Annotated in this window: 48 protein-coding genes and 1 tRNA gene (1 of these 49 running past the window's edge); 30 read left to right on the top strand and 19 right to left on the bottom strand. The window is 43.4% G+C overall.

Features of this window, described 5'->3' with window-relative positions; all coding sequences use genetic code 11:
* The 3 genes from DUL71_RS26480 to DUL71_RS26470 all read right to left on the bottom strand — a co-directional run.
* A protein-coding gene (locus tag DUL71_RS26480) for a serine hydrolase (protein ID WP_114940874.1) crosses the window boundary here: on the bottom strand, positions 1 to 803 show its 5' portion. Its footprint begins 604 nt before the window's first position; 803 of the gene's 1,407 nt are visible here — the first part of the coding sequence; the start codon lies at positions 801 to 803; the stop codon falls past the left edge of the window.
* A 6-nt stretch (positions 804 to 809) separates the two neighbouring features.
* On the bottom strand, positions 810 to 1,169 hold the full coding sequence (locus tag DUL71_RS26475) for a VOC family protein (protein WP_114940873.1): 360 nt from the start codon (positions 1,167 to 1,169) through the stop codon (positions 810 to 812).
* 73 nt (positions 1,170 to 1,242) lie between these two features.
* On the bottom strand, positions 1,243 to 1,620 hold the full coding sequence (locus tag DUL71_RS26470; RefSeq protein ID WP_114940872.1) for a VOC family protein: 378 nt from the start codon (positions 1,618 to 1,620) through the stop codon (positions 1,243 to 1,245).
* Positions 1,621 to 1,733: 113 nt separating this feature from the next.
* Here DUL71_RS26470 and DUL71_RS26465 point away from each other — a divergent pair, with 113 nt between their 5' ends.
* The 6 genes from DUL71_RS26465 to DUL71_RS26440 all read left to right on the top strand — a co-directional run bounded on the left by DUL71_RS26465 (position 1,734) and on the right by DUL71_RS26440 (position 8,984).
* Complete coding sequence (locus DUL71_RS26465) at positions 1,734 to 2,081, top strand: carboxymuconolactone decarboxylase family protein (protein ID WP_112571500.1); 348 nt, start codon at positions 1,734 to 1,736, stop codon at positions 2,079 to 2,081.
* A 125-nt stretch (positions 2,082 to 2,206) separates the two neighbouring features.
* The gene (locus DUL71_RS26460) at positions 2,207 to 2,776 is read left to right on the top strand and encodes a DNA-3-methyladenine glycosylase I (RefSeq protein ID WP_114940871.1); all 570 of its coding nucleotides are present in this window, start codon (positions 2,207 to 2,209) and stop codon (positions 2,774 to 2,776) included.
* A gap of 116 nt (positions 2,777 to 2,892) precedes the next feature.
* The gene (gene polA, locus DUL71_RS26455) at positions 2,893 to 5,700 is read left to right on the top strand and encodes a DNA polymerase I (RefSeq protein WP_114940989.1); all 2,808 of its coding nucleotides are present in this window, start codon (positions 2,893 to 2,895) and stop codon (positions 5,698 to 5,700) included.
* A gap of 337 nt (positions 5,701 to 6,037) precedes the next feature.
* Entirely contained in the window at positions 6,038 to 7,462 is a 1,425-nt protein-coding gene (locus tag DUL71_RS26450) for a glycogen synthase (RefSeq protein ID WP_114940870.1), read from the top strand.
* On the top strand, positions 7,459 to 8,721 hold the full coding sequence (locus DUL71_RS26445; RefSeq protein ID WP_114940869.1) for a glucose-1-phosphate adenylyltransferase: 1,263 nt from the start codon (positions 7,459 to 7,461) through the stop codon (positions 8,719 to 8,721). Before DUL71_RS26450 ends, DUL71_RS26445 begins: the two co-directional genes overlap by 4 nt.
* A gap of 74 nt (positions 8,722 to 8,795) precedes the next feature.
* The gene (locus DUL71_RS26440; RefSeq protein ID WP_114940868.1) at positions 8,796 to 8,984 is read left to right on the top strand and encodes a hypothetical protein; all 189 of its coding nucleotides are present in this window, start codon (positions 8,796 to 8,798) and stop codon (positions 8,982 to 8,984) included.
* Between the two features lie 336 nt (positions 8,985 to 9,320).
* On the opposite strand, the gene DUL71_RS26435 is transcribed toward DUL71_RS26440, so the two are convergent.
* Both DUL71_RS26435 and DUL71_RS26430 read right to left on the bottom strand, forming a co-directional pair.
* Complete coding sequence (locus DUL71_RS26435; protein WP_114940867.1) at positions 9,321 to 9,998, bottom strand: metal-dependent hydrolase; 678 nt, start codon at positions 9,996 to 9,998, stop codon at positions 9,321 to 9,323.
* Between the two features lie 193 nt (positions 9,999 to 10,191).
* Positions 10,192 to 11,109, bottom strand: a complete 918-nt coding sequence (locus tag DUL71_RS26430; RefSeq protein WP_112571516.1) for a hypothetical protein — start codon at positions 11,107 to 11,109, stop codon at positions 10,192 to 10,194.
* Between the two features lie 335 nt (positions 11,110 to 11,444).
* Here DUL71_RS26430 and DUL71_RS26425 point away from each other — a divergent pair, with 335 nt between their 5' ends.
* Positions 11,445 to 13,007, top strand: a complete 1,563-nt coding sequence (locus DUL71_RS26425) for a glycoside hydrolase family 10-like protein (RefSeq protein WP_114940866.1) — start codon at positions 11,445 to 11,447, stop codon at positions 13,005 to 13,007.
* 167 nt (positions 13,008 to 13,174) lie between these two features.
* Here the strand turns inward: DUL71_RS26425 and DUL71_RS26420 are convergent, their stop codons facing one another.
* From DUL71_RS26420 to DUL71_RS26405, 4 genes are all read right to left on the bottom strand, one after another.
* Positions 13,175 to 13,963, bottom strand: coding sequence for a DUF1835 domain-containing protein (locus tag DUL71_RS26420; RefSeq protein WP_114940865.1), 789 nt, complete (start codon positions 13,961 to 13,963; stop codon positions 13,175 to 13,177).
* A 278-nt stretch (positions 13,964 to 14,241) separates the two neighbouring features.
* Entirely contained in the window at positions 14,242 to 17,577 is a 3,336-nt protein-coding gene (locus DUL71_RS26415) for a vitamin B12-dependent ribonucleotide reductase (RefSeq protein WP_114940864.1), read from the bottom strand.
* Between the two features lie 578 nt (positions 17,578 to 18,155).
* Positions 18,156 to 18,917: a phosphosulfolactate synthase gene (locus tag DUL71_RS26410; protein ID WP_112574563.1), complete on the bottom strand. Its 762-nt coding sequence runs from the start codon at positions 18,915 to 18,917 to the stop codon at positions 18,156 to 18,158.
* A 306-nt stretch (positions 18,918 to 19,223) separates the two neighbouring features.
* Positions 19,224 to 20,627, bottom strand: coding sequence for a tetratricopeptide repeat protein (locus DUL71_RS26405; protein WP_112574564.1), 1,404 nt, complete (start codon positions 20,625 to 20,627; stop codon positions 19,224 to 19,226).
* A gap of 239 nt (positions 20,628 to 20,866) precedes the next feature.
* Between DUL71_RS26405 and amaB the strand changes: the two genes are divergently transcribed.
* The 13 genes from amaB (at position 20,867) to DUL71_RS26340 (ending at position 34,932) form a co-directional block, all read left to right on the top strand.
* Entirely contained in the window at positions 20,867 to 22,408 is a 1,542-nt protein-coding gene (amaB, locus tag DUL71_RS26400) for an L-piperidine-6-carboxylate dehydrogenase (RefSeq protein WP_114940863.1), read from the top strand.
* 302 nt (positions 22,409 to 22,710) lie between these two features.
* A complete protein-coding gene (locus tag DUL71_RS26395) occupies positions 22,711 to 24,360 on the top strand; it encodes a S8 family serine peptidase (RefSeq protein WP_114940862.1) in 1,650 nt (549 codons plus the stop codon).
* Positions 24,361 to 24,564: 204 nt separating this feature from the next.
* A complete protein-coding gene (locus DUL71_RS26390; protein ID WP_341867752.1) occupies positions 24,565 to 25,044 on the top strand; it encodes a YceD family protein in 480 nt (159 codons plus the stop codon).
* Positions 25,045 to 25,060: 16 nt separating this feature from the next.
* On the top strand, positions 25,061 to 25,252 hold the full coding sequence (rpmF, locus tag DUL71_RS26385) for a 50S ribosomal protein L32 (RefSeq protein ID WP_090534782.1): 192 nt from the start codon (positions 25,061 to 25,063) through the stop codon (positions 25,250 to 25,252).
* A 16-nt stretch (positions 25,253 to 25,268) separates the two neighbouring features.
* The gene (plsX, locus tag DUL71_RS26380; RefSeq protein ID WP_114940860.1) at positions 25,269 to 26,207 is read left to right on the top strand and encodes a phosphate acyltransferase PlsX; all 939 of its coding nucleotides are present in this window, start codon (positions 25,269 to 25,271) and stop codon (positions 26,205 to 26,207) included.
* 10 nt (positions 26,208 to 26,217) lie between these two features.
* Positions 26,218 to 27,207 (top strand): beta-ketoacyl-ACP synthase III, encoded by a 990-nt coding sequence (locus DUL71_RS26375; RefSeq protein ID WP_112574569.1) that lies wholly within the window; start codon positions 26,218 to 26,220, stop codon positions 27,205 to 27,207.
* Positions 27,208 to 27,470: 263 nt separating this feature from the next.
* Positions 27,471 to 27,944 (top strand): acetyl-CoA carboxylase biotin carboxyl carrier protein, encoded by a 474-nt coding sequence (gene accB, locus DUL71_RS26370; RefSeq protein WP_112574570.1) that lies wholly within the window; start codon positions 27,471 to 27,473, stop codon positions 27,942 to 27,944.
* 141 nt (positions 27,945 to 28,085) lie between these two features.
* The gene (accC, locus tag DUL71_RS26365; RefSeq protein WP_112574571.1) at positions 28,086 to 29,420 is read left to right on the top strand and encodes an acetyl-CoA carboxylase biotin carboxylase subunit; all 1,335 of its coding nucleotides are present in this window, start codon (positions 28,086 to 28,088) and stop codon (positions 29,418 to 29,420) included.
* Positions 29,421 to 29,487: 67 nt separating this feature from the next.
* Complete coding sequence (tatC, locus tag DUL71_RS26360) at positions 29,488 to 30,357, top strand: twin-arginine translocase subunit TatC (RefSeq protein WP_112574572.1); 870 nt, start codon at positions 29,488 to 29,490, stop codon at positions 30,355 to 30,357.
* A 177-nt stretch (positions 30,358 to 30,534) separates the two neighbouring features.
* Positions 30,535 to 30,969: a ribose 5-phosphate isomerase B gene (rpiB, locus tag DUL71_RS26355; protein ID WP_114940988.1), complete on the top strand. Its 435-nt coding sequence runs from the start codon at positions 30,535 to 30,537 to the stop codon at positions 30,967 to 30,969.
* A 125-nt stretch (positions 30,970 to 31,094) separates the two neighbouring features.
* The gene (locus DUL71_RS26350) at positions 31,095 to 32,657 is read left to right on the top strand and encodes a M28 family peptidase (protein ID WP_114940859.1); all 1,563 of its coding nucleotides are present in this window, start codon (positions 31,095 to 31,097) and stop codon (positions 32,655 to 32,657) included.
* 331 nt (positions 32,658 to 32,988) lie between these two features.
* A complete protein-coding gene (locus DUL71_RS26345; protein WP_114940858.1) occupies positions 32,989 to 34,377 on the top strand; it encodes a LutB/LldF family L-lactate oxidation iron-sulfur protein in 1,389 nt (462 codons plus the stop codon).
* Positions 34,378 to 34,383: 6 nt separating this feature from the next.
* Positions 34,384 to 34,932 (top strand): dihydrofolate reductase family protein, encoded by a 549-nt coding sequence (locus DUL71_RS26340; protein WP_114940857.1) that lies wholly within the window; start codon positions 34,384 to 34,386, stop codon positions 34,930 to 34,932.
* Positions 34,933 to 35,188: 256 nt separating this feature from the next.
* Here the strand turns inward: DUL71_RS26340 and DUL71_RS26335 are convergent, their stop codons facing one another.
* The 3 genes from DUL71_RS26335 to DUL71_RS26325 form a co-directional block, all read right to left on the bottom strand.
* Entirely contained in the window at positions 35,189 to 35,749 is a 561-nt protein-coding gene (locus tag DUL71_RS26335) for a hypothetical protein (protein WP_114940856.1), read from the bottom strand.
* Between the two features lie 170 nt (positions 35,750 to 35,919).
* Positions 35,920 to 36,498, bottom strand: a complete 579-nt coding sequence (gene gldD, locus DUL71_RS26330; RefSeq protein WP_114940987.1) for a gliding motility lipoprotein GldD — start codon at positions 36,496 to 36,498, stop codon at positions 35,920 to 35,922.
* A complete protein-coding gene (locus DUL71_RS26325; protein WP_114940855.1) occupies positions 36,495 to 37,301 on the bottom strand; it encodes a shikimate dehydrogenase family protein in 807 nt (268 codons plus the stop codon). Before DUL71_RS26325 ends, gldD begins: the two co-directional genes overlap by 4 nt.
* A gap of 366 nt (positions 37,302 to 37,667) precedes the next feature.
* Between DUL71_RS26325 and DUL71_RS26320 the strand changes: the two genes are divergently transcribed.
* The gene (locus DUL71_RS26320; protein WP_161964516.1) at positions 37,668 to 40,382 is read left to right on the top strand and encodes a hybrid sensor histidine kinase/response regulator transcription factor; all 2,715 of its coding nucleotides are present in this window, start codon (positions 37,668 to 37,670) and stop codon (positions 40,380 to 40,382) included.
* Between the two features lie 601 nt (positions 40,383 to 40,983).
* Here the strand turns inward: DUL71_RS26320 and pyk are convergent.
* Positions 40,984 to 42,423: a pyruvate kinase gene (gene pyk, locus DUL71_RS26310; RefSeq protein ID WP_114940852.1), complete on the bottom strand. Its 1,440-nt coding sequence runs from the start codon at positions 42,421 to 42,423 to the stop codon at positions 40,984 to 40,986.
* 64 nt (positions 42,424 to 42,487) lie between these two features.
* The gene (locus tag DUL71_RS26305; RefSeq protein ID WP_223818063.1) at positions 42,488 to 42,913 is read right to left on the bottom strand and encodes an IPExxxVDY family protein; all 426 of its coding nucleotides are present in this window, start codon (positions 42,911 to 42,913) and stop codon (positions 42,488 to 42,490) included.
* Between the two features lie 148 nt (positions 42,914 to 43,061).
* On the opposite strand from DUL71_RS26305, the gene DUL71_RS26300 reads away from it, so the two are divergent.
* From DUL71_RS26300 to rnc, 3 genes are read left to right on the top strand one after another with little or no spacing between them, the layout of a single operon-like run.
* Positions 43,062 to 43,298, top strand: coding sequence for an acyl carrier protein (locus DUL71_RS26300; RefSeq protein WP_031266521.1), 237 nt, complete (start codon positions 43,062 to 43,064; stop codon positions 43,296 to 43,298).
* Between the two features lie 20 nt (positions 43,299 to 43,318).
* Positions 43,319 to 44,572, top strand: coding sequence for a beta-ketoacyl-ACP synthase II (gene fabF / locus DUL71_RS26295; RefSeq protein ID WP_112574582.1), 1,254 nt, complete (start codon positions 43,319 to 43,321; stop codon positions 44,570 to 44,572).
* Between the two features lie 13 nt (positions 44,573 to 44,585).
* Positions 44,586 to 45,311, top strand: coding sequence for a ribonuclease III (rnc, locus tag DUL71_RS26290; RefSeq protein WP_112574583.1), 726 nt, complete (start codon positions 44,586 to 44,588; stop codon positions 45,309 to 45,311).
* A gap of 25 nt (positions 45,312 to 45,336) precedes the next feature.
* Here the strand turns inward: rnc and DUL71_RS26285 are convergent, their stop codons facing one another.
* Positions 45,337 to 46,146, bottom strand: a complete 810-nt coding sequence (locus DUL71_RS26285) for a hypothetical protein (RefSeq protein ID WP_114940851.1) — start codon at positions 46,144 to 46,146, stop codon at positions 45,337 to 45,339.
* 233 nt (positions 46,147 to 46,379) lie between these two features.
* Here DUL71_RS26285 and DUL71_RS26280 point away from each other — a divergent pair, with 233 nt between their 5' ends.
* The 3 genes from DUL71_RS26280 to nadD all read left to right on the top strand — a co-directional run bounded on the left by DUL71_RS26280 (position 46,380) and on the right by nadD (position 48,601).
* Complete coding sequence (locus tag DUL71_RS26280; protein WP_223818062.1) at positions 46,380 to 47,255, top strand: YicC/YloC family endoribonuclease; 876 nt, start codon at positions 46,380 to 46,382, stop codon at positions 47,253 to 47,255.
* 101 nt (positions 47,256 to 47,356) lie between these two features.
* Positions 47,357 to 47,938, top strand: a complete 582-nt coding sequence (gene gmk / locus DUL71_RS26275) for a guanylate kinase (protein WP_114940850.1) — start codon at positions 47,357 to 47,359, stop codon at positions 47,936 to 47,938.
* 90 nt (positions 47,939 to 48,028) lie between these two features.
* Positions 48,029 to 48,601, top strand: coding sequence for a nicotinate (nicotinamide) nucleotide adenylyltransferase (nadD, locus tag DUL71_RS26270; protein WP_114940849.1), 573 nt, complete (start codon positions 48,029 to 48,031; stop codon positions 48,599 to 48,601).
* A 254-nt stretch (positions 48,602 to 48,855) separates the two neighbouring features.
* Here nadD and DUL71_RS26265 read toward each other — a convergent pair whose 3' ends face one another.
* The 4 genes from DUL71_RS26265 to DUL71_RS26250 all read right to left on the bottom strand — a co-directional run bounded on the left by DUL71_RS26265 (position 48,856) and on the right by DUL71_RS26250 (position 53,305).
* The gene (locus tag DUL71_RS26265; RefSeq protein WP_114940848.1) at positions 48,856 to 49,317 is read right to left on the bottom strand and encodes a MaoC family dehydratase; all 462 of its coding nucleotides are present in this window, start codon (positions 49,315 to 49,317) and stop codon (positions 48,856 to 48,858) included.
* Positions 49,318 to 49,379: 62 nt separating this feature from the next.
* Positions 49,380 to 50,996 (bottom strand): ATP-dependent DNA ligase, encoded by a 1,617-nt coding sequence (locus DUL71_RS26260; RefSeq protein ID WP_114940847.1) that lies wholly within the window; start codon positions 50,994 to 50,996, stop codon positions 49,380 to 49,382.
* Positions 50,993 to 52,081, bottom strand: a complete 1,089-nt coding sequence (locus tag DUL71_RS26255) for a ligase-associated DNA damage response exonuclease (protein WP_114940846.1) — start codon at positions 52,079 to 52,081, stop codon at positions 50,993 to 50,995. The genes DUL71_RS26260 and DUL71_RS26255 overlap by 4 nt, the downstream gene beginning before the upstream one ends.
* Before the next feature lie 321 nt (positions 52,082 to 52,402).
* A complete protein-coding gene (locus DUL71_RS26250; protein WP_114940845.1) occupies positions 52,403 to 53,305 on the bottom strand; it encodes a S66 peptidase family protein in 903 nt (300 codons plus the stop codon).
* 138 nt (positions 53,306 to 53,443) lie between these two features.
* On the opposite strand from DUL71_RS26250, the gene metG reads away from it, so the two are divergent.
* The 3 genes from metG (at position 53,444) to DUL71_RS26235 (ending at position 57,661) form a co-directional block, all read left to right on the top strand.
* Positions 53,444 to 55,516 carry a methionine--tRNA ligase gene (metG, locus tag DUL71_RS26245; RefSeq protein ID WP_114940844.1) on the top strand — a complete coding sequence of 691 codons (2,073 nt, stop codon included), beginning with the start codon at positions 53,444 to 53,446 and terminating at the stop codon, positions 55,514 to 55,516.
* 138 nt (positions 55,517 to 55,654) lie between these two features.
* Positions 55,655 to 55,726 (top strand) — tRNA-Arg (locus tag DUL71_RS26240).
* A 264-nt stretch (positions 55,727 to 55,990) separates the two neighbouring features.
* Positions 55,991 to 57,661, top strand: a complete 1,671-nt coding sequence (locus DUL71_RS26235) for an AAA family ATPase (RefSeq protein WP_114940843.1) — start codon at positions 55,991 to 55,993, stop codon at positions 57,659 to 57,661.
* Positions 57,662 to 57,671 lie beyond the last annotated feature (10 nt).

Raw genomic sequence — 57,671 nt, 5'->3', positions numbered from 1 at the left:
ACTTCAATGGCAAATTTCGACATGTCATTTACGGTAGTCGTTAAACCCGCTGCCGCGCTACTTTGAACAGAATAATCATTCTTCACAATTTCTTTACCCTCTGCATCGTACATACCGCTATACAAGGCAAAGTCCTTTTTCCCATCCCATTCATGGCTGGTGCTGTTCATGTGCAATGGTTTAAACAATAACGAATCGGAGAGTTTAGCCAATGATTTATGGAATTTATGCTCGATTGCCAATCTGAGATATTCAAAACCTTCGCCAGAATAACTAAATTTAGTTCCCGGCTCAAAATTAAAAGTTAATTTTCCTGAAGCATTCATCCATCTCCAATTGTCAAATCCGGACTGCTGACTTAGCACGTGCCGGGTTGTTAGTTTTTTTGAATATGTGCTCGAGGCAACTTCGGGATCGATATAGTAATTGCAAATAGGCTCATCTAAATTCCATTTACCATCCTGCACCAGCCTAAGCACCAAAGTGGTAAATACTACTTTAGTGACTGATGCTACTTCAAATAGCATCTCTTTTGGAGCGGGTTGTCCATTGCGGGCATTTCCATATACGCGCGCTTTTACTAATTTATCTTTATCAATTATAACAACCCCAACATTAGGAATATTGAGCTCCTTCTGCCATTGTTCTATTTTAGAATCAAGGTTTTTATAGTCGTTTGGATTTGCTTCCCTGCTTTGCGAACCATTTTTAATAGCCTGTTGAGCTTCGGATAAAGTACAGGAAAAGCCCAATAGAAAAGCTGCTATGACAATTATTGGCAAAGATTTTTTAGAATACATCATAGTTATTTACTTCGTAAACTGCAGCAATTCCATCCTGTTCCCAAACGGATCGATAAATGAAAACCGGGTTCGCCCGGGAATAATCGGTTCTTCCCAAAACTCAACGCCATAACTTTCCAAATGCCGGCGGGCTTCGGCAATATCGGTAACCTCAAAAGCGGTATGGCGCGATGTACGGGGCAAAGCATCTTCGGTACTTAAATGCAGTTGAATATCAGCTATCTGAAACCAGTAACCTTTTGACTTAAAGGCAGGCCGTTCTAAGCGTTGCAAACCCACAACATCTGTATAAAAAATCCTTGCTTCTTCCAGCCGTTCCAGCGGAACGCAAACCTGGATATGGTCGGCGCGTTTAAAGTTGATCATAAGCCCCTCTAAATCTCCCCTGAAGGGGAGACTTTTAATAACATTTATTTATTAAGTTTCACAATAACTTTAGTTATTCATGCTCGGCAAAAGTAAGCACATAGCCGTTATTATCTTTTATCGAAAACTCGGTAGCGCCATAAAAAGTAGTTTCAAGGCCTTTTAATACGGTTACCTTTTCCTTTATTTCTTCAAAAAACGCACGGATATTTTTAAGGTTGATATATAACAGTAACGAACCTCCGTCGGTACGGTGTATTTCAGGCAGATCTTCGCCCAAACTATCATACGTCTGAAACATCATGGTAACGCTTCCATTGGTCATCATGGCCCAAACCAGATCGGTACCGGTTTCGGGGACACTCATGGTAACCTTGAAACCCAACAGTTCATAAAAACGGATGTTTTGGTTAATATCATTTACAAAAATGTTGGGCGATAAACTTTCCATAATTAGTGCGTAAAAATTTTGATTAGTGGCTATAAAAATAACAATCCATTCTTTTAAATGCTAAATATTTTAGCTTAATTAGCTTAAATTTTTATTAACAAACACAACATCCCGTGGGAAAACTTGTAGAAGAATTTGACGCCTATCGTTCTAAGATGAACGAAAGGATCATGGAGACTGCCAATACCAACATCAAACGCTTTTTCGCGCTCGATACAACCAGCTACGCCGAAGGCGCGCTTGACGTTAAAACCAAAGAGATGCTTGGCCTTGTAGCCAGCATGGTTTTACGTTGCGACGATTGTATCAAATATCACTTGGGCAAATGCCACGAAGCAGGCGTTAATCATGATGAAATGAACGAGATTTTCATGATAGCCAACCTGGTAGGCGGATCGATTGTTATTCCGCATTACCGCAGAGCAGTTGAATACTGGGACGAGTTGAATGAAGTGAAATAAGTCTATCCCACCGTCATTGCGAGGTACGAAGCAACCCCAGATTAACAGAGCCGCCTTGTATAGTTCGCGATTGCTTCGTGCCTCGCAATGACGTGATTTAATAATCAATATAAACCTTATAAAACATGACCGATCAAACAGATCCAAAAGGCATAACCCGCTGCTCCTGGGCCGGAACAGACGAACTATACATCAAATACCATGACGAAGAGTGGGGTAAAGAGGTTCATGACGACCATACTTTTTTTGAGTTCATGATCCTTGAATCTGCACAGGCAGGATTGAGTTGGATCACCATCCTGCGCCGCCGGGAAGCTTACCGTAAAGCATTCGCCAATTTTGATGTACAAAAAGTAGCAGCCTTCACTGCCGATGATGTTGAACGTCTGTTACAGGATGAAGGCATTATTCGTAATCGGCTTAAAATACAAACCTCCATCAGTAACGCTAAACTGTTTATCGATATACAAAAAGAGTTTGGCTCTTTTGATAAATACCTCTACAGTTTTATGCCAGGGGGGAAAGCCATCATGAACAACTCTAACGCAACACCGGCAACCAGTCCCGAGTCTGACGCGATAGCTAAAGACATGAAAAAACGTGGTTTTAAGTTCTTTGGCACCACTATTTGTTATGCTTTTATGCAGGCCACCGGTATGGTTAATGATCACATTCCTACCTGTAGTTTTAAATAAACAGACGCTAATTTGTATTAGCGTAATTCATTAAAATTGGTGTACTTTGCAGGAAACCATTACCTGCGCTATTGGGTGATGATTGCCTTTTCGGTATAATTCGTGTTAAAATAATTATGAAAAAACTATTTCTTTTGGATGGCATGGCCCTCATTTACCGGGCTCATTTTGCTTTGAGTAAAACACCCCGGTTTACATCAAACGGGTTAAACACTTCGGCAATGATGGGGTTTACCAACACCCTACTGGATGTTTTGAAAAAAGAAGCCCCCACCCATATGGCCGTGGTTTTTGATACCGAAGCACCAACCGAACGGCATACCGATTTTGAAGGCTACAAAGCCCACCGCGAAGCCATGCCCGAAGATTTGGCAAAGGCTTTACCTTATGTTATAAAAATCATACTGGGCTTTAACGTCCCGGTTATTACATCTGATGGATATGAGGCTGACGATATTATAGGCACCCTTGCCAAAAAAGCCGAGCAAAAGGGCTACACCGTTTATTGTATGACGCCCGATAAAGATTTTGGCCAGCTGGTGTCAGATAATATTTTCATTTATAAACCTGCCCGCATGGGTAACGAGATGGAAATACAGGGCGTTAAAGAAATATTAGCCAAATGGGAAATTGAGCGAGTTGATCAGGTAATAGATATTTTGGGCCTCTGGGGTGACGCGGTAGACGGCATTCCAGGTATTCCGGGCATCGGCGAAAAAACGGCCAAAGCGCTCATCAAGCAATATGGCTCGATGGAAAACATCTTTGCCAACAGTCACGAGCTCAAAGGCAAACAGCGCGAAAACGTAGAACAGTTTAAAGATCAGGGGCTGATGTCTAAAAAACTGGCTACCATATTATTAAACGTGCCGGTTGAACTGGATGAAGAAGGTTTGGAAGTATGTGCACCAAGTAAAGAATTGTTAGAGCCATTATTTGCTGAATTAGAATTCCGCACGCTTGGTCGCCGGGTATTTGGTGATGATTTCAGTATTACGGAGTTAAAATCGGCCGGCACACAAACCGATCTGTTTGGGGCTCCGGTAGCAACCGGGCGCACTACCATGACTGTTGATGTGGAAGACATCCATGAGGACCTTACCATCGCTGCCAAAAACATCAACAATACCCCACACGAATATCATTTGGCCGATACCGCCGAAAAACGTGCAGACCTCATTAAAATATTAGCCCAACAGCAAACTTTTTGTTTCGATACTGAAACTACCGGCACCGATCCTAATCATTGTGAGTTGGTAGGTCTGTCCTTCTCCGTTAAACCCGGCGAAGGATGGTACGTGCCCGTTCCTGCCGATCAGGTTGCTGCGCAAAGCATTGCTACCGAATTTAAAGAAATACTTGAAAACGAAAACATAGGCAAAATAGGGCAAAACATTAAGTTTGATATCCTGATGCTGAAATGGTACAACATTGAGGTAAAAGGCACCTTATTTGACACCATGCTGGCCCACTATATCATTGATCCGGATACGCGCCATAACATGGATATCCTGTCAGAAAACTACCTGGGCTATAAACCTGTGTCGATCACCGAGCTTATTGGCGCCAAAGGCAAAAACCAGGGCAATATGCGCGATGTGGAGTTTGAAAAAATCAAAGAATACGCCGCCGAAGATGCTGACATTACCTTACAACTCAAAAATGTTTTCGAGCCGAAATTAAAAGAGGTTGAAGGTGAAAAACTGGTGAATGAGATAGAGCACCCGCTGATCTATGTACTTGCCGATATGGAGTACGAGGGTGTAAAAATAGACCATGATACCCTGCGCGATTTCAGTAAGCAGTTAGAAACGGACATAGCCCAGTACGAAAAAACGGTTTATGAAAAAGCAGGCGTAAAATTCAATATAGCGTCGCCAAAGCAATTGGGCGAGGTGCTGTTTGAAAAACTGTTGCTTGACCCTAAAGCCAAAAAAACCAAAACTGGTCAGTACCAAACCGGCGAGGATGTACTACTTTCTTTAGCTGCCAAAAGTGATATCGTGCGTGATATCCTTGATTTCCGTCAGCTTCAAAAATTAAAATCAACATATGTAGATGCGTTGCCGCAAATGGTTAACCCGAAAACCGGCAGGGTGCACACGTCATATAACCAGGCTGTTGCCGCCACTGGTCGTTTAAGCAGTGTTAACCCCAACCTGCAAAATATCCCAATCCGCACCGAGCGTGGTCGTGAGGTAAGGAAAGCTTTTATCCCAAGGGATAGTAACCATACCATTGTATCTGCCGATTATTCGCAGATCGAGCTTCGTATTATAGCCGAGATCAGTAAGGACCCGAATATGATGCAGGCCTTTATCAATAACCATGATATTCATACAGCAACCGCTGCCAATGTTTATGGTATTGGGCTTGATGAGGTAACCAGCGATCAGCGCCGTAATGCAAAAGCGGTTAACTTCGGTATTATTTACGGACAGTCGGCATTTGGTTTATCACAAAGTCTGGGTATTCCGCGTAAGGAAGCCGCCGAAATCATCGAGCAATACTTTGTGCAGTTTGCCGGTATTAAACAATACATGAGCGATACCATGAACTTTGCCCGTGAAAACGGTTATGTATGTACACTGATGGGACGTCGCCGTTACCTGCGCGACATTAATTCGGCAAATGCAACCGTTCGTGGTTTTGCGGAACGAAATGCCATCAATGCCCCTATACAGGGCTCGGCCGCCGATATGATCAAGATAGCCATGATCAATATCCACCGTGAACTAAAGGCACAAAAACTGGATACCCGCATGACCATGCAGGTACATGACGAGTTGGTGTTTGACGTGCCGCATCATGAAGTGGAAATTGTAAAACCAATTATTATGCACAACATGAAAAACGCCATCAAAACCGAGGTGCCTATCATGGTTGAAATTGGAACAGGTTTAAACTGGCTGGAGGCGCATTAATCGACCTGCCCATAAAGGTAGATTTCTAAAATGTCATTGCGAGGAGGAACGACGAAGCAATCGCATGCTATACAGAGCGGTTCTGCCTCCGTGCGATTGCCGCGCTACGCTCGCAATGACATATTAAGCCATATTGCAGTTAAACCGATAGCTAAGGCGCCTAATTCATATATCCCATCTGTTTCTAATCCTCCCTTTTACCTATCATTTTTACAACTATAACATCTTAACGATAATAATATTTCAGCGCTTTTTATCTAATTTTTTCAAAACTATATTAATTCTCATAGGTTTCTCTTTTGGTAATCTTTGCTTAAATTGAGCCAATAAAACCTGAATGAAAATATACCATTTGAGTGCTGAATGCTATCCCGTTGCCAAAGTTGGCGGGTTGGCAGATGTTGTTGGCGCATTGCCTAAGTACCAGAACCTTGCAGGTTTGCAGGCTGCTGTTGTTTTGCCTTTTTACGACCGTAAGTTTACCCAGGAAAATGATTTTGAAATTGTTTTTGCCGCGGCAACCTTACTTGGCAACCGCCGTCTTTTCTTCGAGATCCTGAAAGAAAAAACAAATAAGCTTGGTTTTGAACTTTATTTAGTGAAGATCCCAGGTTTACTTGATAGAGAAAATGTATACAGCTATCCCGATGAACGCGAACAGTTCATTGCCTTTCAATTGGCGTTTTTAGATTGGATCAGCTATTCGCAGCAAACACCAGATCTCATTCACTGCCATGATCATCATACCGGGCTGATACCTTTCCTGCTTTATCATTCAAAACTTTATACACGATTGGCTCATACGCCAACAGTATTTACCATACACAACGGCCAGTATCATGGTGCTTTCGGATGGGACAGACTTTCGTTGCTCCCCGAAATTGACCTTACCAAAACCGGCCTGCTTGACTGGGCGGGTGGTATTAATCCGCTTGCTGCCGCTGTTAAATGCAGCTGGCGCTATACTACGGTATCGCCAACTTACCTGCAGGAACTTACTTATAACTCAAACGGGTTAGAATATCTGTTTTACATTGAACGGGCAAAGGGATCCGGTATCATGAACGGCATCGACACTGAGGTTTGGAACCCTCAAACTGACCCGATGATCCCAACTAAATTTTCGGCTAAAACATTGGCTAAAGGTAAAAGGGCTAATAAAGAGGCCATTTGCAAGCGCTTTGAACTTGACCCGGATAAACCGTTATTCACGTTCATTGGTCGCCTGGTTGTTGAAAAAGGGGCAGACCTGCTGCCTGCCGCCATTGAGCGCAGCCTGCTCGAAAACGAAGGCGAGGTAAACTTTGTAATATTAGGTGCGGGTGATAAGGAAAACGAACTGGCGCTACTTCAACTCAAAAATAAATACCCGGAACATTGTAATGTATTTATTGGCTATGATGAGTCGCTGGCACACCTGATTTATGCCGGGGCCGATTTCCTGCTGATGCCATCACGCGTGGAACCATGTGGCCTTAACCAGCTATATGCATTGCGTTATGGCACTATGCCTATTGTGCGCAGTACAGGTGGTCTCAATGATTCTGTTATTGACTTTGGTGACGAAGGCGGGTATGGCATCCGCTTTGTACAGGCCAGCGTACAGGATATATGCCACTCGGTATTCAGGGCTAAACAGCTTTACCAGGATACCGCGAAAATGCAGCTGCTCCGTAAACAAATGATGGCGCTTGATTTTTCGTGGACACGCTCAACACAACAATACACAGAACTATACGAAAGCTTAAAACTCACTATATGACATCCAAAGTAATTTCCATTGTGCTCGGTGGCGGCCAGGGCAGCCGCTTATCACCGCTAACCGCAACGCGGTCGAAACCGGCAGTACCAATTGCGGGTAAATATCGTTTGGTGGATATTCCCATTTCAAACTGTCTGCACTCGGGCATTACGCGTATTTATGTGTTAACGCAGTTTAACTCAGCATCGTTAAACAAGCATATCAAAAACACTTATCACTTCAGTAGCTTTAGTGATGCGTTTGTTGATATCCTTGCGGCGGAGCAAACGCCATCAAGCGTGGCCTGGTTCCAGGGTACGGCAGATGCGGTTAGGCAAAGCTTACACCATTTGGCGGTACATGAGTTTGAGTACGTTCTGATTCTTTCGGGCGATCAGCTGTACCAGATGGATTTTGAAGATATGATCAATCATCATATCGAAACCAACGCCGAAATTTCAATTGCCACCATTCCGGTTGATGCAGCTGATGTTCCGGGCTTTGGTATCCTGAAAACAGATGAGAACAACATGATCACCTCGTTTATCGAAAAGCCAAAAAGCAATTTCGAGAGCTGGGCATCAGAAGTTAGTCCGGAAATGCAGGCCGAAGGCCGTGTATACCTGGCATCTATGGGGATCTACATCTTTAACCGCAAATTGTTGTACGATTTACTTGAAGGCAACGAACGTACCGATTTTGGTAAAGAGATCATCCCGCAATCAATTGAAGGCCACCGCGTAGCCAGCTACCAATATGAAGGTTACTGGACAGATATCGGTACTATCCCTTCATTTTTTGAAGCCAACCTGGGCTTAACCGATAATATCCCCAAGTTTAACCTGTTTGATAAAAACCCTATTTACACCCGCGCGCGTATGCTGCCGCCGTCAAAAATATCGGGCACACTGATGGAAAAATCTATCGTGGCCGACGGTTGTATCATCAGCGCCAAGCAGATCACGCATTCGATAATTGGTATCCGTACACGTATTGGTGTTAATACCATTATTGAAAACTGCTATGTGATGGGTAGCGACAATTATCAAACACTGGAGCAAATTGCCGAATCGAAAGAAAGTGCTTCGCCAATTATGGGCATCGGAGATAATTGCCACATTAAAAACGCGATCATTGACAAAAACACCTATATAGGCGATAACGTAACCATTAACTGTGGCGAAAAGCTTGGAGACGGCGATTATGGTACACATACGGTACAAGACGGCATTGTTGTGGTTAAGAAACGTGCTATAATACCAAGTGGCACAGTTATTTAATTAAAAAACAAGAGAAAACAATTCATAGTTAATTTGTTATAGATAGGTACGAACCATTTAAAACATAAACAACTATGAAAAAGGCACTATGTATGATTGCTTTAGCAGCAATCACTTTCAGCAGCGTTTTCGCTCATGGCACATTAGTTCGCCCATCAAAAGGCGTTATGCAAACTGATACTACCAAGAAGAAATCGAAGCCTAAAAAAATGAAAAAAGATACCATCATGAAAAAAGACACCATGAAAATGAAGAGGAAATAAGTCTTTAGTCATAAGCCGGAAGTTTTAAGTTCTGGCCCGGTATCAAACGAAAACAGCCCCGGCTTTAGCCAGGGCTGTTTTCGTTTTAAGAATTATGTCATTGCAAGCGAAGCGCGGCAATCGCATGCTGTACAGGGCGGCTATGCTCCCGTGCGGTTGTTTCGTTCCTACCCATCACATAATAAAAAACGAGGTCATGCTGAGCCTGTCGAAGCATAGCGGGATGGGCCTCTGCGCGCGTCCTTCGACAGGCTCAGGATGACAAGCCCTCCACACCTAATGTCATATCACCTCCAAAGATCTCGATTTTCCCAACTCGCAATTGACATTTAAAAACTACAACTCAATAGTTTCACCAATAGCCGGTAACTTCAAATTCAAACCGGCTTTGATAAATTTCTCAGCTACCTCATCTTTATCAATTTTGATAACCGGGAACGAATCATAGTGAACACCTATAATGTTTTTGCAATTAATGAACGCCGCTGCTTTAATAGCATCATCGGCACCCATGGTATAATTATCGCCTATCGGCAAAAATGCCCAGTCGAGGTTTTCATCGGCCAGCAGCTTCATATCATAGGTAAGCGCTGTATCTCCTGCAAAATAGATTACTTTACCTTCAGCATAAATTAAAAAGCCAGCAGGGTTACCACCTGGTGAACCATCAGGCAAAGTACTTGAATGTACGGCATTCACCATTTTAACACGGCCGAAATCAAAGTTAAAGCCGCCGCCAATATTCATTCCGTGTACATTTTCAATGCCTTTAGTGCCAAGCCAGCCGGCAATTTCGGCAATGCAAATTACCTTTGCGCCGCTGCTTTTTGCAATCTCCAAAAGGTCGGCCACGTGGTCGCCATGTCCGTGCGATACCAGGATGTAATCAGGTTTAATGCTGTGAATATCGATATCTTTTGCCAGTGGGTTCGGGCTTATGAACGGATCGAAAAGTAATTTCTTTCCACCGGTTACAATCTCAAGGGCGCACTGGCCATAATAAGTAGTTTTCATAGAATGTTATTTTATGATCTGATCAAAAGTAAACACTTAATAACAGCGATTTGATTTAGTGGCAGAAAAGTTACAAATATGTGTTTGAACAACAAATGGCAACTTTTTATTATTCCGGAACAAGTTATTAAATGCAGAAAGCCGGGTTTGCTGCAACAAACCCGGCTTTTATATCATTCGGAAAAATCCGTATTTACTTAAGTGTTATGCCTGTTTTACCCATGGTACCGCCATCAGCATAAAGCATAATGGTGTAAGTGCCTTTCTGGAATGGAAGGGTTGGGTTAATCCAGTCGATGGTGTACTGTGAACCATCATCCTTAAAGTCGATTGATGTTTTGTAAGTGTATTGCAGGTCCTGGCCGTCGGCGCTAAAAGTACCTGAATCTGGTGCGGTGATCAGGTTACCGGTTGGGTCAATCACACGCACATAAATATCGTGCATTGCTTTTGTAGCCAGTGTATTGCTTGCAACGGTGAAATTGATTTTCAATTTTTTAGCCGGGTTTGCACGGGTAACATCTACCTCTTTACCGCTACCCCGTATCTTATAGGCAACCACATCTGATGTGGCCAGCTTAAGCGCCTGGGCAACTTTCACTTTAGCGCCAAGGTCTTCATTTTGTTTAGATAGGGTATCTACCTTTTTGGCAACCGTTGCCAGGTTGGTTTTCAAGGTGTCCCTTTCGTTGGTCAGTGAGGTGTTTTGTTTTTTAAGTTCTTCGATATCCGCCGTGTACTTGGTTACAAAATAGCGGAGTTGTTTAACATCTTCCTGTACCTTGGCAAGTTCCTGTGCGGTAAGCTTACCTTTAGCCAGTTTGGCCCTCAGAACTTTAATGGTCGACTTTAATGAGTCGTTTTTTGCCGTTAATGCGGCGGTCATTTTGGCTTTGCCTGCGGTGACCTGTTCAACCTGCGATTCAAGACTGTCAAGCTCAGTTTGCAGCCTTGTTTGCTCATCATGCTGATAAACTATTTTTTTATCGGAGTTGTTTTTTTGCAGGTACAGGTACACATCGGTACCCAATAAAGCAAGTACTACTACAATAAGAAAATAAATGACGTTTGAGTTTTTCTTAGGTTGTTGTTGCCCAGATTGGTTTTCCATAGCAATTAAATGTTAAGTTTTAGCATAGTTAAGCAAGTGGTATAACAAAAGCTTAGCTATTGTGTTTGTTTTTGGCGAAATATCAACTGTTAATTGATGTAAAGCGCTATCCTGCAAGTATATACAGGCTGTTTATTTCTAATGGTTAACATAATGAACGTTAAAACAATAAAAATATGATTTAAAAAAAATTATTACATCAATTGTGTTAGGCGTGGGGCTAAAATAAATACAAAATGTTTAAAACACAATAAGGCTTCAATTTTTATACTTCATAATAAACCTGCTACGTTATGAGTTTATATCTTTGCAGCTTTCTAACTTAATATTATTTGATGCATATATACCAACGGTTCATACTCCTTATTATACCCCTGTTTACCTGTTTAAAAGTTAACGCGCAGCCGGCAGAACTTGTACCGGCCCCTGTTGACGTAAAAATGCAACCCAAACGCGAATTCAGGGGGGTATGGATAGCTACCGTTGTTAATATCGACTGGCCAACCAATTCCAAATCGCCATCGGAAAAGCAGAAACAGGAACTCATTGACATATTAAACTCGCACCAGGAAACTGGAATAAACGCGGTGATGTTACAGGTAAGGCCCGCTGCTGATGCCTTTTACGCCAAAAGCCGCGAGCCATGGTCAAAGTATTTAACAGGCAAACAAGGCCAGGCGCCAAGCCCAAATTACGATCCGCTGGAGTTTGCCATTACCGAGGCGCATAAACGCGGTATGGAGCTGCATGCCTGGTTTAACCCATACAGGGCAACCTTTGATGGCAATTTTGCGGCGCTTAGTCCGCAGCATATTACTAAAATAAAACCCGAGTGGTTTTTTACTTATGGGGGAATAAAAACCTTTAATCCCGGCCTGCCTGAGGTACGCGACTATATTGTACAGGTGATACTGGATGTGGTGGATAACTACGATATAGACGGCGTGCACATGGACGATTATTTTTATCCATATCCTATTGCCGGGCAAAAAATAAACGACGACGCAACGTTTAAACAATATGGCGAAGGCTATGATAATATTAAAGACTGGCGCCGTCACAACGTGGATTTGCTGATACATATGATTGCCGATAGCGTGCACGCGCATGATCCTAACATCAAATTCGGCATTAGTCCGTTTGGGATCTGGGCTAATAAGGCACAAAACGAAGAGGGTTCGGAAACCAACGGCGGCTCATCTTATTATGAAAACTATGCCGATACCCGCAAATGGGTTAAAGAGGGCTGGATAGATTATATCAATCCGCAGCTTTACTGGCAGATAGGTAACCGCGCTGCCGATTTTCAGAAACTGTTAAGCTGGTGGAGCGATAACACTTACGGCAGGCATCTTTATGTAGGCCAGGCCGCTTACCGTATTAACGAACGCAAGGTACAGGCTTTCAGAAATCCATCACAACTGCCACAGCAAATAGGGCTGATCCGTGATAACCCGAGGGTACAAGGCAGTGTTTATTTCAGCTCTAATTCGCTTACCAGTAACCCGCTTGGTTTTACCGATTCGTTACGTGATAATTATTACCAATACCCGGCCCTGCCACCGGTAATGCTTTGGCGCGATTCGATACCGCCTAACGCCCCACAACAGGTTACCGCGAAAGCCGTAGGTAAAAGTGTGGCTGTAAGGTGGCTTACGCCAACCTTAGCTAAAGATGAGGAGCCTGTTTACGGTTACGTGATCTACCGTTTTAACGATGGCGAAAAGATAGATATAGACAATCCTAAAAACATCCTGAAGATCAAATATGACCCTGCTCTGGGGTATGATGATAACACCGTTATTAAGGGTAAAACCTATTTTTATGTGGTCACGGCCCTGGATAGGATGAAGAACGAGAGCGAACGGTCGCCTACGATAGCGGTTACGGTGCCGTAGAGCAAAGTTCTTTATCATTGTAGAGCGAGACTTGTGCGATTCCCTCCCCTGGGAGGGTGTAGGGAGGGGTTTCATCGACAGGCTTATCCACTAAATGACGTATAAACCCCTCCCTGCCATTACACAATCAGCCGCGCCCCTCCCAAGGGAGGGAATTGGGAAGCCATCTAAATCTTTATCAAACCCTTTTCTTTCAATTTATTCAGGTATATATCAATCTCCGAATCGCCCATACCAAATATGCTTTCAGCTTTCCAAAAGGCGTGGTAAATTTCGATTTTGGTTTTAGCACCCCTATTGTAAATATCCAGGAGTCTTTGTTCGATATAAGTCAAGCCATCCGCGTTGGTTTGCATACGCTTCAGGTGGGCTTTTAACGCGGGTTTAAGCAGCGGAACGGCACCCCAAAAAGTATTTTCATTAAGCCATTTTTCTAATCCCACCAGATCATCATTAACGTATAACCTCCAGGCATCAAAGGCAAGGCCAAGCTCCCATTCGTTCAGGCGTTCGCGGGCATCGTACAGTTCTTCAAACTGCTCACCGGTAAGTTCACCGAGTCCTTTCTTATTTTCAAACTGAACACAATCTGCCAAACAGATGAGGTAAATAGCCGGGGCGGACATATCGGTTTTGAGCGATAGCATTTCCAACACGCCCAAAAGGTTTACCTGGCAGTGCAAGTCAAATTCAAACCATAAATTGATCTCTTTATACTGACTGCTTAGCTTACCAAGCTCATCCAACACTTTATGTTGATAATCATCCTCGGGGTCATCAAAGGTTTTGTTGATCCAGTCGCGGCGGGCATTCCAGAAACTCGCCGACAAAATATCTTCCTGCAGCGGGCCTTCAGAAAACACCTCGCGCCAAACCATAACATCGCCATCGAGCCCGGTTTGATCAAAGCCATCTAACGCGGCATCGCCATTTAAAATGTGTAGGATAGTGTTCATGAAAGCTAAGTTAAAAATAATTAGTTCCTCGAATCTTCAAAGGACGAGTTTTTTGATTTGTGATGACAATTGAATACAAGAATCGTTGCTTGGCGCTTGTAAGCTCCTGTAGTTGCAAACTACAGGCATAGTCGTCCGTAGACAGAGTCTACTGACAGCGCATCTACGGACAGCTTATTGCTACAAATCCATTGTCTTAGCAAACAAAAAACCCCGCCTGGGCGGGCGGGGCTAAACATAATTAACTATTTATAACTGATTGAAAAAATCCTTGTTTATTAAGAGCAGCCCATAGAGTTGCCGCAGTTTAAGCACTTGTAGCAGGTTCCCGAACGTACTGTGGTATGTCCGCAAACGTTGCAGCTTGGCGCATCGCTTTGTACGCCCATACTAACGTCGAAAGATAAGCCTTTTCTTTGAGGATTGACAGAATTATCCAAAGATACCTGATTATTGGTAGTCGGCTGATATACATTACTTTCATCGGTATTAAAAGCGTCATCGTCCATTTGCGGATTGCCAAGTATTGTCCCTTCAGTTATCACGTGTACCAGATCGGTGCGGTTCTGGTATTCATAGCCCAGCATCCGGAAAATGTAGTCGATAATAGAGGTTGCGCTTTTAATGTTCGCGTGACCGATAACCATACCCGCAGGCTCAAAACGGGTAAAGGTAAACTTCTCCACGTACTCTTCAAGCGGCACGCCATACTGTAAGCCAACCGAAACAGCAATAGCAAAGCAGTTCATGAGCGAGCGGAAGGTAGCACCCTCTTTGTGCATATCCACAAAAATCTCGCCCAGGGTACCATCCTCGTATTCGCCGGTGCGTACAAATACATTCTGCCCGCCTATGTTTGCTTTTTGCGTAAAGCCACGACGTTTATAAGGCAGGTTCTTTTTCTCAACCACGCGCGATAGCTGACGCATGAAAGCCGTATCCTTTGATTTTTCCATGATGGCCATGGCCGCTTCAATAACCTGTTCAGGGGTTAGGTCGGCAAGTTTTACGTTGGCCGCCTCGCCTAATACTTCCTCAACGGAATCCAGTTTGTCATCAGCCTCCTCCTTAACATCCGATTTTGTTGAGAGCGGTTGCGACAGTTTACAGCCATCGCGGTAAAGCGCGTTGGCTTTTAGGCCCAACTGCCATGAAAGCTCGTAGCAATCTTTGATCTCTTCAACCTTGGCCTCGTTTGGCAGGTTGATGGTTTTGGAGATAGCTCCTGAAAGGAAAGGCTGAGCTGCTGCCATCATTTTAATATGACCATGAGCGTGAATATAACGCTCACCCTTGGTGCCGCATTTATTGGCGCAATCAAAAATCGGGTAATGCTGCAGCTTCAGGTATGGAGCGCCCTCAATGGTCATGGTACCGCAGATATACTCATTGGCCTCGGCAATCTGTTTTTTATTGAAGCCGATGGCTTTTAATAAATTAAAATCAGCGGCGTTGTATTGCTCGGCAGCGATGCCAAGGCGCTTCAGGCATTCCTCACCCAGTGTCCAGATGTTGAATGCGAAACCAATTTCAAATGCCGATACCATTGCCTTATCCAGTTTTTCCAGTTCATTGTCGGTAAAACCTTTGGCTTTAAGGGCATCTATGTTGACGTGCGGCGCGCCTTTTAAAGTTGCAGCACCCTTAGCGTAATTTACGATAGTTGTAACCTCATGCTCCTGGTAACCTAAATTACGCAGGGCTTCGGGTACGGCCTGGTTAATAATCTTGAAATAACCTCCGCCGGATAGCTTCTTAAATTTAACTAATGCAAAATCAGGCTCAATACCTGTGGTATCGCAATCCATCACTAAACCGATAGTTCCGGTTGGGGCTATAACGGTAGTCTGTGCGTTGCGGTAACCATGTTTTTCGCCCATTTCAACTGCTTTATCCCAGGCATTGCAAGCAGCCGAAAGCAGGTAATCAGGGCAGATCTTTTGGTTGATACCCGGAGGAGCGATTTCCAGATTTTCGTAGTTCTCGGTTGAGTTATAAGCAGCGTAACGATGGTTCCGCATCACACGCATCATATGGGCCTTGTTATCGTTATATCGACTGAAAGTACCCAACTCACGGGCCATCTCGGCCGAGGTAGCATAGGCTGTACCGGTCATGATGGCGGTAATTGCCCCACCAATAGCTCGGGCTTCGTCACTATCATAAGCAATGCCGCTAACCATCAGTGCCGAACCAAGATTGGCATAACCCAAACCAAGCGTACGGTAATCATAGGATAGTTGCGCTACCTCTTTAGATGGAAACTGCGCCATCAATACAGAAATTTCCAGTACGATTGTCCACATGCGACAGGCATGTTCAAAACCTTTTACATCAAACACACGGGTTTGCGCATCAAAGAAATGGGCAAGGTTTATGGATGCCAGGTTACAGGCCGTATTATCCAAAAACATGTATTCCGAACACGGATTGGAAGCGTTGATCCGGCCACCTTCGGGACAAGTATGCCACTCGTTGATGGTGCTGTCAAACTGCACTCCCGGATCGGCACAGGCCCAGGCCGCAAATGAAATATCGTCCCATAACTTTTGAGCGGATATAGATTTAACGGTTTTGCCACTCATCCTGCTGGTTAAGTTCCAGCTTGAACCGGTTTTAAGCGCATTAAAAAAACTGTTAGGGATCCGTACCGAGTTATTGGAATTTTGACCGGATACCGTGCGGTAGGCTTCGCCCTCATAGTCGGAAGAATAGCCAGCCGCTATCAGCGCGGCTACTTTCTTTTCTTCTTCCACTTTCCAGTTCACGAAGCTTTCAATTTCGGGGTGATCAAGATCGAGGCAAACCATTTTCGCCGCGCGGCGGGTTGTACCACCTGATTTGATGGCGCCTGCTGCCCTGTCGCCAATTTTCAGGAATGACATCAGTCCGGATGAATAACCTCCACCGGATAGTTTTTCGTTATCGCCACGTATTTTGGAAAAGTTGGTACCTACGCCCGAACCGTATTTAAAAATACGCGCTTCACGAACCCAAAGGTCCATAATGCCGCCTTCGTTCACGAGGTCGTCATCAACAGAAAGAATGAAGCAGGCATGCGGCTGCGGGCGCTCATAAGCCGAGGTTGATTTGCTAAGTTGCTCTGTAACCGGATCAACAAAATAATGCCCCTGGGGCTTGCCTGTGATGCCGTATGAGGTATGTAAGCCGGTATTGAACCATTGCGGTGAGTTTGGCGCAGCCAATTGCCCAACAATGGTATAAACTATTTCATCATAAAATATTTCAGCGTCTTTAGGTGTGGCAAAATAGCCGTAACGCATGCCCCAGTCTTTCCAGCAGTTGGCCATGCGGTGAGCAACCTGTTTAATGCTTTTTTCGGATCCCGTTGTACCGTCAGGTTGTGGCACCCCAGCCTTACGGAAATATTTTTGAGCCAGTATATCAGTAGCCACCTGCGACCAGCTTGCCGGCACCTCAACATCGTTCATTTCAAACACCGCGTCGCCGGAAGGATTGCGGATAACCGACGATCGTTTTTCATACTTAAACAGATCATAAACGTTAATGCCTTCTTTGCTGAAATAGCGTTCTGCTTTGAGTCCCTTTACTCCGCTTGCCGGGGGCGTGTTCCTGGTAATGTTTTTAGCCATAGCTTTTCCTGAATTATGATAAAATTAACTGAGTAGGTGCAACACTAAAAAAGGTTCAGGGGTTTTAACTCAAATCTATTAGTATGCTGAATAACATAATAGCCGGAGTTTTCCACAGCGTGGAGATAAATAAGGTGTATGAACTTTGGTTAATTTGCTGGGGCTGTTTTTCAGTTATTTACGGTGTTAATAACTAAGAATTGAGGGTGTTTTTGTTGGAGAAAACGGAGCGTTTTTAACCATGTTCGGTGACAGTGATTTGGGGGGTTAAAAAGCATAAGAAAGTAGGACAGGCTTGGGCTAAGGCGAAAGGGGCACAAGCAGCCCTTACCCTTATTCCCTGCCCTACATGCTTGCGCCAGTGAAAGTTGAGGGGTTGTCATCCTGAGCCTGTCGAAGGACGTGCGCAAAGGCCTACCCCGCTATGCTTCGACAGGCTCAGCATTACCCATTTTTTAATTATGTCACGGGTAGGTACTGAGCAATGACGTGGTGGCGATAACGCTCAGCTAAAAACAAAAAGCCTCCGGATTACTCCGGAGGCTGTGGTTAATTGTTATATTAAGATCAGTCAACAATTACATCTCTAAAAAATGGTCGAAAGTATCGCTGCGGATACCCAGCCTTAAGGTTTCTAACGGAATGATATCCGTAGGGGCGATATTACCCAGGCTCACGTTAGCGCCAATCAGTTTAATGAACCAAACCTGCTGTGCTTTTTGAGGGGCTTCCCAAATAATGGTTTCTTCGGGAATCTGGGTCAGGATCTCATCAACCAAACCCTGGCGTACTTCGCCCGAATCACGGTAGATCCCCACATTACCGCTTTCGCGGGCTTCGGCAATAACCTTCCATGAACCGGCCTCAATTTCGGCGCTCATCAGTTTAATCCATTTATATGGCGCAAAGATCTTTTGAACATCTTTTGAGCCTACTTCAGATATTACAGTAACCTGTTTGGCCAGCTCGCTGATGTATTTACATTTTACATCATGCTCAATGGTGATCGATCCGTCAGATACTTCGCAATGTTCCAACTGGTATTTATCTAATAAACGGCGGTAATCATCAAACTGGTTACGCACAATAAAAGCTTCAAACAAAGTTCCGCCAAAATAAACCGGGATACCGGCCTCGCGGTAAAGTTTCAGCTTTTGTTCAAGGTTAGGGGTAACATATGATGTAGCCCATCCCAGTTTTACAATATCAGTGTAGGCGCCACCAACTTCAATAAAATCTTCAACCTGGCGTAAACTAAGCCCCTTGTCCATAACCATGGTAATGCCTTTATCACGTGGTTTAGCTGTACGTTCGGGAAGATGATTGATAGTGTAGTTCATTGTGAGTATTTGTTATAGCCTATAACTAAAAGTTCTAACGAGGCAAAGGTCGCAACAAATATGCAGATGTGCAAATTTCAAATGTTAAATGATCTTAAAGCTCATGGTAAATTCATGTTGTTGGTTATGGTGAGTGGTTGATTGAGTTGATTAAGTGATTAGTTAAATGTAATTTGACTTTTCTGGCGGTATAGCGGTAGTTGATATTCCTAAAACACGAAAGACGCACAATGTGCGTCTTTCGTGTTTTAGTTTATTTAAAAGGCAGAACCATTCACCTAATTAACTCAATCAACCATTCACTTCCTACTTCGTATACCTGTTAATGATATCCACAATTACTTTATTCTTTTGCAATTGTGGCAGGTAATCAAACAGGATATAATGTTTTTCCGGGTCGGCAGCTAAGGCATACTCAAGGTTGTTAAGGGCTTCGTTGTACTCGCCTTTAGCAAACAGGTAGGCCACCATACGGTAGTAAAGCTCGGCGGCTTCGGGGTTATTTTTAATGGCCTGCGCTATGATCTCAATAGCTTCATTTAGCTTTTGTTGCTCATAAAGTATCGATGAATAGTCCAGCCAGGCGTCAATGTCCAGCGGGTTTAATTCTACCACTTTTTCATAAGCCTTTTCCGCTTCATCTAAATGACCAAGCTTGTATTCGGCATCAGCTATGGCAAACCAGTAATCGGCATTGGCAATATCCAGGTCGAGCGCTTTTTTGTAAAAGTGCAGGGCCTCAAAATAACGCTCTTCAAAATCAAGGGTAACACCAATCCCAAACCAGGCATCGGCCAGTTTCGGATCCATCTTAACCGATTTTTTGTAGAATGCGCGGGCATCATCCATTTGCTCGAGTTTCTCGTAGCATTCGCCAATAGCGCAATAAGTATCGGCATTGGGCTGCTCATACTCAAAGGTGTGACGGTATACTTCTATAGCTTCGGCATATTTTTCGAGGTTAACCAGCGCGTTGCCCTTGTTGAAATAAGCCGATGCAAAGCTGTCTTTAATTAATATAGCATAGTCATAAGCGTCGATAGCTTTTTCAAACAGGCTCAACTTAGTGTAGGCGTTGCCTAAATTATACCAGGCCGCGTAGCTGTATGGTTCGTTATCGATATATTGCTGATAAAACTGCACACTTTCCTGCTGGTTGTCCATTACGTCGTAGCAAAAAGCCAGTTCGTAAAGGGCATCCTGGTTTTCCATATTTTGCTTAAGACAAAGCTTAAGGTAAGTGATGGCGGTATCGTAATCGCCCATGTTTTGGTAAACGTAGGCAATGTGCAGCAGTATCTCGTCGGTTTCTTCGGCAAGGTCAAGGGCCTTTTCGTAGTTTTCCAGCGCCTCGGCATACCGCTCCAGGCTTTCGTACAGGTTACCACGGATAATATAGATATCCGCGTCAGACGCTTCAAGCATGGCAGCTTTATCCAGCGCGGCAAAAGCCTCCGGAACTTTGTTGCTTACCACAAGCAGTTGAGCCTGTTTAATCAGGAAAATTGCCGCAAAAGGGTGCTGATTTCGCGCGTACTCTGCTACCTGTAATGCCCTGGCCGGATCATTCTTTTCGATGTAGTAGTCGATAATGTTCTCAAACGCCTGGGCATCAAAAAAGTACAAGTCCTGATTTCTGATCATTTCCTCGTACCGTTCTACCGAGAATTTTGGGTCTTCGGTAAAACCAAATTCAAATTCTTCTTCCATTCAATTTTGTTTGCAGAACATCCGCTTTAGGTTGACAAATTGCCTTGTAAAGACTTATTAAGTGTCAAATTACAACAACTAACTTCCAAATTGCAATTTAGTTTTCAACATTCAAACATTGTTAACAACTGTTAAATACAAAGCATTGATAATTAATAGCAATGGATACAACAGGCAACGGATGAGTGATTCTGAAAAATTTGCCCTAAAGATTTCTACCTTTGACAAAAGTAACAATTATGGAGCCTAATATTTCAGATATCCTAAAACGTTTACATATAAACGATATTAATGAAGCCTTTAGTACAGGTGGTAACTGGGGCAGCGGCGCCGGTGCTGCTGTAAAAGATATAACATCGCCTGTTGACGGTAAAAAGATAGCTTCGGTACGTATGGCAACCGAAGCCGATTACAACCAGGCAGTTGATCAAGCCGCCAAGGCGTTCAAAACCTGGCGTAAAACCCCGGGCCCTAAACGCGGTGAGATTGTACGCCAGATTGGCGAGGCATTGCGCACCGCCAAGCAGGACCTGGGTACCTTGGTATCGTACGAGATGGGCAAAAGCCTGCAGGAGGGCCTTGGCGAAGTACAGGAAATGATAGACATTGCCGATTTTGCCGTTGGCCTGAGCCGCCAGCTATATGGTTTAACCATGCACAGCGAACGTCCGGATCACCGCATGTATGAGCAATACCATCCATTGGGCATTGTTGGCATTATTTCGGCTTTTAACTTCCCGGTGGCAGTTTGGAGCTGGAACTCATTGCTGGCCTGGGTTTGCGGCGATGTGTGCATCTGGAAACCATCCGAAAAAACACCTTTAACGGCTATTGCCTGCCAGCATATTGCACAGGAAGTTTTTAAAAAGAATAACATTGAAGAGGGCGTTTCATGCCTGGTTATAGGCGACCGTAACATTGGCGAACTTATGGCCGCCGATACACGCGTTCCGTTAATTTCGGCCACGGGCTCAACCCGCATGGGTAAAGCCGTAAGCGCGGCGGTTGGCGCAAGACTGGGCAAAAGTCTGCTGGAACTTGGCGGTAATAATGCCATCATCATCAGCGAAAATGCCGATCTGGATATGTCACTTATCGGGGCGGTGTTTGGGGCGGTTGGTACTGCTGGTCAGCGTTGTACCAGTACCCGCAGACTCATTATTCACGAAAGTGTTTACGAAGCATTTAAACAAAAACTGGTTAACGCTTATAAACAGATCCGGATTGGCAACCCATTAAATGAGCATAACCATATGGGCCCGCTTATTGATACCGATGCCGTTGCCCTATACCTTAACTCGATTGAAAAATGCAAAGCCGAAGGTGGCAATTTTGTAGTTGAAGGCGGCAAGCTGGAAGGTGCTGGTTATGAATCGGGCTGTTACGTAAAACCTTGTATAGCCGAAGTTGAAAATCATTTTGAGATAGTGCAGCATGAAACCTTTGCACCTATCCTTTACCTGGTAAAATACAACACCATTGACGAAGCCATTGAATTGCAGAATGGCGTTCCGCAAGGGCTGTCGTCGGCCATTATGACCAATAATTTGCGTGAGGCAGAACAATTTCTATCGTACGCCGGTTCTGACTGTGGCATTGCCAATGTTAACATTGGCACATCGGGCGCCGAAATTGGCGGTGCTTTCGGCGGCGAAAAGGAAACCGGCGGCGGCAGAGAGTCAGGCTCAGACGCATGGAAAGTTTATATGAGGCGACAAACCAATACTATAAACTATTCAAAAACGTTGCCTTTAGCCCAGGGAATAAAGTTTGATTTGTAAATGAATTGTCTGAACTCGAATTTTTGGAATTAAAGAAATAAACAGAATGTTAAGCAAATTCTAAAAATTCTCTAATTCCAAAAATTCGAGTTCAGACAGTTTGCGTTAGGGATAGCAGCGGATACCGGCCATGGGCGTAATGCCTGCAGGCGTATGAGCGGATAGCCCGCCAGCCAGCTGGCTGGAACGCCCTGAAAAAAGGAGATTAACATTAATCACAACCGACACGTAAAAGGTTGGATATAAAAACTAAAACGATACATTAAGTCTTTAAAATAAAGACACCATCTAAAACACTGTTCATGTTCAAATTTTGTAAGTACGTAAGCGCAACCACCTTATCAGCAGCATTATTAATTAATCTACCGGCATCGGCACAACAGGCACCCGCCGCCGACCCTGCCCCGCCAAAAGCATGGCACCTGCTTGATTTAAAGGAGACCGGCTTTTACGGCATCAGCTTAAAGCAGGCTTATTTGTTTTTACAAGGCAAAAAAAGTAAGCCCGTGGTTGTCGCTACTATCGACAGCGGTGCTGACACCCTGCAAACAGACCTGAAAACAGTTTTATGGGTAAACAAAAAAGAAATTCCGGGGAACGGCATTGACGACGACCATAACGGTTACATTGATGATATCCATGGCTGGAACTTTTTAGGTGGCCCGGGCGGCAAAGCCGATTTTACCCAAACCACAGAAGAAGTACGCGAATACAATAAGCTGAAAGGTAAATATGCTTCAGTTACCGACTCGACAGCGACCGATAAAAAGGAATATGCCTACTGGCTGCGTGTTAAAACTGTATATGATTCTACAGTGAATAAAGCCAACACCGAAATCGGCCAACTTTCGCCGGTGATGAACGCGCTGATGGTTACCAGCGGATACATTAAACGCGGTCTTAATTTGCCTGCCAATGGCACCTTTACCCAGGCCGATCTGGTACGCGTGAAAGCCAGCAATGATACCCTGAGCCAAAGCAAATATGTTTGGGAATCGGTATTTGCGCAGGAGGGCGCCAACTCAACCAATGCCAAGATCATTAAAGATTTGAGCGAATACCTGGCCAAGCTTAACAATGATATCTCACCCGATCTTACATCGCGCAAACGCATTGTGGGTGACGATCCGGATGTTATGGACGGTAAGCCATATGGCAATAACCTGGTAAAATTTGCCGATGCAGCACACGGCACAGGCGTAGCCGGACTGATTGGCGCTGTACGTAATAACAACTACGGCATTAATGGCGTAGCCGACAATGTAAAACTAATGATCATTAAAGCCGTACCTAACGGCGATGAATACGATAAAGACGTGGCCAATGCCATCCGCTACGCGGTTGATAACGGCGCCAGGGTGGTTAACATGAGCTTCGGCAAAAAGATTTCGCCGCATAAAGAGTGGGTTGACGCAGCCTTTAAATATGCCGCTTCAAAAAATGTGTTACTGGTAATGGCCGCAGGTAACGACAACCAGGATATGGACACACAGCCTGAGTTTCCGAATGATACCTTTTTAGACGGATCGTCAACAGACGCTGATAATGTAATTAGTGTGGGCGCTTCGGGATCAAAATTAGGGCAAAACCTTGCCGGCGATTTCTCTAACTACGGCAAAAAGAGTGTCGACATTTTTGCGCCGGGGGTAAAGGTAACATCTATTACTACCGATGCTGAAGTTGACACCGAAGACGGAACCAGCTTTTCATCGCCAATAACTGCCGGCATAGCCGCTTTGATATTAGAATATTATCCTAACCTCAGCGCTAAACAGGTAAAGGAAGCCATTTTAGGCTCGGCTACACCGCTTACCGGCACAATGGTTTTGAAGCCCGGAAGCAAAACCGAAAAGGTTGATTTCACAACACTTTCAAAAACAGGTGGTATTGTAAACGCTTACAAAGCCTTACAACTTGCGTCAAAAATGAAAGCCGAGGTTTTGGTCAATTAATTTTATGATAATTAAGAAGACAATTCCGCATGAAAATCTTCCTAACTATCAACCTTTTAGCTTTCGCCTTTGGGCATTTACCTTGGTGAAAAGTCAAAATAAAAAAACACTTTCCAGTTATGGTATTTTTCCCTACATTTGCGGGCTAATTGTTGCTCATTGAAATCGCTTAAGAAATATTCGATTCCCTTTACGGGGCTTAAATTGGGGAAACACCAATTTGAGTATGACATACAGGATGACTTTTTTGATGAGTTTGAATACTCACTGGTAAAAAGGGCAACCCTGCACTGTGAGGTTGAACTGGATAAGCAGGAAACTATGCTGATCCTGAACTTTAAGATTGACGGCACAATTGATACCGCCTGCGACAGGTGTTTATCGCAATTGCCTCAACAGGTTGATATTACTGAACAGCAGATAGCTAAGTTCAGTGATGAGGAGATTGATGAAGACGAAGAGATCATCACCCTTGGTAAAAACGATCATGAGATTGATATAGCCGGGTTGATTTATGAATACATAAACGTTGCAGTACCGTTTATTTCGGTTTGCGACAACGAGGGCGAAACCCCTTATTGTGATAAAGAAATGCTTGATAAGCTGAATAAGCTTTCGGCAAATGATGAACAAAGTGAGCAAACAGACCCACGGTGGGATGCGCTCAGGAACATGAACAAATAATTAATATTAGGATATTATGCCACATCCAAAGCGGAAATTTTCGAAATCAAGGAGAGATAAACGCAGAACTCATTACAAAGCGGAAGCTCCAACTTTAACTACCTGCCAAACTACAGGCGCTGTGCACTTGCCACACAGAGCATACACTGTTGATGGTAATGTTTACTACAACGGTAAAGTTCTTATTGAGAAAGCAGCAGTAGCATAAGTTTAATTTTCTGCAAATGAAGATTGGCTTAGACATTATGGGCGGTGATTACGCTCCCAAAGCAGCTGTTTTAGGAGCTATCGAAGCTTATAAAACTTTATCCGCCGACCAGAAACTGGTTCTTATTGGCGATAAGGAAGTTACAGTAAGTATTCTTCAGGAAAATGGTGTAAGCCCCGATCACTTCGAGTTTGTACATACAACCGAAGTTATTGGCATGGGCGAGCATCCTACCAAAGCTATTGTCCAGAAGCCTGACTCCAGCATATCAGTTGGTTTTCAACTGCTTAAAGCCGGCGAAATTCAGGCCTTCTCGTCAGCTGGTAACACCGGCGCTATGCTTGTTGGCGCCATGTTCAGTGTAAAAACCATTCCGGGTGTTGTACGCCCGGCTATGACTACTATTGTACCCAAACTTAAAGGAGGTTTGGGTATTTTGTTGGATGTAGGTGCCAATGCCGATTGCAAACCCGATGTGCTTGTTCAGTTCGGGGTACTTGGCAGCTTGTTTGCCCAAACCGTTTATGATATACCTAACCCACGGGTTGCGCTCATAAACATTGGCGAAGAAGAGGAAAAAGGCAATTTACTTTGCCAGGCTACCTACCCGTTAATGAAAGAAACAAGGTTGTTTAACTTTGTTGGTAATGTTGAAGGACGCGATCTTTTTAGCGAAGGTACCGACGTGTATGTATGCGATGGTTTTACCGGCAATGTAATATTAAAGCTTGCCGAATCGTTTTACGTTATAACGAGGAAGAAACAGCTGAAGGACGAGTTTTTTGACAGGTTTAATTATGAACAATACGGCGGTAGCCCAATACTGGGTGTAAATGCCCCCGTTGTTGTTGGTCACGGCATCTCGAGTCCGGAGGCTATAAAAAACATGGTCCTTTTGTCAAGGAATATGGTAGAGAGTAACCTCGTTGATAAAATAAAACAAGCATTCCAGTAATTTTATAAAGATGAGTAAAGTTCATGCCGCTATTACCGCTGTACATGGTTACGTTCCCGACTATGTATTAACCAACCAGGAACTGGAAACAATGGTTGATACAAATGACGAGTGGATAACCAGCCGTACCGGTATCAAAGAGCGACGCATATTAAAAGGCGAAGGCCTTGCTACATCTGATATGGCGGTCCCTGCCGTTACCGAGCTCCTTAAAAAACGCGGCATCGGTGCCGATGAGATCGATCTTATCATCTTCTGTACTACCACCCCCGACATGATATTCCCGGCTACGGCCAACATTTTAGCCCATAAAATTGGCGCAAAAAATGCATGGGGATTTGATTTGCAGGCAGCCTGCTCAGGTTTCCTGTATGGCTTAACCTCGGGCGCGCAGTTTATTGAAAGCGGCAAGCATAAAAAAGTATTGGTTGTTGGCGGCGATAAAATGTCGGCCATTGTAAACTATAAAGACCGTGCTACCTGCATCATTTTTGGTGATGGTTGCGGCGCTGCCCTGCTTGAGCCAAATGAGGAAGGCAACGGCCTTATCGATTCTATTTTAAGAAGCGATGGCGCCGGCGGCCAGTACCTTAACCTTAAGGCAGGCGGTTCATTAAAACCAGCCAGTCATGCTACTGTTGACGCGGGCGAACATTATGCTTACCAGGAAGGGCAGGCGGTGTTTAAATTCGCGGTAACCAATATGGCTGATGTTGCACATGAGGTAATGGAGCGTAACAACCTTACAGGCGATGATATTGCCTGGTTGGTGCCGCATCAAGCCAACAAGCGCATTATCGACGCTACTGCAAACCGTACAGGTATCAGCCCCGAAAAGGTGATCATTAATATTGAGCGTTACGGCAACACCACCAACGGTACCATTCCGCTATGTTTATGGGAGTGGGAAAGCAAGTTCAAAAAAGGGGACAACCTTATTTTAGCGGCTTTCGGCGGTGGCTTTACCTGGGGCTCGGTATATTTGAAATGGGCCTATTGATGTGCCGATTATAGATGCGTAGATTTCAGATGTGCAGATGTGCGAAATTTCTATAAAAAAGCATATTTGATATATCAAAAAATTAAAACATCCGTAAAAAGCGCCTGTTACTTGCTTATGAACAATGTAAATAACAGGCTACATGTAGTAATCTGTTCACTAATTAATCAACATAGTAATCTGCATATCTGCACATTTGCATATCTGCACATTTGAGTATAACTTAGATATAAACTTTGTCCCAAACCAATTAATCCTTCAACATGGATATTAAACAAATTCAGGACCTTATTCGCTTTGTTTCCAAATCGGGCGTGAACGAAGTATCAATCGAGCAAAAAGATTTTAAAATCACAATAAAAACCAACGAGGTACAGCCTACGGTGGTTCATGCTACTATTCCGGCGGTTACACAACCTGTTACTCCGGTATTGCCATCTGCTCCGGCCCCAACGCCAGTTGAACCTGCTGCACCGGCCGCTCCGGATACATCGAAATACATTACCGTTAAATCGCCAATGATCGGTACTTTTTACCGTTCATCAAGCCCGGATAAACCTTTGTTTGTAAACGTTGGCGACGAAATAAAACCAGGTACTGTAGTATGTATCATCGAAGCTATGAAATTGTTCAATGAAATTGAATCTGAAGTTTCGGGCCGTATAGTGAAAGTACTTGTTGATAACGCTTCACCTGTTGAGTACGATCAACCACTGTTTTTAGTAGAACCAGTTTAATTGTTAAGTTGATTAAGTGAATGGTTGATTAAGTGAGTGGTTTACTGCTTTATAAATCAACCTTTCATTGTTTAAGCTAATTAAGTGTTTGATAACCTAATCAACCACTTAACTCAATCAACCATTAACTAACATATACTTATGTTTAAAAAAATATTAATAGCTAACCGTGGCGAGATCGCCCTTCGTGTTATCCGTACCTGTAAGGAAATGGGTATTAAAACGGTTGCTGTATATTCAACTGCCGACCGCGATAGTCTGCATGTTCGTTTTGCTGATGAAGCTGTTTGTATCGGTCCGCCGCCAAGCCGCGATTCCTATTTAAATATTCCTAACATCATATCGGCTGCCGAGTTAACCAATGCGGATGCTATCCACCCTGGTTACGGTTTCTTGTCTGAAAACGCTAAGTTCTCGGCTATTTGCGCTGAGTATGGTATCAAATTTATTGGTGCTACTGCCGAGCAGATCAACCAGATGGGTGATAAAGCTTCGGCTAAAGACACCATGAAAAAAGCCGGTGTACCTATTGTTCCCGGTTCAGATGGTTTACTTTCTGATGTTAAATCGGGCATTGCTATTGCCAACAAAATTGGCTACCCGGTTATACTGAAAGCTACCGCCGGTGGTGGTGGCCGTGGTATGCGTATTGTTTGGAAAGACGAAGAGTTTGAAAACGCCTGGGACTCGGCCCGTGCCGAATCTGGTGCAGCCTTTGGTAACGATGGCCTGTACCTTGAAAAATATGTTCAGGACCCGCGTCACATTGAAATACAGGTTGTAGGCGACCAGTTTGGTAAAGTTTGCCACCTGTCTGAACGTGATTGCTCTATCCAGCGCCGTCACCAGAAACTGGTTGAAGAAGCCCCATCGCCTTTCATGACCGAAAAACTTCGTAAAAAAATGGGTGAGGCTGCCATTAAAGGCGCCAAAGCTGTAAAATACGAAGGTGCCGGTACAGTAGAGTTTTTGGTTGATAAAGACCGTAATTTCTACTTCATGGAGATGAACACCCGTATCCAGGTTGAACACCCGGTTACCGAAGAGGTAATCAACTTCGACCTGATCAAAGAGCAAATTAAAGTTGCTGCAGGTATCCCTATCTCAGGTAAAAACTATGAGCCAACAATGCATGCCATTGAGTGCCGTATCAATGCCGAAGATCCGTTTAACGGTTTCCGCCCGTCACCAGGTAAAATAACCAATTTCCACTCTCCGGGTGGTCACGGTGTACGTATCGATACGCACGTTTACTCAGGTTATGTTATCCCTCCAAACTACGACTCAATGATTGCTAAAGTTATTTGCGTGGCCCAAACCCGCGATGAAGCTTTAAGCACCATGGAGCGCGCTTTGAGCGAGTTTGTGATCGAGGGTATTAAAACCACTATTCCATTCCATTTAAAATTATTGAAGGATCCAAACTTCCGGGCCGGTAACTTTACCACCAAGTTTATGGATACATTTGAGATATAATTCAAACTATCTTCATAAAATATTACGTACTTAGCAAGATAGCGTTTATACAGCGGTATATATTATAATGAGCGACAGCAAGATCATCAAGGCCATAAAAGATAAAGGGAAAACGTTAGAGGCAGAAATGTCGTTCTTTGATCACCTCGAGGCTTTAAGATGGCACCTCGTAAGAGCTTCAGTAGCCATTGTAGTATTTACCGTTGTTGTTTTTTATTACTACGACTGGATTTTCAGTACCATTATTATGGGTCCCAGCAAGTCAACCTTCTGGACCTATCGTATGCTTTGCAAACTTGGTGCCGCGCTTCACCGCGATGGTTTCTGTATTGATAACGTAAATGTACATCTCATCAATACCGAAATGGCAGGTCAATTTACCCTGCAGATCAACTCATCGCTCATTATCGGTATTACCTTAGGTGTTCCGTACCTGATATGGGAAATATGGCGTTTTATAAAGCCTGCCCTTCATGAGGCCGAGCGTAAGGCAGCCACAGGTTTCGTGTTTTATGCCTGTATTCTTTTCTTTTTAGGGATCACATTCGGTTATTTTGTGATCACCCCAATGTCAATCAACTTCCTATCGAGCTATACGGTTAGTACAGCCATTCAAAACTTGTTTGATATTGACTCTTATATTTCATCGGTAGCCACGCTTACGCTTGCTACCGGCGTGGTTTTCCAGCTGCCAATACTGGTTTATATACTGGCAAACCTGGGCATTATGACGCCTAAGTTTATGAAAGAAACCCGCCGTTATGCTATTGTAGTGATCCTGATCATTGCTGCGGTGGTTACCCCTACACCAGATATGCTTACCATGACAGTGGTTAGTATTCCGCTATTCGTGTTATACGAAGTGAGTATAGTTGTAGCAGGCCTTGTTGAAAAAAGAAAGATCAAAAAAGAGCTGGAATTCAATAAAGGGAACTAATCCTATTTGACAACCCGCGCCTCTTCAAATGTTCTTTTAACAGCAACCATCGTAAATAGGTGAGATCTGCATATTTTCAATTGGATTATCCGCCGTTTCTCGCCGAAGCAGATTAGCCTGTTTATAACAAATTATTTACCTTTAAAAAGTGATAAAACGTTATACTTTTGATAAATGATGCAAGGATTAAAAATCGCTATCGGTTCGGATCACGCCGGGTATGAATACAAACAAATTTTAACAGAAACACTTTCATCTATCGAAGTAAAAGACTTCGGCACTTACTCGTCCGAGTCGGTTGATTACCCTGATTTCGCGCATCCTGTAGCCAATGCTGTTGAAAGCGGCGAATGCGATCTTGGCATCCTGATTTGTGGTGCAGCTAATGGCGTTGCTATAACAGCCAATAAACATCAGAACATTCGTGCGGCTATTTGCTGGAAAGAAGAAATTGCCGTACTGGCCCGCAGCCACAACAATGCCAACATAGTTTGCGTACCGGCCCGCTTTGTTACCCCCGAAGAAGCAAAGGCTATAGTTACCACATTTTTGAATACTGAATTTGAAGGCGGCAGGCATGCCAACCGCGTAGAGAAGATAGCCTGCGTTTGATAGGTGAAATGATAAAGGCGAAAGGTTAAAGGTTTTTACCTCTTCCTTCGCTTTGCAAAATGCAGCTACCTTTCGCCTTTGACCTTTAGCCTTTCACCTTAAAAAAAGAACTATTAACTAAAAGAATGAATAAATTACCATTATTGCTTATCGCGCTGGCCTCGGCAACTACGGCCTGTGCACAGCAGAACGCCACGGCAATGAAATACGCCGGGCTGATCACTGCCGACGATGCGAAAAAGCACCTCAGCATCCTGGCTTCTGACGCCTTTGAAGGCCGCGAAACCGGTAAGCCTGGTGCCGAAAAAGCCGCTAACTATATAGCCGGCGAGTTTAAAAAATTAGGATTGCAGGCCCCTGTTAACGGATCATATTTTTTTGATGTACCTCTTACGGAAAATGCGTTGAAAGTAACAGCATTTACGGTTAACGGTAAATCATTTGAGTATGGTACCGATTTTTATTTAGGCGGCGCGTTTCCGGATAAAAGCACAACAGTAAGTGATATCGTTTTTGTTGGCTACGGCACCGATGCTGAAATTGGTAATACCGACCTGGCCGGCAAAATTGTGCTTTGGATTAATGAAGATAAACCGGAAGCAGGCACTACACCAAACACCAGCTACCGCATGAGCACTGCGCGTACTAAAGTTGTCAAAAACTTACAAAGTAAAAACCCGGCTATCATATTAGCGGCTAACCCCGGCATTGCAGCAGCTTTAGCCCGTTTTGGCAAAAGCGTAACAAGTCCGCGGTTAACTATTAAGGACGAAGCGGCTAAACCGGCAAATACCAACGCCCCTGTATTTAACATTACCGCCACATTAGCCGATGAACTGGTAAAATCAACAGGTAAAACTTATGCCGACCTTAAATCTGCGTCGGCAGCGGCAACTACACCGGCTGCTGTTATAAAGGATAACGTAGTTGTAAACTACGTAACCACAAAAAAAGATGTAAAAGCCGTTGATGTATTAGGTTACATGCCGGGCACCGATCTGAAAGATGAAGTATTGATCTTTTCGGCACACTATGACCATATTGGTTTAAATCCTGATGAAAAAGCTAAAGACAAAGTAAACAACGGTGCTGATGATGACGGTTCAGGTACTACCGGTATTTTGGAAATTGCCCGCGCTTTCTCAAAAGCTAAAAAAGATGGCCATGGCCCTCGTCGCAGTATCCTGTTTTTAGGTAACGTTGGCGAAGAAAAAGGTTTATTAGGTTCTGAGTATTATTCAGATCATCCTGTATTCCCGCTGGCTAATACCATTACCGATTTAAATATTGATATGATCGGTCGTGTAGGCGAAGAGTACATTGGCAAACCCGACTCTGCAAACTATGTTTACCCAATTGGTTCGGCTATGCTGAGCAAGGATTTACATGAAATTGGTGAGAATGCAAACAACACCTATACCCATTTAAAACTGGATTATAAGTACGACGATCCTAATGATCCTAACAGGTTTTACTACCGTAGCGATCACTACAACTTTGCAAAACACGGCGTACCAATCATCTTCTACTTTAACGGCGTACATGCCGACTACCACCAGCCAGGCGATGAAGTGAGCAAAATCAACTTCCCGTTGCTGGCTAAACGTGCTCAACTGGTATTTTATACTGGATGGGAACTAGCCAACCGCGACAAGCGTCCCGTTGTGGATGCAGCTGCTGGTAAATAGAGAGTGGCTGATTCGGTTGATTAAGTGAGTAGTTGGCAGCCGGTGAATGGTTGATTAGGTTGATTAAGTGAATGGTCAATCCAATTTAGAATATATTGTAAGAGGCGCATTATATGCGCCTCTTTTTGTTTTAGGAAAGTTTTAAATATTACCTGTCCTAAAACAACCACTCACCTAATCAACTTAGTCAACCACTCACTAAATTAAAACCTTCTGATATATTATCTGTTCACAAACAACCACTCACTTAATCAACCACTCACCCAAAAAACGTCCACCCACTTAATCAACCATTCACCTATTTTAAAAACAAAATCCTACTTTCGCATATATGGGAGCAATCGCTGAAGAATTTTTGGTAAAATCGGAAGAGAAGGCATTTGATGCTGATCATCGCCGTATTATCAACTTCAATATCGACCGTTATGATAATGCGGTGTCCCGTGGCCTATCACGTATTATCAATTTAGATAATGCCAAGAAAAAGGGCCATGTCCTCAAATGGAAGGTGATGGAAAACCTGGACAAGTTCCTGCCGGAATTTGAAGCTAACTTCCAGAAACGCGGTGGCAAGGTGATTTGGGCCAATGATGTAGAAGAAGCCCAGCGCGAGATCCTGAACATCATTAATAAAGCTAATGCCAAAACTGTAGTAAAATCCAAATCGATGGTTACAGAAGAAATTCACCTGAATGAATTTCTGGAAAGTAACCACATCGAATCATTGGAAACAGATCTCGGCGAATATATAGTTCAGCTTTTAGGCCAAAAGCCATACCATATTGTTACCCCGGCCATGCACCTGAGCAAGGAGGATATCGCCAAACTTTTCCACGAAAGGTTTGGAACCCCTATTGATGCTACGCCCGATCAAATTACGCTGAAAGCCCGTGAACTGCTTCGCGATAAATATGTACAGGCCGATGTTGGCATTACCGGAGCTAATTTTTTACTGGCTGATACCGGCAGCATAGCCATCAGCGAAAACGAAGGCAACGCGCGTCTTTGCACCACGTTCCCTAAAATCCATATCGCTATTGTGGGTATCGAGAAGATCATCCCTTCAATAACCGATCTGGATTTGTTTTGGCCTATGTTATCTACCCATGGTACCGGGCAAAACCTGACTGTTTACAATACCATATTAAGCGGCCCCCGCCAACCAAATGAAACCGACGGTCCCGAGGAAATGTACGTAGTGTTATTGGATAATGGCCGAACCAACCTGCTGGCAAAAAAAGATCAGCGCCAGGGCCTTTACTGTATCCGTTGCGGGGCTTGCCTTAATGGTTGTCCTATTTATAAAAACATTGGCGGCCACACCTACGCTACTACCTACAGTGGCCCCATAGGATCTATTATTACCCCTCACACACGGGGCATGGAAGATTTTAAACACCTGAGCTATGCTTCAAGCCTTTGCGGTAAGTGTACCGAGGTATGCCCTGTTAAGATAGATATCCACAAAATGCTGCTCCTTAACCGCCGCGACGCGGTGAACGAAAACCTGGTGACCAACAAAGAACGCTGGGGCTGGGCCATCTGGAAAAAGGGGATGCTTAAACGCAAGCTTACTGACTTTTTTGGCGGCGGCATGAAAAACTTTCTGCTTAAAACATTCTTTAAACGCACCTGGGGACATCTGCGCGAGATGCCCAAAGTGGCTGATAAATCATTCAGCAAGCAATGGCAGGAAATGAATAACACACCTGAAGAATAGCAGTCCATGCGTAAAATAATATTAAACCTTGCTGTAAGTCTCGACGGTTTTATTGAAGGCCCCAACGGCGAATACGACTGGTGCCTTGCCGATCAGGATTATGGCATGACCGAGTTTTTAAGCAGTAGCGATGCTATTTTCATAGGCCGTAAAAGCTATGACCTGCTCATGAGTACCGACCCGGAAATGTTTGGTGCATTGAAAATGTATGTATTTTCGGATACACTTCAACCTTCAACAAACCCCAACACGGAGATCATTAAAAGCGCCGACTTTAAATCAGCCGTTGAAACTATCAGGGATCAGCCGGGTAAAAACATCTGGATGTTTGGCGGGGCAAGCCTTGTTTCCTCTTTTATTGAAGAGGGGTTTATCACTGAGTTTTTACTTTCGGTACATCCTGTCATTTTGGGAAGCGGCAAACCATTGTTCATGGGCTCGAAAGATCGTATCGAACTTATTTTACTGGGCAGCGAACAGTTCTCGAGCGGGTTGGTACAGCTTAGGTATACCATCAAACCAAAGTTTGATTTAAGTATGCTGGATGGTATGTAGTTTTTTGAAAGCTAAAAGAAAACGCTTAAGGCCGAAAGCTTCTTGACACTTTAATAAGTACATTCATAATAGCTTAAACTAACAACTCATTTAGGCTAAAGCCGCCTGTTCATACACTATGATCCGCCCCATAAATGGGACGGCAATGAAAGAGAAATTAGTTATGCCCTACTTCATTGCCGTTGGTTTTAACCAACGGACAAATGACATATAAGATTGCGGGCTTTAGCCCAAACCTCCCGCAAGGTTAACTTCGCTACCCAACCTGAATTACTACATAATCCTTTTGCATCCGTTTCACCTGCTCCGCCATGCGTTTTATGAACAGGTAATTTGCTGTACCGCCTATTACCGCGCCAACAACGGGTATCAGGCGTTCGGCGGTTCGGGTACCTAATATCACGAGCATACGTTCTGCTATGCCCTCCATCATACTTCGGGTGATGGCTACACCTGCTTCTACCCGGACCGACGTTGCCACTAAGGACATAAAATCGTCGAATCCGTTATCATATGTTCCCCTATAGTAATACATGATGCCCATTATAGCCCTGAACTGCTGGGTGATGAGGTTAATAAAGTCAAAAGGGATTCCCGCTACAAGTGTAAACATGCCACCGCTGCCGGCCATAGCACCGGAGCCTGCCGCAAGACAGGCACACTGGTTAATAAAACCTTCGAGGCCCAGCTTATCAACACCGTTTTTTATTTTAAGCTGATCGATACCCTCAAATATTTTCCTAAACCCGGTATGGGCAAGGTTTTCGGTATGCAACCTGATATCAGTACCTATTTTATTGAGTTTGATGAGTTTCATTGTATGCTGATTAAATGCCGGATCATGATCCAACGTATATCAGTAACAACGGATATCAAGAGCTGTTTTTGTCAACAGTCCGAAATAGAAATAATAATTCATCCCTGTAAATTTATATAGAGTGCGAAGCTTTCCTATTTCTTGATTCCTGCCGTCTTGACTCTAAAAACTCACTTCCATTTAAAACTCTTAATCATCACAGCCATATCCTGCTTAATAAAATTAAGTACCGGCTGTATAGAATCCAGGCGGGGTTCGCTGTTAAAATATAACGCCCCGCGGATATAATTATGCACGCTATCGGTCAGGAAAAACTGGGCAGATGATGCGGCATTACCATCTATAGTATAATAGATGCCATAAACCTTTTTATCGGCATAATGAATGATACCCTCATCAATAGATGTGGCTTTTACTGTATGCTTAAATGCAAAGGTGCGCGCGTCTTCAACCAGTTGGTTAAACTCCTTTTTCGAAGTAATAGGCTGATAGCTCAAATGCAGTGTAGCATTAAATTGCGGAAACTGCATATTTACCCAGCAAGGTTTGGCATCGCGTTTTTTATCAGGTTCGATGTAGGCGTATTTAGGATAGGTAAAAGCATAGGGACAACCCGTCGCGTAATCCTGATATTCCTTTTTGGGGAATGGTATGCGATAAAAGCCACGTGGCTTAGGCGCATAATCATGATTGCTGCCACAAGCTGCCAGAAACAATAATGCCGCTACCAATAAGGTTACATACTTCATGGGTGTTTCTCTTTTGAGTTCCAGATCTCCCATGATTTTTCGGCCTGCAAAACCAGCATTTCGTAGCCGTTTTTAGTTGTAGCCCCGCGCTCGCGGCCTTGCTTTAAAAACAGGGTTTCTTCGGGGTTGTATATTAGGTCGTATAAAACATGATCATCGCCAATAAATTCATAAGGAATAGGCGGGCATTCATCAATATTAGGATAGGTTCCTAAAGGGGTAGTGTTAATAATGATCTTATGCTGGGTAATATGATGTGGTTTGAGATCCTTAAACAAAATATTATCCGGGTGATGCGTTGGTTTGCGGGTAACCACTTTAAAGCTGATGCCTAAATTTTCCAGTACGCACTTTACAGCTTTCGCGGCACCGCCGTCGCCTAAGATCAGGGCATCATCATTACCGTCGCCAATTAAGGGCTTTAACGATTCCTCAAAGCCATAAATGTCGGTATTGTATCCTTCCAGCCTGAAATCATGGTCTTTAACCCCAATCTCGCCGGAGAACGCAGCTTCAACCGGGCTTTCGGCTGTTACCCTGATGCAGTTCACTGCACCGGCTTTACGGGCGTCATGCTCTATCCAATCTAAAAAAGGTAATACATTTATTTTATGCGGAATGGTTACGTTAAGGCCGCAAATATCAGGATGCTCATCAAGCAGGTCCTGTAGATCTTTGATATGTTCAATCGGGTAAAGATCGTAGCGTGCATCTGTAATGCCTTCGGCTTCAAATTTTTCGGTAAAAAACTTTTTTGAGAATGAATGGGAGAGCGGAAAACCGATTAGTCCGTAGTGTTTCATGGTCAATTCTATAACAATACCAGCTGCTAAAGTAATCAAATAAGCTTTAAGCCGGGCATATACCTTTTATATGGCGTAATATTAACACCAAAACAAACAAATTTAACTATTGATTTAAAACCAATACCCGCGATTACCTTATAAATAAATATTATTTATAAGGTAATTTATTTCAAATTAATTAATTGCCACATTCTATAAAGTTGTAATTTGGGACACTATATCATGACCCCTATTACAATTTCTACCACCCACCTTTTCCGGAGGATACTCCTCTTATGCCTCATTGTTTTATGCGGCCTCGTTGCCCGGGCTCAAAACAAACCTAAACCAGATAAGGAACCGATATTAAAAAAGCTCCGCGGCATGAAAAGCCTGGACTCGGCCGCAATGCTTGCAAAAAGGCTTATCGATTCGGCGAGGAAAAATAGCAGCCTGGCTTTTGAGGCCAGGGTACTGCTGGCACAAGCTTATCAGGCGTATGGTATAGGCAATGAACATGATGCTTTAACATTTGGGCGTGCGGCTACCAAACTTGCTACCCCGGCCGATTCGCTCACTTATGAAAAGGCACCCATCATGGTGGCTTATATGCTTAGCCGCGAAGCCAAAACGGTTGAAGCCTTAAATGTAGCTTTCAAAATATTAAAGGAGTGTGATAACCACGGATGGAAAGGTTTAACTATCGATTGCCGGGCCTGCATTGCTGACATCTACCGGTCGATAGATAATCCTAAACAAGCCCTGCCGTATGCCGAGCAGGCCGCCAGGGATGCTCAAAGTTTAAAGGATACCGCAGCCTATATTTTCGCATTGAGCAATATCTCCAATATACTTTCTGAGCGCAGCATGTCGTCGCCGGCAAACCTGGCTGAGGCAACGCAGTTGATGGAGCAGGTGCTGGATAAAAAGTACGCGCATTTCCTTTCAGATTTTAGTATAGCCCGTTACCAGGGCAACCTGGGCCGACTTTACCTCATGACCAACCAGGATAAAAAGGCCGAAGATATTCTGATGCAATCATTGGAGCTATCGCGTAAAGGGGATTTTAAAACCCTCGAAAAGCATAACCTCAACGAGTTGATGACCATGTATGTTGATCACAAGGATTTTAAAAAGGCAGTACAATACGGTGAGATGGCCATTGCAATTCAACCGGAAGCCCAAAGTAACCTTACCATTCAGAAAAACATCTACAACCATTTAACGGATGCATATAAAGGCCTTGATGATTATAAAAATGCCTTTAAATATAATAACCTTTATCGCAGGCTTAATGACAGCATCAACGCGCTTGATAAAGTACGGGACGCCGCCGAGCTGGATAAAAAGTACCGGGCAGATAAACGCTTGCTGATAGCAGCCAACCAAACCAAGCTGGTTGAAATTCAGCGCGATTTTTTGATCGCGATTGCATTGATCATAGCCGTTGCTTCAGTTATTGGTTACCGGTGGTTTATACTTAAAAAGAAAAGAGAGGCTGCTTTACTGGCCGAAGAACATAGTCAGCTGGAAAAGCTGGATGCGATGAAAACGCGCTTTTTTGCCAACATAAGTCACGAATTGCGCACACCGCTTACTTTGATCATGGGGCCGGCCAATCAACTGATGGGTTTTAATAATTATGCCGACGAGCAGCGCGGAATGTTGCAAACCATATCAAACAATAGCAAAAAGCTGCTTAACATCGTCAATGAACTGCTCGATCTGGGTAAACTTGAAGCCGGTAAGTTAACCGTGAATCCCAAACCAGTCGCATTGGCGTCACTGATAAAAGCCTTATACCAGGGTTTTGCATCAGCTGCCGAATATAAAGGGATCAACTACAGATTGGTTGACTCCATTGATCCCGCGGTTTTTGTTTCGCTCGACCAGGAAAAGTTTGAAAAGATAGTTAATAACCTTATAGGCAATGCCATGAAGTTTACACCTAACGGAGGCCTTATCACCGTTACATCAACCACAAAAGAGGATAAAATAGAATTTAGCGTAGCCAATACCGGTACAGGCATTCAGCCCGAAGATTTGCCACACATATTCGACCGTTATTATCAGGGTAAACGGGATAATGCGCCGTTAGAGGGGGGAACAGGTATAGGCCTTGCTATTGCGCGCGAATTTACCGAGCTGATGGGTGGCCACATTTCTGTAGAAAACAACAGGGGCGAGGGCGTAATGTTTAAAATCGGGCTACCGCTTCATATTACCGGCGAAGTGGTTGTCGAAATAATTACCGGCGAAAGTAGCTTTAAAGCTAACGGACATACCTCCATAAGTGCTACCGAAAAACTGATCATGCTGGTAGAAGATCATCATGAAATGGCGGCGTACATTGCCGATATACTGCGCCCTATATACAAGCTTGTTACAGTGAGCAATGGGAGCGAAGCATTAAAAAAGCTGCAGGAATTGCCTGTTACCCCAAGCCTGATCATATCGGATGTAATGATGCCCGAAATGGATGGTTTTACCTTGCTTGAAACCCTTAAACAAAGCGCGGAATATTACAGGATCCCGGTGATTATGCTTACAGCGCTGGCAGATACACGCCATAAGCTTAAGGCACTCCATACAGGCGTTGACGATTATCTTACCAAGCCGTTTTTAAGCAGCGAATTGCTTGCACGTACGGCCAACCTGATAACTAATGCAGCCGCCCGTGCCGCGGCAACCACAACTGAAGAAGACGAGTTAACCACAGCCATCAGCGAATCACCAATTGAGCAATCGGCAGCAGAAAATGCCGACCAGGTACTTTCGCCTGCTGATTTGTTATGGCTGGAGGAATTGGAAACCATGGTACGCAAACATACCGGTAAAACCGATCTTACCCTTGCTGCGCTGAGTTATGAACTTGCCATCAGCGAGCGCCAATTGTTCAGACGGATAAAATCAATTACCGGGCTTACACCTAATAAATATATCCGCGCCATCCGGCTGCAAATTGCCCGTGAAGCTATTGAAAGCGGAAAGTACCGCACAGTTGCTGAAGTATCCTATGCAGCCGGTTTTGATACGCCTGCGTACTTCGGCAAATTGTTTAAAGAATATTATGGCCGGGATGTTAACGAGTTGCTTTAAACTTATATGTCTTTATCATTCTAATTATCCTTTTTAGCTTTCAGGCACTTTTTAACTTAAAGTGTGCTTTTTTAACGTAAATGGCGGTTTTGTGAAGTTAAATGGCAGTTTTGTTATGCAACTTTTAGACAGCTTTGTAACATACAATCACCCCTGAATAATGACTGTTACTGTTAATGAAGATAAGTTTATTGCTCAAAACAATAACACCAACGCAATACCAACTATTGGTAAAACAAATACAGCGACGTGCCCCCGCTGTAAAAATAAATTTTGCGACAGGATAAAAAGAGGCACAATTGTTAAGCTGTTGCTTCCGTGGTTTTCGGTAAAACGCTACCACTGCACCAAATGCAACAATCGTTTTTATAAACGCTCGTAAGCATTCCAGCTATTTGAAAAAACATCTACCTTTTATTTTTTAGGATAGCAAAAGAAATCGGGCCTTTTAACCTTAAACCTAAATTGTGCCAGATTTTAATTGTGCTTTGCCGGTCATCTTCGGGTGGCCGGCATTGTTTTTTACAGGCATACCTTAATAAAAAAGCCCGCCAGTTATCCCGGCGAGCCTTCTTCATTAAAAGTAAGATCTTAAATAGCCTTATTCAATTACACTTAGTTTTAGTGTATTGGTTTTTCCTTGTTTAATGATAGGAGTAGAGGCTGTGTTAACAACTATATCGCCTGTTTTAATCAGGTTTTCGGCTTTAAGCATGTTGTTAACATCGGCAATGGTTTGGTCGGTACTTTCTAACTGATCGTAGTAGAATGCCCTTACACCCCAAACAAGGCTAAGCGCGTTAAGCAACTGCTTGTTTGATGTAAAGATATAAGTACTTGCCTTAGGCCTGTGGCTTGATATTTCAAATGCAGTATAGCCTGATGTAGTCATTGAAACAATACCCACCGCGTTGCTTTGCTCAGCAATGTGTACGGTTGACTCACAAAGCGCGTTGATCAGGAAATCAGGAGATGCAGGATCCTTAACAACTGCTTCTTTAGGGGCGTTGAAAGGATAGCCAAGCTCTTCAACGTTACGAACTATTTTAGCCATAGTTTCGATAACAATAACCGGGAATTCACCAACAGATGTTTCACCGCTTAACATTACCGCGTCGGCGCCATCAAGTACAGAGTTAGCAACGTCGTTAACTTCGGCGCGGGTTGGGCGCGGGGTAGTGATCATTGACTCCAGCATCTGGGTTGCAACAATTACCGGTTTTGAAGCAGCACGGCATTTACGGGCTATCATTTTTTGCAGCAATGGCACTTCTTCAAGCGGCATTTCAACACCCAGGTCACCACGGGCAACCATTACACCGTCTGTAGCGGCAATAATGGCATCAATATTTTCAATGGCTTCAGGTTTTTCAACTTTAGCTATTACTTTAGCTGCCGAGCCGTTACGTGCAATAATACGTTTAAGGTCTACAATATCTTCGCCTGTACGAACGAAAGAAAGGCCAATCCATTCAACATCCTGTTTAAGGGCGAATTCAAGGTTGATCAAATCCTCTTCTGTTAAGCTTGGGATAGATACTTTGGTGTTTGGCAGGTTAACACCTTTACGAGATGTTAAAATACCACCATGTACTACCTCACATATAACTGTATCAACTTTGTTGGTTTCAATAACCCTTAATTGCAGCTTACCATCATCAAGCAAAATAATTTCGTTTGCCTGTACATCCTGCGGGAAGGTATCATAAGTAATGTAGATCTGCTCATCGTTACCAATGCACTCATGTGTGGTAATTTTGATGTGCGTTCCGTTAACTAAATGAATACCGCCATCCTTTACCAGGCCTATACGGATTTTAGGGCCCTGTAAATCTGCAAGGATACCTACGTTGGTTTTGTATTGCTCGTTAATTTCACGGATAAGATCGATCACTACCTTATGATCTTCGGGCTTACCGTGCGAAAAATTAAGACGGCAAACGTTAACACCTGCCTTGATCATCGCTAATAAAACGTCCTTCTTAGCTGATGCCGGCCCCATGGTGGCAACAATTTTTGTTCGATTATAGTATAGTTCCATATTATTCGGGTTAAAACTGGAGGGTATTTAATGATTGTAAAACCGACATTTTTTAAATTCGGCGCTAAAATAACAGATTTTCCCGTGATTTTATTTTTTTTGGATCAATCTTTACTGCCGCAACTATCTCCGGTATTTTATTGAGCGAAGAAATGATCGTATCAAGCTCATTATCATCTATATAGTTACGGATCATCAAAAAATAGTCGGCACTTTTTATTTCAGGTACCAGGTAACCGTCTGAGCCTTTATTGCCAATAAAGAAGAAATCTGTTTCGGTGGTTTCCCAGCTGTACCGGTATAATGAAAACAAAACAGGGTCGGCCCCGGGATAAATATCCACTTCGAGGTCGTCGTTTTTTACGAAATTAAAATTCAGGTACTTATTGATAAGGAAGCAAACGCGATAATCCTTAAGCGAAGTTGTTATCGCAATGAGCACAAAATCAAAATCGATCTCAAACTTTAAAAATTTCCTGTTCAAAATCATTACTTTTACGCCGTCAAAATTACTAATACAAACTGTTTCAATAAAATTTTGTTTAGAGAATTATATTGTAAAAGTTTTAGATTTGTTTATTGACAGAATTTATTTTTCTTTGCACTGAATTTTTATTAATCATTAAACTATAAAGACTATGTCTGATATCGCTTCAAGAGTAAAAGCTATTATCGTAGAAAAACTGGGTGTTGACGAAAGTGAAGTTACGCCAGAAGCGAGTTTCACCAATGATCTTGGTGCCGACTCGTTAGACACCGTGGAATTAATCATGGAGTTTGAAAAAGAATTTAACGTGGCTATTCCTGACGATCAGGCTGAAACTATTGGTACTGTTGGCCAGGCAGTTGCTTACCTTGAAAAAAACGTTAAATAAGAACTCCCTAACTGGATTAAATGGAGTTTAAAAGAGTTGTAGTAACCGGGCTTGGAGCACTTACTCCTATTGGTAACACCGTTACAGATTACTGGAACGGACTGATCAATGGAGTAAGTGGCGCTGCCTTGATTAAAAGTTTTGATACCGAAAAATTCAAAACTAAGTTCGCGTGCGAAGTGAAAGGCTTTGACGCGGATGGTTTTTTGGGCCGTAAAGATGCCCGTAAATTGGATCCCTTTGTACAATACGCCTTATATTCAACAGAAGAGGCTGTAAAAGACGCGGGATTAGATTTTTCGAAACTGGATACCAGCCGCATAGGTGTTATCTGGGGTTCGGGTATTGGTGGTTTAAAAACTTTCCTTGACGAGGTTATGGCCTTTGCAAAAGGCGATGGTTCACCACGTTTTAACCCGTTCTTCATCCCTAAAATGATAGCCGACATAGCCCCCGGTCATATTTCTATTAAATATGGTTTGCGTGGCCCTAACTTCACTACCGTTTCTGCGTGTGCTTCATCAAACAATTCACTGATAGATTCATTTAACTATATCCGTTTGGGTAAAGCTAACATGTTCATCAGCGGTGGTTCTGAAGCTATCATCAACGAAGCAGGTATTGGTGGTTTTAACGCTATGCATGCATTATCAACCCGTAATGATGATCCGGCAACGGCATCACGTCCGTTTGATCTGGACAGGGATGGTTTTGTGGCCGGCGAAGGTGCAGGTACCATTATTTTAGAGGAATTAGAACATGCTAAAGCCCGCGGCGCTAAAATATACGCCGAAATGATGGGTGGTGGCATGAGTGCCGATGCTTACCACATGACAGCCCCTCACCCTGATGGCCTGGGTGCTGCTTATGTAATGCGTGCGGCCCTTGAAGACGCTAACTTAACCCCTGCCGATATTGATTATGTGAACGTTCACGGCACATCAACTCCAATCGGTGACCCGCAGGAAGTTAAAGCGATACAGGACGTGTTTGGCGAAGATATCTACCGTATCAACATCAGCTCAACCAAATCAATGACAGGTCACCTTTTAGGTGCTGCCGGCGCGGTTGAAGCTATTGCTTCGATATTGGCATTGAAACATGGTATCATTCCACCAACCATCAACCACTTTACCGACGATCCTGCCTTTGATCCAAAGATCAATTTTACTTTCAATACCGCTCAAAAACGCGATATAAGGACGGTGCAGAGCAATGGATTTGGTTTTGGCGGCCACAATGCTTCTGTAATATTTAGAAAATACGAAGATTAATTGTGGTAATTTGATGCCTATCAATCGGTTCTACAAACTATATATATCCCCTAACCGGAAATATGTTAAAATATTAAAGAATTTGCTCGGCTTCGTGCCGGGCAATTTGTCTTTATACCGCATGGCTTTTCGCCATAAATCGGTAGCGCAAAACATCAAGAAGGGGGTAAAGAACAGCAACGAGCGCCTGGAGTTTCTGGGTGATGCTGTATTGGGCAGTGTTATTGCCGAAGTACTTTTCAAATTATACCCTTATGAAGATGAGGGCTTCCTGACCGAATTACGCTCAAAAATAGTGAGCCGCGTAAACCTCAACGCGCTCGGTAAAAAACTTGGGTTTGATAAACTCATTGAATATGATAACCGTATGCTTAACTCAAGCAGGCAGGGTTCATTATTGGGTGATGCTTTTGAGGCCCTGATTGGTGCAGTTTACCTGGATAAAGGGTACGACTTTACCAAAAACTTCCTGATCAATCATATCATAAAACCACATATTGATATCCACACGCTGGAGCAAACTGAAACCAATTTCAAGAGCAAACTCATTGAATGGTGCCAGCGTCACGGCCGGGATATCATTTTTGAACTGGTAACCAACCAGGATGGCGAAAGTACCAAACTTTTCACAGTACAAGCTAATGTAGATGGCGAAGTAATGGGCTCGGGCAAAGAATTCAGTAAAAAGAATGCCGAGAAACTTGCTGCTGAAAAGGCCTGCGAAGCGTTAGGTATCTGATTTCAATTTAGGGCCCTTTTATTAATTAAAGCGGCGGCTGCTTCTCTTTTTTAAGCTGTACCGGCCCTTCGCCAAGTTTTACGGTTGAATCGGGCACGATGAATGTCGGGCTGTTTAACCTTTCCAGCTTCTCTTTTTCGCTGCTGTTTTTGTAATACTCATACGCCCGTATGGTATGCTTAATCAGGTCGTAATCTGTCCAGGCTTTGATATCCTTGTAGGTAGGCGTATAGTAATTCATGAACTTACGGGCAAGGCTGTCTGTAGCCAGGCCGGTATACTGTTTTACGAACGGAATGTTATAATGCTTATGAATTTCGGCCTGCTCCAGTTCGCTTTGAGCGTTTTGGGCAAAGCGGCGTGCGCGGTTAGGTGTTGTACCCAAAAGCTCGTAAAGACCGGTTACCGGGTTACTCAGGAAAGATAAGACGGGCGGCTTTCCATCGTAAGTACTACCTTGTTTCTTGTAATCTCTCAGAACCTCGTTTATCTCCTGCCTTTTAGTTTGGCCAACAACTTTTACCTCATCAAGCTTGATTATTGGCTGCATGTAAACAGGCATATCGCTGTTATTCAAAACCACTACTTTTTGCGGCGTATAGTCATCCCGGGAGAAAAGCAAGGTATCGCCAACGCGGGTTTTTATGCTAAACCAGCCAACATCATCACTAAGTATCAGTGTTTTGGTATTCAGATCTTTAACAAAAACTTGTCCAACACGCTCGTTGGTCACCTTTTTGGAGATAACACCCTTTACCGTAAATTCCTGGGCAGAAGCGTGAACGGACATAAGGCATAGAACGCCTGTTACAAGCAGGTATAAATAGTTGCGCATCAGTGATAATTGAACGTAAATATAGGAACTCTATTTTACAGCAAATGTGAAAAAGTGTTAAAGGGCTTCGCGTTGGTGGTTAGAGGTTAGAGATTGGAGGTTAGTTCTGGCTTGTAAGAGGAAAAAATATAAGATTAATCATAGGTGATTACCCTAAACCATCTTTTTTTAGAGTGAAAAAACACTAATCTCTAACCTCCAACCACTAATCTCTAAAATTACTATCTTTGCGCATGATAAAATCCATGACAGGGTATGGAATTGCCAGTTTTGATACAGGCAATACAAAATATACCGTAGAGGTTAAATCCCTGAACAGCAAATTTTTAGAATTATCGCTTCGTTTACCGAAGATTTTTGCCGAAAAAGAGTTTCAGCTGCGTACCGATTGCAGTAAACTTATCGAACGCGGTAAAGTTAATTTATCTATTAACACAGAGCAGGCAAGCCAGGCGGTGAAAGCTGCAGGTATTGATAAAGATCTGCTAAAACATTACTATAACCAGCTTAAAGCCGTAAGTGAAGAGCTTGGCGAGCCAGGTGGCAACTTACTTGAGCTGGCCTTAGGTTTACCTGAAGTTGTAAAATACGAAGAAGATACCATATCCGAAGATGAATGGAAGTCTGTTGAAAAAACCTTTCAACAGGCCATGGCTGCTTTCCAGGAATTCCGCACGCAGGAAGGAAATGTTATTGAACAGGAAATTAAAGGCCGCATCAGCACTATTTTGAAAAACCTGGAGCTTGTTGAGCTGGAAGACCCTAAACGGGTCCCATTAATTCGCGAACGCCTGGATACATTCTTAGCAGAAGCTGCAAGCCGCGAAGCTATCGACCAAAACCGCTTTGAACAGGAGTTGATCTACTATATTGATAAGCTTGATATTACCGAAGAAAAGGTAAGGCTGAAAGCACATTGCGAATACTTTATCGAAACCCTGAAAAATGCCGACGCAAACGGTAAAAAACTGGGATTCATTTCGCAGGAAATTGGTCGTGAGATCAACACATTAGGCTCAAAAGCCAACGATGCCAACATCCAGAAACTGGTAGTAGGCATGAAAGAAGAGCTTGAAAAAATTAAAGAACAACTGTTAAACGTATTATAGTATAGTCATTGAGTCATCAGGTCATTAAGTCATTGATTGCTTTTCCGGCGATTTTTGAAAAATGATACAATGACTTAATGACGCAATGACGTATATAATCAATGACCAAAGAAGGTAAACTCATCATATTTTCGGCTCCGTCGGGTGCTGGTAAAACAACAATTGTACATCATTTGCTGGGGAAAATCCCTGAGCTTGAATTTTCAATTTCGGCCACCACGCGTGAGCGCCGCGGCGATGAGGTGCATGAGCAGGACTACTATTTCATTAGCAAGGAAGAGTTTTTGCACCGTATTGCAAAAAAACAATTCGTTGAATTTGAAGAGGTTTATACCGGTACTTTCTATGGTACACTCCGTACCGAAATTGAGCGCATTTGGGCGCAAGGCAAAACAGTAATATTCGATATCGACGTTGAGGGTGGACTTCACCTTAAACGGAAATACGGCGCCCAGGCATTAGCCATATTTGTTCAGCCCCCATCACTTGAGGTTTTAATTGAAAGATTGACAGGCAGAGGTACCGATAGTGAAGAAAAACTAAAAGAACGCTTTGCTAAGGCAGAAAAAGAGCTTAAATACGCTCCACAATTTGATATTATACTCAAAAATTACGATCTTGAAACGGCTTGCACAGAGGCAGAGGATTTAGTGAGCGCGTTTATTAGCCCCCCGGCCCCCTAAAGGGGGAGTGTAAAAAACTCATCTTACACACCGGGACTATTTAATCTACAAAACTTTTAATTTCCCCTTTAGGGGGTTAGGGGGCACTACATGAAAATAGGCTTACTGTTTGGTTCGTTTAATCCTATACACATAGGGCATTTGATAATTGCTAATTATATGGCAAACCATACCTCGCTTGATAAGGTATGGCTGGTGGTATCGCCCCAAAATCCATTAAAAAAGTATGGTGATCTCATCAATACCTATGACAGGCTGGAAATGGCCCGGTTAGCTACAGACAATGCAACCAATATTACCGTGAGCGATGTGGAACTAAAACTGCCACAGCCATCATATACAATTGATACGCTTGCCCATTTAAAGGAAAAATATCCGGAACACGAGTTTGCCCTTATCATGGGGTCTGACAATCTGGGCACGCTGCATAAATGGAAAAATTATAAGCTTATCCTGCGCGATTACCGCATTTTTGTTTATCCGCGGCCGGGATATGAAAATGCCGAACTGGCCGACCACCCTTCTGTTACCATCACCATGACGCCGCAAATGGAGCTATCGGCAACATTCATCCGCAAATCCCTCGCCGAAAAAAAGAATGTGCAATACTTTGTACCGGATCCGGTGTTGAAGTTTATTGAGAATAAGAGTTTGTACAGGTAGTCGAGGTACATTATCTATAAAATACCACGGCGTCCGTGTCCTCACGGACGCTTTTTATTACATGCAAATTGACCGTTTATTTTATACTGTATGTCATTGCGAGCGAAGCGTGGCAATCTCGTAGCCAATGCATATTCGCCCTGTACAGCTACGAGATTGCCACGTCGCCCCCAGTTACTTTTACCCCACGTTGCTCCTCGCAATGACATGAAATTTTATAACTGTGTGATAATGTTTTATTTTTAAGATATGGTTTATCCCACAAAATGATATAAAAACACAACATCACCACTAAAGGCAGGTTTACGTTGATCTTTTATTTCCATTTCGATGCTCATTGTTGCTTTGATCACCCCACGCAGGTTTAACAAACCGGCCAGCTTCACTTTCAGGCGAACTTCGTTATCAACCAATACGGGCTGGGCAAAACGCAGGTTTTCGATACCATAGTTAATTTCCATTTTTAGGTTGCCTATAGTTACGATTTCTTTCCACAGGTGAGGAATGAGCGAAAGCGTAAGATAGCCGTGTGCTATGGTTGATTTAAAAGGACTTTCAGTTTTAGCCCTTTCAGGGTCGGTATGGATCCATTGATGATCAAGCGTAGCATCAGCAAATTTATTGATCTGTTCCTGGGTAATGGTATGCCATGACGATACGCCAAGGTCATTGCCTACCTGCTGTTCAAACTCCTGAAAATTATTAATTACAATCATACTGGTTTAATGATAGTTAGGGTGTTCTGTTTTGAAGCCGCAAATGTATAAAATCTAAGCCGTTATTCGCCCAGTAAAGCTTTCAGACTTTCAAGTGTATCGGCTTCTTCTTTGGGCTTATCATGCCGCCATCGCAAGATCCTCGGAAAGCGCAATGCTATTCCCGATTTATGCCGGGTTGATTTATTAATACCTTCAAAACCTATTTCAAACACCAGTTCGGGTTTTACGGTACGCACCGGGCCAAATTTTTCGATGGTGTTGCGTTTTATAAAATAGTCAACCTTGTTGATCTCTGCATCCGTAAGGCCCGAGTAGGCTTTGGCGAAAGGCACCAGCTTATCGCCATCCCAAACAGCAAAGGTATAATCGGTATACAGATCGGCCCGGCGACCGTGCCCTTTTTGAGCATAGATCATCACAGCATCAACCGATAGCGGATCTATCTTCCATTTCCACCAATCACCCCGCTTGCGACCAACCTGGTAAGTTGCGCTTTTACGCTTCAGCATGATACCTTCGGCTATCATAGCGCGCGATTGTTCCCTGATGCTACCAAGTTGCTCCCAGGTTTCAAAACTGATTAATGCCGAAATCCGGAATATTTCAGGATACGCTGTTTCGGCCTGTAACTGTTCCAGAATTTCCCGCCTTTCAGCTTGGGATTTGTAGCGGATATCCTCGTCTTTGTACTCCAGGCAATCATAAGCTATTACTGCAACAGGACTTTCTTCCAGTATCTTTTTACTCAGATTTTTTCGGCCGATACGGGTTTGCAGCACATTAAAAGGCATAGGTAAACCGTTCTGAAAACTGAGGATTTCCCCATCAATCACCGTGCCGTCGGGTAGGGCGTTGAGAAAAGGGTGCAGCTCAGGAAACTTTTCGGTAGCGAGGTCTTCGCCGCGGCTCCAGATAAAAATTTCAGCGCCCCGCTTTATCATTTGCGCCCGGATGCCGTCCCATTTCCATTCGGCCTGCCAATCAGCGGCATCGCCAAGTGCAATACCTACTTCGGCAGGTGTTTTTTGCTTTTCGGATGTTTCCTGTATTGGATAGGCCAGAAAGAAAGGGTATGGGCGGGATATATTCGCGGCCGCATCCTGTTCTTCCATCAATTGCGAAAACTGATAAGTTTCGGGGAGCCAACTGCCCATTACGCGATGGGTAAGCACGGCAGGTTCCAGCCCCGAGATATCAGCCAGCGCCTTGATCACTAAATTTTGCGATACGCCAACCCTAAAACTTCCGGTAAGCAGTTTGTTAAACACAAAGCGTTCCTGGCTATCCAACATAGCCCACGACTCCATCAGCCATTCCTTTTTTTGCTCTTCGGTTTTATCATTAAGGGCATTAATCTCGGCTATCCATTCGGTAAGGGTTTTGCTGCTGCTCGCGTTGCTTTGCGGCATCAACAAAGCCATGGTTTCAGCCAAATCGCCTACTACATGATAACTTTCCTCAAACAACCAGGCCGGAATGTGCGATGCCTCGATGGCCCAATTACGAACAAGTGTTGAATTGATTTGCCGCTTGGGCCGCCGGCCGCTAAATAGGGCAAGCATGTGCATCTTATCAGTATCGGGCACGGTATTAAAATAGTCTTTTAATACCTTAACCTTTTCGTTGGTTTTATTGGTTTCATCAAGTGAGAGAAAAAGTTGCGCGAAGGCTTTCATGACACCCCTCCTAAATCCTCCCCAAGGGGGAGGACTTTCTTTTCTGGGTCTCCGGTGCTTGAAGCCTTCCCTTCGGGAAGGTTGGAGGGGTCCTCTTCTTCACCACCATAAAGCGTATGCACCTCCCTGGCGTTAAAGCCTATCTCATTTAAATACCTGGAAAACGTTGCAGTGTAGCCGTGGGTAAGATAAACACACTCGCAACCAGTGGCGTCAATAGCGCTGATGAGGCCATCCCAATCGGCGTGGTCAGATAGGACAAAGCCCCTGTCGGCAGCACGACGGCGTTTAGCTCCGCGAATAGCCATCCAACCCGAGCAATAGCCAAAGCTATAAGGCTGAAACTTGCGCATCCAGGGCGTGCCAACCGATGATGGCGGCGCTATAATGATGCCTTTCCTCACTTCTTCTTTTAAGCTCTCTTGTGTGATACGTTCGGTTGGGTTTAATATAACACCATTGCGGCGCAAAGCCTCGTTGGTATTTTCGATGACGCCGTGTGTATAAACCTTACCGTTAAACAGATCGAGGTTTTGCAAAATTCGCTGAGCTTTACCTAACGAGTAACCTACGATTACTGTAGCAAGCCCATTATCGATATTATTTCGCCACCAGCTATTGATCTCATTAAACGTTTGTACCTGAGGTTTCCATTGATAAACCGGCATCCCAAAAGTACATTCAGAAATAAAATGATGGCATTTAACCGGCTCAAAGGGCGTGGAAATCCCATCGTTTTCTACCTTGTAATCACCGGAAACCACCCAAACTTCCCCCTTATATTCAACCCGGATCTGCGCCGAGCCAATTACATGACCAGCGGGATATAATGATATGCTTACTCCATTCTTTAGCACGGTTTCACCATACTCAACCGTTTGCAGGTTGATTTCGCCCAAGCGATAAAGTAACACCTCACGCGACAGATAGTGCGCTAAATAATGTCTATGCCCCCAATAAGCATGGTCGGCATGAGCATGGGTTATCACGGCATCGTCAACCGGCTTCCAGGGATCGATATAAAATTTGCCTTGCGCACAGTAAATTCCTCTGTCAGTAAATTCAAGCAGCGGTTTCTTAGCCATGATGTATAAACTACTGATAAGCAAATTGGTTTGCCCCCCGGCTCCCTAAAGGGGGAGTGAAGAAAACGAAAAAGCGAGGGGCATGCCATTCCCTCTTGAAAGTAATAGCCCATCATTAGACAGTCAGAAGACTTTAAGAGAGTGGGTTGTGCGATTCCCTCCCCTGGGAGGGTGTAGGGAGGGGTTTTATCGACAGGCTTATTCACTAAATGGCGTACAAACCCCTCCCTGCCAACTCGCGATCCTAACGCACCCCTCCCAGGGGAGGGAATTACTTTTCTATGGGCTATTACCTTTTGGACAGGGGAATTTTAAAATCGTTTATTTAAACCACAACTTCGCCTGCTTTTCATCTACCTGCAAGCCAACCTCGCGTCCCAACACTAAACTATTGTTATCGGGAATATGCCCTGCCGGGAAATCAAAACATACCGGGTAATCATAGCCTTTTACGATGTCCGTTACTATATGTGGCACAGTTTGGCCAAAGGGGATGTCATTATCTTTGATATCGGTAAAGCCTCCAACTACCAGCCCTGCCAGCTTTTTTAGTTTACCGGCCCTGTCCAGCATCCGCAGCATTCTATCTACCGAATAAAGGTATTCGCCCACATCTTCTATAAACAGAATTTTTCCTGCATAGTTCAAATCAGACACTGAACCTGCCGATGCAACCAGGAGGGATAAATTACCGCCGACTATAATGCCCGTGGCTTCGCCGGGTATGTTAGTATCATGTGTTGTAAATTCATAGCTCAACTCTTCGCCAAACAGGGCCTGCCTTAGGGTATCTATCGAATGTTTGGATGCGTCGGGAATATTAACCGGCATTTGTCCGTGAATAGTTTCCGCTCCGTAATTGGTAAACAGGTGGGAATGCAGAATTGTGATATCGCTAAAACCAATGAGCCATTTAGGGTTTTGCGCAAAACGGCTGAAATCAACTTTGTCAATCATCCTAACCGTTCCATAGCCGCCACGGGCCGCTATAATGGCTTTGATGCTGTCATCATCAATAAAACGCTGCATATCTGCCGCCCTGAAATTGTCATCACCCGCAAACTGATGAAATGAGGCTTCCACTGTATCCCCTAATACAACTTCCAGTCCCCAGCTTTGTAGCAGGGCGATGGCATCCGTCATAGGGTTAGGTAATTTTTTTGCCGGGCAGGTGATAGCAATTTTATCGCCTTTTTTAAGGTAAGGTGGGTGAGTTTGAACCATGATTTTAAAGATTGAACGATTACCTTGATAATAAGAGACAAAAAATCAGGAAATCCTTAAATCATGAGCATCATGGTTCGGGCATTTTTCCCACTTAAATCAATTATCTTTGCACACTATTTACCAAGGCGATATTTAATGTCACAACTCAACAAATATAAACGATTCACCATTACATCGGCCCTGCCTTATGCCAACGGCCCCTTACATATTGGTCACCTCGCCGGTGCATATCTTCCGGCAGATATTTTTGTGCGGTATTTAAGGCTAAAAAAGAAGGATGTAGTGTATATATGCGGCTCGGATGAGCATGGCGCGGCCATTACCATCAAAGCCAAAAAAGAGGATACTACCCCACAGGCTATTATTGACAAATATCACAAGCAAATAAAAGAGAGTTTTGAAGAGTTCGGGATCGCTTTTGATATTTATCACCGTACCTCGTCGCCCATTCATCATGAGCTGAGCCAGGAATTTTTCCTGAACCTGTATGAGAAAGACGAGTTTATTGAGAAATTTTCTGATCAGTATTTTGATGAGGATTTCCAGCAGTTTCTGGCCGATCGTTACATTATTGGCACCTGCCCTAATTGCGGCAATGAAAATGCATATGGCGACCAATGCGAGCGTTGCGGTACTTCACTCAACCCAACCGACCTGATCAACCCGATCTCAACCTTGAGCGGTAAAACCCCGGTATTAAAATCAACCAAACACTGGTACCTGCCGTTAGATAAATACCAGCCATGGCTGGAACAGTGGATTGACGAGAAAGAAGGAAGCTGGAAAGTGAATGTTTTTGGCCAGTGTAAATCATGGCTAAAATCGGGCCTGCAACCACGCTCCATGACCCGCGACCTTGACTGGGGTATTGATGTACCCTTAGCCGAAGCTAAAGGCAAAAAGCTTTACGTGTGGATGGATGCGCCTATCGGTTATATTTCGGCCACCAAACAATGGGCTATTGATAACAAAAAGGACTGGAAATTATATTGGAAAAAGCAAGCCGATGAGCAGGATGATGCTTGTCTGCTGCATTTTATTGGCAAGGATAACATCGTTTTCCACTGTATTATTTTCCCTTCTATACTGCATGCGCACGGCGAATATATTTTGCCTCAAAACGTGCCGGCCAACGAGTTTTTGAACTTGGAAGGTGATAAGCTTTCTACCTCACGTAACCACGCGGTTTGGCTGCATGAATATCTTGAAGAATTCCCGGGTAAACAGGATGAGCTGCGCTATGTGCTAACATCGATACTACCAGAAACCAGCGATAGTGAATTTACCTGGAAAGATTACCAGGCCCGTGTAAATAACGAACTGGTAGCTATCCTGGGCAACTTCGTAAATAGGGTAATGATATTGATGCACAAGTTTTACGATGGTAAAATTGAGGCCGATACCGACAGGATTGAATTTACCGACGAAAGCCTGAGCAACGGAATTGGCGAATATTACGATGAGATAGAAAAAAACCTTGAGGCTTACCGTTACCGCCAGGCGTTGCAGGCCGTAATGGATATGGCCCGCTTAGGTAACCGCTACCTCACCGAAAAAGAGCCATGGAAAACTATCAAAACAGATCCTGCCGCTGCCAAAGAAGCGCTGCACAACTGTTTGGTATTGATTGGTCATTTAGCTACTGCAGCACAGGCATTTTTACCGGCTACGGCTAAAAAGATCATCACCATGCTTAATCTGCCTAACGAGCCGATAGCTTATGATCAGGAGATGTATTTCAACAATGGTCACCAGTTAAACCCTGCAGCTTTGTTGTTTGAAAAGGTAGAGGATGATGTGATAGAAGCTCAGCTTAAAAAGCTATCAGATAAAAAAGCCGCTGCCGTTCCGCCAAAATCGGCCGATGTGCAGCCTGCAAAGGAAAACGTTAATTACGAAACCTTTGCTACCATGGATATTCGTACCGGTACCATTTTAGCTGCCGAAAAAGTTGCAAAAACCAAAAAGCTGCTGAAACTGACTATTGACACCGGTATCGACGAACGCACCGTAGTATCAGGCATTGCCGAATATTATGAGCCGGAAAACATCATCGGTCAAAAAGTGAGCATCCTGGTAAACCTGGAGCCAAGAGAGATCAAAGGCATTGTATCGCAAGGCATGATCCTGATGGCCGAAAACAGCGAAGGCAAACTAAGCTTTGTTGCCCCAACCGAAGATTTCCACAACGGCGCGGTAATTCGCTAAATGTGCAGGTTTCAAATGTGCAGATGTGCAAACGAAGCCCGTTTTAAATTTTGAATTTTAAGGTGTGATTTTTCATTGAAAAATTGCACCTTTGCAAACTAAATAAAAGATCGGCCTTTTTAAGGTTGATCTTTAAACGGTCCCGTAGTTCAACGGATAGAATAGGAGTTTCCTAAACTCTAGATATGAGTTCGATTCTCGTCGGGACCACTAATAACGCTCTTTTCGTGTACGGAAAGGGCGTTTTTTCGTAAATGGGTAAGTCTATGAGGCGAATTTTAGTGAAAGGGGGTGATGTCAAAGCAGACCCGTTGACGCTGAAATACGATTTACTCACCTCTAAACTTGATTCTCAATCTGCCTCGATCCATATTTATCATTGATTATAATAAGCTTAATATTTTTCAAATATCTTTTGTTCATATATTGCCTGCAGGTGAATAATTAATATCTTTAAACCATATATCATATTTTATGAAAAAAATCAAGTCTATTGAAGTCAAAAATTCTCCGTTTTATAGAGATTTCAAGCTGGACTTTTCAAATAAACTTAATTGCATCATGGGGGGCCGAGGTACCGGTAAAACAACTCTCCTTTATTTTCTTAAATCAGTATTGGATGCTCGGTCTATGGATGATATGTATTCAAATAGACTCCTAAGGAGTAATTTGGGTTCAGGGACTATTACAGTCGAATTTGAAACAGAAGACGATAGGGCGTTTAACCTGACCAAAACGATTGACGATATGCCTCAACCATATTTGTTGCCATCGCTCGATTTTGTTTCTTTTCAGCAACTCGCCCCTTACATTGAATGCGATTTCTACGAAGCTGGTAGAATTGAAGAAATAGGTAGAAGCAGCAAGGATAGATTAGAGCTGATTGACAAGAAAATAAAATCGGATATTGGAATTTACTTTTCAGAAGTGCGGGAAGTTCAAATGGACTTGGATAGCAACGCTCAAGAAATTAAATCATTTAATAAAAGATTAGCATTATTTGATGGAACGCTCGAGCAATATGAACTTGTAAAAATCGAATTTGAAAACTACAAGAATATTAAGCCAACAGGAATAAACGAGGAAGAAAATAAAAGCTTTGAAGCGGCTGACCAAAATGAGAAAGTAAGACGTCAGGAGAGTCGTTTTTTTAATAAAGCAATTGACATACTGAAAATGCTTCAAGGGGTAATATACGAAGCGGATTTGGATCTCACAGAATATTATTTGAGTGAAGTTATAGACCCTCACGACTTTCAAAATGTGGAAATAATGAATGAAGGAGAACAGCTTATCATCAATACTGTAGATACCACGAGAGCAAAGTTAAAGGAAATAGGCACTTTTATATCAGCTAAACAAAAATCACTCGATGAGATATTCACTTTTCTTTTAAATACCCATGATATTCAACAAGCGGAATTTGTAAAGCTTAAGCAGAAGTTTGAACAAAATAGAGAATACATCAACAATTATAACGCATTATCAAAACGAGTCTCGGAAAGAGAAACACTCTTAAAAGACAGGGAAGAACTCATCAAGCGCCGCAATAGATTAAAGGAACATCGTTTGATAATGGTGAATAAGCTTAATAAACTCAAGCAGTTAATTTTTAGAAGACGGTTAGAAGTGGTAAAACAACTTAATTTAACCTTTAATGGTGAAGTTGTAATTACATTGACACATGCTGGGATCAAAGATGATTTTCAAGACAAACTACGTTCGGGACTTAAGGGATCAGGGTTGCAATATAACGTTCTTATACCGCGAATAGTGGAATGTTTTTCTACGGTTGAATTTGCTCAGATTATTCACAAAGAGGATGCAGAAACATTGAGAGTTATTGCGGGCATTGACGTTTATCGCGCGACTGCACTAATTGAGGCTTTACGAGAAACCGATGCTATATATGAAATAGAATCACTGTATTGCAACGATCTTCCCGAATTTAAGTTAAAAATTGCGGCTGATTCACACAATTTAGAGGATAATTATCGGAAAACAGATGAACTATCTATGGGACAACGATGCACAACAGTTTTACCTATTATTTTTGCCGTTTCAACAAATCCTCTAATAATCGACCAACCCGAAGATAATCTCGACAATAGATATATTACACAAAGTATCTGTAACCCCTCCTAAAAACCGGACT

Origin of the sequence: Mucilaginibacter endophyticus, assembly GCF_003351025.1 — a bacterium.
GTDB classification, from domain to species: Bacteria; Bacteroidota; Bacteroidia; order Sphingobacteriales; family Sphingobacteriaceae; genus Mucilaginibacter; species Mucilaginibacter endophyticus.
The sequence above is the reverse complement of the archived record's forward strand: the minus strand, read 5'-3'. Positions and strand labels throughout refer to the sequence as shown.

What these genes read in the sequence shown, in the direction of transcription:
- DUL71_RS26375 (WP_112574569.1), top strand. Translation starts at nt 26,218, where the DNA reads ATGAGTAAAGTTCATGCCGCTATTACCGCTGTACATGGTTACGTTCCC.
- DUL71_RS26435 (WP_114940867.1), bottom strand. Translation starts at nt 9,998, where the DNA reads ATGAAAACTACTTATTATGGCCAGTGCGCCCTTGAGATTGTAACCGGT.
- DUL71_RS26450 (WP_114940870.1), top strand. Translation starts at nt 6,038, where the DNA reads ATGAAAATATACCATTTGAGTGCTGAATGCTATCCCGTTGCCAAAGTT.
- DUL71_RS26300 (WP_031266521.1), top strand. Translation starts at nt 43,062, where the DNA reads ATGTCTGATATCGCTTCAAGAGTAAAAGCTATTATCGTAGAAAAACTG.
- DUL71_RS26430 (WP_112571516.1), bottom strand. Translation starts at nt 11,109, where the DNA reads ATGGAAAACCAATCTGGGCAACAACAACCTAAGAAAAACTCAAACGTC.
- amaB (WP_114940863.1), top strand. Translation starts at nt 20,867, where the DNA reads ATGGAGCCTAATATTTCAGATATCCTAAAACGTTTACATATAAACGAT.
- DUL71_RS26260 (WP_114940847.1), bottom strand. Translation starts at nt 50,996, where the DNA reads ATGAAAGCCTTCGCGCAACTTTTTCTCTCACTTGATGAAACCAATAAA.
- DUL71_RS26335 (WP_114940856.1), bottom strand. Translation starts at nt 35,749, where the DNA reads ATGAAACTCATCAAACTCAATAAAATAGGTACTGATATCAGGTTGCAT.
- DUL71_RS26265 (WP_114940848.1), bottom strand. Translation starts at nt 49,317, where the DNA reads ATGATTGTAATTAATAATTTTCAGGAGTTTGAACAGCAGGTAGGCAAT.
- DUL71_RS26280 (WP_223818062.1), top strand. Translation starts at nt 46,380, where the DNA reads ATGATAAAATCCATGACAGGGTATGGAATTGCCAGTTTTGATACAGGC.
- DUL71_RS26320 (WP_161964516.1), top strand. Translation starts at nt 37,668, where the DNA reads ATGAAAAGCCTGGACTCGGCCGCAATGCTTGCAAAAAGGCTTATCGAT.
- polA (WP_114940989.1), top strand. Translation starts at nt 2,893, where the DNA reads ATGAAAAAACTATTTCTTTTGGATGGCATGGCCCTCATTTACCGGGCT.
- DUL71_RS26255 (WP_114940846.1), bottom strand. Translation starts at nt 52,081, where the DNA reads ATGGCTAAGAAACCGCTGCTTGAATTTACTGACAGAGGAATTTACTGT.
- DUL71_RS26445 (WP_114940869.1), top strand. Translation starts at nt 7,459, where the DNA reads ATGACATCCAAAGTAATTTCCATTGTGCTCGGTGGCGGCCAGGGCAGC.
- accB (WP_112574570.1), top strand. Translation starts at nt 27,471, where the DNA reads ATGGATATTAAACAAATTCAGGACCTTATTCGCTTTGTTTCCAAATCG.
- DUL71_RS26470 (WP_114940872.1), bottom strand. Translation starts at nt 1,620, where the DNA reads ATGGAAAGTTTATCGCCCAACATTTTTGTAAATGATATTAACCAAAAC.
- tatC (WP_112574572.1), top strand. Translation starts at nt 29,488, where the DNA reads ATGAGCGACAGCAAGATCATCAAGGCCATAAAAGATAAAGGGAAAACG.
- DUL71_RS26405 (WP_112574564.1), bottom strand. Translation starts at nt 20,627, where the DNA reads ATGGAAGAAGAATTTGAATTTGGTTTTACCGAAGACCCAAAATTCTCG.
- DUL71_RS26460 (WP_114940871.1), top strand. Translation starts at nt 2,207, where the DNA reads ATGACCGATCAAACAGATCCAAAAGGCATAACCCGCTGCTCCTGGGCC.
- gldD (WP_114940987.1), bottom strand. Translation starts at nt 36,498, where the DNA reads ATGAAGTATGTAACCTTATTGGTAGCGGCATTATTGTTTCTGGCAGCT.
- metG (WP_114940844.1), top strand. Translation starts at nt 53,444, where the DNA reads ATGTCACAACTCAACAAATATAAACGATTCACCATTACATCGGCCCTG.
- gmk (WP_114940850.1), top strand. Translation starts at nt 47,357, where the DNA reads ATGACCAAAGAAGGTAAACTCATCATATTTTCGGCTCCGTCGGGTGCT.
- DUL71_RS26440 (WP_114940868.1), top strand. Translation starts at nt 8,796, where the DNA reads ATGAAAAAGGCACTATGTATGATTGCTTTAGCAGCAATCACTTTCAGC.
- rpiB (WP_114940988.1), top strand. Translation starts at nt 30,535, where the DNA reads ATGCAAGGATTAAAAATCGCTATCGGTTCGGATCACGCCGGGTATGAA.
- fabF (WP_112574582.1), top strand. Translation starts at nt 43,319, where the DNA reads ATGGAGTTTAAAAGAGTTGTAGTAACCGGGCTTGGAGCACTTACTCCT.
- accC (WP_112574571.1), top strand. Translation starts at nt 28,086, where the DNA reads ATGTTTAAAAAAATATTAATAGCTAACCGTGGCGAGATCGCCCTTCGT.
- DUL71_RS26345 (WP_114940858.1), top strand. Translation starts at nt 32,989, where the DNA reads ATGGGAGCAATCGCTGAAGAATTTTTGGTAAAATCGGAAGAGAAGGCA.
- DUL71_RS26250 (WP_114940845.1), bottom strand. Translation starts at nt 53,305, where the DNA reads ATGGTTCAAACTCACCCACCTTACCTTAAAAAAGGCGATAAAATTGCT.
- plsX (WP_114940860.1), top strand. Translation starts at nt 25,269, where the DNA reads ATGAAGATTGGCTTAGACATTATGGGCGGTGATTACGCTCCCAAAGCA.
- rpmF (WP_090534782.1), top strand. Translation starts at nt 25,061, where the DNA reads ATGCCACATCCAAAGCGGAAATTTTCGAAATCAAGGAGAGATAAACGC.
- DUL71_RS26420 (WP_114940865.1), bottom strand. Translation starts at nt 13,963, where the DNA reads ATGAACACTATCCTACACATTTTAAATGGCGATGCCGCGTTAGATGGC.
- DUL71_RS26235 (WP_114940843.1), top strand. Translation starts at nt 55,991, where the DNA reads ATGAAAAAAATCAAGTCTATTGAAGTCAAAAATTCTCCGTTTTATAGA.
- pyk (WP_114940852.1), bottom strand. Translation starts at nt 42,423, where the DNA reads ATGGAACTATACTATAATCGAACAAAAATTGTTGCCACCATGGGGCCG.
- DUL71_RS26425 (WP_114940866.1), top strand. Translation starts at nt 11,445, where the DNA reads ATGCATATATACCAACGGTTCATACTCCTTATTATACCCCTGTTTACC.
- DUL71_RS26305 (WP_223818063.1), bottom strand. Translation starts at nt 42,913, where the DNA reads ATGATTTTGAACAGGAAATTTTTAAAGTTTGAGATCGATTTTGATTTT.
- DUL71_RS26410 (WP_112574563.1), bottom strand. Translation starts at nt 18,917, where the DNA reads ATGAACTACACTATCAATCATCTTCCCGAACGTACAGCTAAACCACGT.
- rnc (WP_112574583.1), top strand. Translation starts at nt 44,586, where the DNA reads ATGCCTATCAATCGGTTCTACAAACTATATATATCCCCTAACCGGAAA.
- DUL71_RS26340 (WP_114940857.1), top strand. Translation starts at nt 34,384, where the DNA reads ATGCGTAAAATAATATTAAACCTTGCTGTAAGTCTCGACGGTTTTATT.
- DUL71_RS26350 (WP_114940859.1), top strand. Translation starts at nt 31,095, where the DNA reads ATGAATAAATTACCATTATTGCTTATCGCGCTGGCCTCGGCAACTACG.
- DUL71_RS26325 (WP_114940855.1), bottom strand. Translation starts at nt 37,301, where the DNA reads ATGAAACACTACGGACTAATCGGTTTTCCGCTCTCCCATTCATTCTCA.
- DUL71_RS26395 (WP_114940862.1), top strand. Translation starts at nt 22,711, where the DNA reads ATGTTCAAATTTTGTAAGTACGTAAGCGCAACCACCTTATCAGCAGCA.
- DUL71_RS26475 (WP_114940873.1), bottom strand. Translation starts at nt 1,169, where the DNA reads ATGATCAACTTTAAACGCGCCGACCATATCCAGGTTTGCGTTCCGCTG.
- DUL71_RS26285 (WP_114940851.1), bottom strand. Translation starts at nt 46,146, where the DNA reads ATGCGCAACTATTTATACCTGCTTGTAACAGGCGTTCTATGCCTTATG.
- nadD (WP_114940849.1), top strand. Translation starts at nt 48,029, where the DNA reads ATGAAAATAGGCTTACTGTTTGGTTCGTTTAATCCTATACACATAGGG.
- DUL71_RS26415 (WP_114940864.1), bottom strand. Translation starts at nt 17,577, where the DNA reads ATGGCTAAAAACATTACCAGGAACACGCCCCCGGCAAGCGGAGTAAAG.